The 54,773-nt window shown below is 70.1% G+C and carries 52 protein-coding genes and 1 tRNA gene; 28 read left to right on the top strand and 25 right to left on the bottom strand.

The annotated features are described in order from the left end of the window. Positions 1-665 precede the first annotated feature (665 nt). Positions 666-1,628 carry a phosphotransferase family protein gene (locus ACIOJD_RS30320; protein WP_401919256.1) on the bottom strand — a complete coding sequence of 321 codons (963 nt, stop codon included), beginning with the start codon at positions 1,626-1,628 and terminating at the stop codon, positions 666-668. Positions 1,629-2,051: 423 nt separating this feature from the next. On the opposite strand from ACIOJD_RS30320, the gene ACIOJD_RS30315 reads away from it, so the two are divergent. From ACIOJD_RS30315 to ACIOJD_RS30300, 4 genes are all read left to right on the top strand, one after another. After that, positions 2,052-3,287: a helix-turn-helix domain-containing protein gene (locus ACIOJD_RS30315; protein ID WP_401919255.1), complete on the top strand. Its 1,236-nt coding sequence runs from the start codon at positions 2,052-2,054 to the stop codon at positions 3,285-3,287. A 93-nt stretch (positions 3,288-3,380) separates the two neighbouring features. Beyond that, on the top strand, positions 3,381-3,704 hold the full coding sequence (locus ACIOJD_RS30310; RefSeq protein WP_401919253.1) for a hypothetical protein: 324 nt from the start codon (positions 3,381-3,383) through the stop codon (positions 3,702-3,704). Continuing rightward, entirely contained in the window at positions 3,701-3,910 is a 210-nt protein-coding gene (locus tag ACIOJD_RS30305) for a hypothetical protein (RefSeq protein WP_401919252.1), read from the top strand. Before ACIOJD_RS30310 ends, ACIOJD_RS30305 begins: the two co-directional genes overlap by 4 nt. 264 nt (positions 3,911-4,174) lie before the next feature. After that, positions 4,175-4,783, top strand: a complete 609-nt coding sequence (locus tag ACIOJD_RS30300; protein ID WP_401919250.1) for an HAD-IA family hydrolase — start codon at positions 4,175-4,177, stop codon at positions 4,781-4,783. Between the two features lie 89 nt (positions 4,784-4,872). On the opposite strand, the gene ACIOJD_RS30295 is transcribed toward ACIOJD_RS30300, so the two are convergent. Continuing rightward, positions 4,873-5,406, bottom strand: coding sequence for a GNAT family N-acetyltransferase (locus tag ACIOJD_RS30295; protein ID WP_401919248.1), 534 nt, complete (start codon positions 5,404-5,406; stop codon positions 4,873-4,875). A 275-nt stretch (positions 5,407-5,681) separates the two neighbouring features. Here ACIOJD_RS30295 and ACIOJD_RS30290 point away from each other — a divergent pair, with 275 nt between their 5' ends. Then, positions 5,682-6,974: a serine hydrolase domain-containing protein gene (locus ACIOJD_RS30290; RefSeq protein WP_401919403.1), complete on the top strand. Its 1,293-nt coding sequence runs from the start codon at positions 5,682-5,684 to the stop codon at positions 6,972-6,974. 56 nt (positions 6,975-7,030) lie between these two features. On the opposite strand, the gene ACIOJD_RS30285 is transcribed toward ACIOJD_RS30290, so the two are convergent. Next, entirely contained in the window at positions 7,031-8,284 is a 1,254-nt protein-coding gene (locus ACIOJD_RS30285) for an MFS transporter (RefSeq protein ID WP_401919402.1), read from the bottom strand. A gap of 308 nt (positions 8,285-8,592) precedes the next feature. Beyond that, positions 8,593-9,873 carry an exo-beta-N-acetylmuramidase NamZ domain-containing protein gene (locus ACIOJD_RS30280; RefSeq protein ID WP_401919247.1) on the bottom strand — a complete coding sequence of 427 codons (1,281 nt, stop codon included), beginning with the start codon at positions 9,871-9,873 and terminating at the stop codon, positions 8,593-8,595. A gap of 331 nt (positions 9,874-10,204) precedes the next feature. Here ACIOJD_RS30280 and ACIOJD_RS30275 point away from each other — a divergent pair, with 331 nt between their 5' ends. The 3 genes from ACIOJD_RS30275 (at position 10,205) to ACIOJD_RS30265 (ending at position 13,339) form a co-directional block, all read left to right on the top strand. Beyond that, entirely contained in the window at positions 10,205-10,969 is a 765-nt protein-coding gene (locus tag ACIOJD_RS30275; RefSeq protein ID WP_401919245.1) for an SDR family oxidoreductase, read from the top strand. Beyond that, a complete protein-coding gene (locus ACIOJD_RS30270) occupies positions 10,966-12,621 on the top strand; it encodes a class I adenylate-forming enzyme family protein (protein WP_401919243.1) in 1,656 nt (551 codons plus the stop codon). The genes ACIOJD_RS30275 and ACIOJD_RS30270 overlap by 4 nt, the downstream gene beginning before the upstream one ends. 121 nt (positions 12,622-12,742) lie before the next feature. Next, positions 12,743-13,339, top strand: coding sequence for a TetR/AcrR family transcriptional regulator (locus ACIOJD_RS30265; protein WP_401919241.1), 597 nt, complete (start codon positions 12,743-12,745; stop codon positions 13,337-13,339). Between the two features lie 338 nt (positions 13,340-13,677). Here the strand turns inward: ACIOJD_RS30265 and ACIOJD_RS30260 are convergent, their stop codons facing one another. The 6 genes from ACIOJD_RS30260 to ACIOJD_RS30235 all read right to left on the bottom strand — a co-directional run bounded on the left by ACIOJD_RS30260 (position 13,678) and on the right by ACIOJD_RS30235 (position 18,507). After that, positions 13,678-14,892 (bottom strand): acyl-CoA dehydrogenase family protein, encoded by a 1,215-nt coding sequence (locus ACIOJD_RS30260; protein ID WP_401919240.1) that lies wholly within the window; start codon positions 14,890-14,892, stop codon positions 13,678-13,680. Positions 14,893-14,901: 9 nt separating this feature from the next. Then, entirely contained in the window at positions 14,902-15,924 is a 1,023-nt protein-coding gene (locus tag ACIOJD_RS30255; RefSeq protein WP_401919239.1) for a phosphotransferase family protein, read from the bottom strand. A gap of 204 nt (positions 15,925-16,128) precedes the next feature. After that, positions 16,129-17,040: an MBL fold metallo-hydrolase gene (locus ACIOJD_RS30250; protein WP_401919238.1), complete on the bottom strand. Its 912-nt coding sequence runs from the start codon at positions 17,038-17,040 to the stop codon at positions 16,129-16,131. Between the two features lie 162 nt (positions 17,041-17,202). Continuing rightward, a complete protein-coding gene (locus ACIOJD_RS30245) occupies positions 17,203-17,571 on the bottom strand; it encodes a DUF202 domain-containing protein (protein ID WP_401919237.1) in 369 nt (122 codons plus the stop codon). Next, a complete protein-coding gene (locus ACIOJD_RS30240) occupies positions 17,571-17,975 on the bottom strand; it encodes a YidH family protein (RefSeq protein WP_401919236.1) in 405 nt (134 codons plus the stop codon). Before ACIOJD_RS30240 ends, ACIOJD_RS30245 begins: the two co-directional genes overlap by 1 nt. A gap of 10 nt (positions 17,976-17,985) precedes the next feature. Continuing rightward, complete coding sequence (locus ACIOJD_RS30235) at positions 17,986-18,507, bottom strand: NUDIX domain-containing protein (RefSeq protein ID WP_401919235.1); 522 nt, start codon at positions 18,505-18,507, stop codon at positions 17,986-17,988. Positions 18,508-18,626: 119 nt separating this feature from the next. Between ACIOJD_RS30235 and ACIOJD_RS30230 the strand changes: the two genes are divergently transcribed. The 5 genes from ACIOJD_RS30230 (at position 18,627) to ACIOJD_RS30210 (ending at position 24,617) form a co-directional block, all read left to right on the top strand. Continuing rightward, on the top strand, positions 18,627-20,282 hold the full coding sequence (locus tag ACIOJD_RS30230) for an FAD-binding dehydrogenase (protein ID WP_401919234.1): 1,656 nt from the start codon (positions 18,627-18,629) through the stop codon (positions 20,280-20,282). Between the two features lie 195 nt (positions 20,283-20,477). After that, positions 20,478-21,437 (top strand): hypothetical protein, encoded by a 960-nt coding sequence (locus ACIOJD_RS30225; protein WP_401919233.1) that lies wholly within the window; start codon positions 20,478-20,480, stop codon positions 21,435-21,437. 127 nt (positions 21,438-21,564) lie between these two features. Continuing rightward, positions 21,565-23,211 (top strand): APC family permease, encoded by a 1,647-nt coding sequence (locus ACIOJD_RS30220; RefSeq protein WP_401919231.1) that lies wholly within the window; start codon positions 21,565-21,567, stop codon positions 23,209-23,211. Positions 23,212-23,323: 112 nt separating this feature from the next. Then, positions 23,324-23,989 carry a molybdopterin-dependent oxidoreductase gene (locus ACIOJD_RS30215; RefSeq protein ID WP_401919400.1) on the top strand — a complete coding sequence of 222 codons (666 nt, stop codon included), beginning with the start codon at positions 23,324-23,326 and terminating at the stop codon, positions 23,987-23,989. Continuing rightward, positions 23,931-24,617, top strand: coding sequence for a cytochrome b/b6 domain-containing protein (locus ACIOJD_RS30210; protein ID WP_401919230.1), 687 nt, complete (start codon positions 23,931-23,933; stop codon positions 24,615-24,617). The genes ACIOJD_RS30215 and ACIOJD_RS30210 overlap by 59 nt, the downstream gene beginning before the upstream one ends. Before the next feature lie 124 nt (positions 24,618-24,741). On the opposite strand, the gene ACIOJD_RS30205 is transcribed toward ACIOJD_RS30210, so the two are convergent. Together ACIOJD_RS30205 and ACIOJD_RS30200 are read right to left on the bottom strand one after the other, a co-directional pair. Further along, a complete protein-coding gene (locus tag ACIOJD_RS30205; protein ID WP_401919228.1) occupies positions 24,742-26,139 on the bottom strand; it encodes a gluconate:H+ symporter in 1,398 nt (465 codons plus the stop codon). A gap of 19 nt (positions 26,140-26,158) precedes the next feature. Then, a complete protein-coding gene (locus ACIOJD_RS30200; RefSeq protein ID WP_401919227.1) occupies positions 26,159-26,668 on the bottom strand; it encodes a gluconokinase in 510 nt (169 codons plus the stop codon). 154 nt (positions 26,669-26,822) lie between these two features. On the opposite strand from ACIOJD_RS30200, the gene ACIOJD_RS30195 reads away from it, so the two are divergent. From ACIOJD_RS30195 to ACIOJD_RS30185, 3 genes are all read left to right on the top strand, one after another. Then, a complete protein-coding gene (locus ACIOJD_RS30195) occupies positions 26,823-27,524 on the top strand; it encodes a FadR/GntR family transcriptional regulator (RefSeq protein WP_401919226.1) in 702 nt (233 codons plus the stop codon). A 149-nt stretch (positions 27,525-27,673) separates the two neighbouring features. Further along, positions 27,674-28,759 (top strand): S-(hydroxymethyl)mycothiol dehydrogenase, encoded by a 1,086-nt coding sequence (locus tag ACIOJD_RS30190; protein WP_401919225.1) that lies wholly within the window; start codon positions 27,674-27,676, stop codon positions 28,757-28,759. Next, on the top strand, positions 28,759-29,388 hold the full coding sequence (locus ACIOJD_RS30185) for an MBL fold metallo-hydrolase (protein WP_401919224.1): 630 nt from the start codon (positions 28,759-28,761) through the stop codon (positions 29,386-29,388). The genes ACIOJD_RS30190 and ACIOJD_RS30185 overlap by 1 nt, the downstream gene beginning before the upstream one ends. A 13-nt stretch (positions 29,389-29,401) precedes the next feature. Here ACIOJD_RS30185 and ACIOJD_RS30180 read toward each other — a convergent pair whose 3' ends face one another. After that, complete coding sequence (locus tag ACIOJD_RS30180) at positions 29,402-30,337, bottom strand: RluA family pseudouridine synthase (protein ID WP_401919223.1); 936 nt, start codon at positions 30,335-30,337, stop codon at positions 29,402-29,404. 183 nt (positions 30,338-30,520) lie between these two features. On the opposite strand from ACIOJD_RS30180, the gene ACIOJD_RS30175 reads away from it, so the two are divergent. Then, entirely contained in the window at positions 30,521-31,393 is an 873-nt protein-coding gene (locus tag ACIOJD_RS30175; protein WP_401919221.1) for a DMT family transporter, read from the top strand. A gap of 100 nt (positions 31,394-31,493) precedes the next feature. Here ACIOJD_RS30175 and ACIOJD_RS30170 read toward each other — a convergent pair whose 3' ends face one another. From ACIOJD_RS30170 to ACIOJD_RS30140, 7 genes are all read right to left on the bottom strand, one after another. Then, positions 31,494-33,059: a carbamoyltransferase C-terminal domain-containing protein gene (locus ACIOJD_RS30170; RefSeq protein ID WP_401919219.1), complete on the bottom strand. Its 1,566-nt coding sequence runs from the start codon at positions 33,057-33,059 to the stop codon at positions 31,494-31,496. Between the two features lie 52 nt (positions 33,060-33,111). Next, a complete protein-coding gene (gene hisN / locus ACIOJD_RS30165) occupies positions 33,112-33,933 on the bottom strand; it encodes a histidinol-phosphatase (RefSeq protein ID WP_401919218.1) in 822 nt (273 codons plus the stop codon). A 79-nt stretch (positions 33,934-34,012) separates the two neighbouring features. Continuing rightward, positions 34,013-34,732, bottom strand: coding sequence for a methyltransferase (locus ACIOJD_RS30160; protein ID WP_401919217.1), 720 nt, complete (start codon positions 34,730-34,732; stop codon positions 34,013-34,015). Next, positions 34,729-36,018, bottom strand: coding sequence for a DegT/DnrJ/EryC1/StrS family aminotransferase (locus ACIOJD_RS30155; RefSeq protein ID WP_401919216.1), 1,290 nt, complete (start codon positions 36,016-36,018; stop codon positions 34,729-34,731). The genes ACIOJD_RS30160 and ACIOJD_RS30155 overlap by 4 nt, the downstream gene beginning before the upstream one ends. Before the next feature lie 99 nt (positions 36,019-36,117). Beyond that, positions 36,118-37,140 carry a Gfo/Idh/MocA family protein gene (locus ACIOJD_RS30150; RefSeq protein ID WP_401919214.1) on the bottom strand — a complete coding sequence of 341 codons (1,023 nt, stop codon included), beginning with the start codon at positions 37,138-37,140 and terminating at the stop codon, positions 36,118-36,120. A 90-nt stretch (positions 37,141-37,230) separates the two neighbouring features. Then, entirely contained in the window at positions 37,231-37,701 is a 471-nt protein-coding gene (locus ACIOJD_RS30145; protein ID WP_401919213.1) for an NUDIX hydrolase, read from the bottom strand. A 570-nt stretch (positions 37,702-38,271) separates the two neighbouring features. Continuing rightward, complete coding sequence (locus ACIOJD_RS30140; protein ID WP_401919211.1) at positions 38,272-39,114, bottom strand: class I SAM-dependent methyltransferase; 843 nt, start codon at positions 39,112-39,114, stop codon at positions 38,272-38,274. Between the two features lie 162 nt (positions 39,115-39,276). On the opposite strand from ACIOJD_RS30140, the gene ACIOJD_RS30135 reads away from it, so the two are divergent. After that, complete coding sequence (locus ACIOJD_RS30135; RefSeq protein WP_401919210.1) at positions 39,277-39,522, top strand: hypothetical protein; 246 nt, start codon at positions 39,277-39,279, stop codon at positions 39,520-39,522. A gap of 353 nt (positions 39,523-39,875) precedes the next feature. Here ACIOJD_RS30135 and ACIOJD_RS30130 read toward each other — a convergent pair. Continuing rightward, positions 39,876-39,960: transfer RNA gene (locus ACIOJD_RS30130), tRNA-Leu, on the bottom strand. Between the two features lie 210 nt (positions 39,961-40,170). Here ACIOJD_RS30130 and ACIOJD_RS30125 point away from each other — a divergent pair. The 3 genes from ACIOJD_RS30125 to ACIOJD_RS30115 all read left to right on the top strand — a co-directional run bounded on the left by ACIOJD_RS30125 (position 40,171) and on the right by ACIOJD_RS30115 (position 42,867). Beyond that, a complete protein-coding gene (locus ACIOJD_RS30125; RefSeq protein WP_401919208.1) occupies positions 40,171-41,496 on the top strand; it encodes a M20/M25/M40 family metallo-hydrolase in 1,326 nt (441 codons plus the stop codon). 152 nt (positions 41,497-41,648) lie between these two features. Next, the gene (gene chpH, locus ACIOJD_RS30120; RefSeq protein ID WP_401919207.1) at positions 41,649-41,882 is read left to right on the top strand and encodes a chaplin ChpH; all 234 of its coding nucleotides are present in this window, start codon (positions 41,649-41,651) and stop codon (positions 41,880-41,882) included. A 139-nt stretch (positions 41,883-42,021) separates the two neighbouring features. After that, positions 42,022-42,867: a chaplin family protein gene (locus tag ACIOJD_RS30115; RefSeq protein ID WP_401919206.1), complete on the top strand. Its 846-nt coding sequence runs from the start codon at positions 42,022-42,024 to the stop codon at positions 42,865-42,867. Positions 42,868-42,982: 115 nt separating this feature from the next. On the opposite strand, the gene ACIOJD_RS30110 is transcribed toward ACIOJD_RS30115, so the two are convergent. Further along, on the bottom strand, positions 42,983-43,171 hold the full coding sequence (locus ACIOJD_RS30110) for a DUF5703 family protein (protein WP_030354641.1): 189 nt from the start codon (positions 43,169-43,171) through the stop codon (positions 42,983-42,985). 47 nt (positions 43,172-43,218) lie between these two features. Here ACIOJD_RS30110 and ACIOJD_RS30105 point away from each other — a divergent pair, with 47 nt between their 5' ends. Further along, positions 43,219-43,869, top strand: coding sequence for a hypothetical protein (locus ACIOJD_RS30105; RefSeq protein ID WP_401919205.1), 651 nt, complete (start codon positions 43,219-43,221; stop codon positions 43,867-43,869). A 91-nt stretch (positions 43,870-43,960) separates the two neighbouring features. Here ACIOJD_RS30105 and ACIOJD_RS30100 read toward each other — a convergent pair whose 3' ends face one another. Continuing rightward, the gene (locus ACIOJD_RS30100; protein WP_401919399.1) at positions 43,961-46,237 is read right to left on the bottom strand and encodes a helix-hairpin-helix domain-containing protein; all 2,277 of its coding nucleotides are present in this window, start codon (positions 46,235-46,237) and stop codon (positions 43,961-43,963) included. A gap of 44 nt (positions 46,238-46,281) precedes the next feature. Further along, positions 46,282-47,265, bottom strand: coding sequence for an aldo/keto reductase (locus ACIOJD_RS30095; RefSeq protein WP_401919204.1), 984 nt, complete (start codon positions 47,263-47,265; stop codon positions 46,282-46,284). A 130-nt stretch (positions 47,266-47,395) separates the two neighbouring features. On the opposite strand from ACIOJD_RS30095, the gene ACIOJD_RS30090 reads away from it, so the two are divergent. Beyond that, entirely contained in the window at positions 47,396-48,448 is a 1,053-nt protein-coding gene (locus ACIOJD_RS30090) for an LLM class F420-dependent oxidoreductase (protein WP_401919202.1), read from the top strand. Between the two features lie 318 nt (positions 48,449-48,766). After that, positions 48,767-49,552 carry a ferritin-like domain-containing protein gene (locus ACIOJD_RS30085; protein ID WP_401919200.1) on the top strand — a complete coding sequence of 262 codons (786 nt, stop codon included), beginning with the start codon at positions 48,767-48,769 and terminating at the stop codon, positions 49,550-49,552. Between the two features lie 141 nt (positions 49,553-49,693). Here the strand turns inward: ACIOJD_RS30085 and ACIOJD_RS30080 are convergent, their stop codons facing one another. Next, a complete protein-coding gene (locus ACIOJD_RS30080; protein ID WP_401919199.1) occupies positions 49,694-50,719 on the bottom strand; it encodes a magnesium and cobalt transport protein CorA in 1,026 nt (341 codons plus the stop codon). A gap of 185 nt (positions 50,720-50,904) precedes the next feature. Here ACIOJD_RS30080 and ACIOJD_RS30075 point away from each other — a divergent pair, with 185 nt between their 5' ends. The 4 genes from ACIOJD_RS30075 to mshC all read left to right on the top strand — a co-directional run bounded on the left by ACIOJD_RS30075 (position 50,905) and on the right by mshC (position 54,622). Beyond that, on the top strand, positions 50,905-51,591 hold the full coding sequence (locus ACIOJD_RS30075) for a histidine phosphatase family protein (RefSeq protein ID WP_401919197.1): 687 nt from the start codon (positions 50,905-50,907) through the stop codon (positions 51,589-51,591). 112 nt (positions 51,592-51,703) lie between these two features. Beyond that, complete coding sequence (locus ACIOJD_RS30070; RefSeq protein ID WP_401919196.1) at positions 51,704-52,294, top strand: DUF3090 domain-containing protein; 591 nt, start codon at positions 51,704-51,706, stop codon at positions 52,292-52,294. After that, entirely contained in the window at positions 52,258-53,175 is a 918-nt protein-coding gene (locus ACIOJD_RS30065; RefSeq protein ID WP_401919195.1) for an SCO1664 family protein, read from the top strand. The genes ACIOJD_RS30070 and ACIOJD_RS30065 overlap by 37 nt, the downstream gene beginning before the upstream one ends. A gap of 217 nt (positions 53,176-53,392) precedes the next feature. Beyond that, positions 53,393-54,622, top strand: coding sequence for a cysteine--1-D-myo-inosityl 2-amino-2-deoxy-alpha-D-glucopyranoside ligase (mshC, locus tag ACIOJD_RS30060; RefSeq protein WP_401919194.1), 1,230 nt, complete (start codon positions 53,393-53,395; stop codon positions 54,620-54,622). The last annotated feature ends 151 nt before the right edge of the window (positions 54,623-54,773 follow it).

Genomic DNA, 54,773 nt, shown 5'->3' with positions numbered 1-54,773 from the left:
GCCGCCCGCATGGAGCCCGGCACGGCACCCCGGTGTTCCTCTCGCCGTCGGGTCGGCCTGATCCTCGGATCAATCTCTTCTTCCGCCAAGGGAAGATGGTGCCCTCCGAGTCCGGGACGTGGAAGCGGTACGCGTACTCGCTGGTCGTATGGCTCGACTTCCTGGACGCCCTTGGCCGCTCCTGGGATGCCGCGACGGTGAGGGATGCCGAAGCGTTCAAGGACTGGCGCCTCACCGATCTGCGCAACGAAGAACGGATCAGGTCGACGTCCTTCGATACCGATCGCGCTGGCCTCAACTCCTTCTGCTCGTGGGCGAGAAACCGCTACGGGACCTTCAACCCCGTTCCGGACCGTGCACGCCGACGCCGTGGACGAGAGCGGCGCGGCACCCGGGCACGGGTACGCGCGCAGGCGGAGGGAAACTCTGCGTCCGGGCGGATCGACGCGACGGCAGGTGTCCGGGAACGTCACCCGCCTCCCCAGCCCGCGCCGACGGGCGTCTCGTCGGTAATCGTTCAGACACGGAGAAGCTCGCTTCCGGCCTTGGGGATCGGCACAACGTTGGCCCAATTCCCCAGCGTCTGCTCGATTCCCCACTTGATTGAGCGGTGAGCGGTGAGCGGTGAGCGGTGAGGCCGGGGTCGCGCCCCGGACCGCCTGGGCTCAGCCCAGCGCGTCCATCAGGGCGGTGACATAGGCATCCAGCCGCTCCTCCACGGCTCGCCTCGTCAGCTCCGTCCTGCCCGCCTCGCGCCACGGCCGCGACACCAGGTGCACTTCCTCCGAGCAGGCCAGCCCGTCCCGCACCTGCCAGTACAGCCGCTCGTCCGGGGCCGCGGCCAGCGTCCCGCCGGCCTCCTCGTACGCCTCAGCGAACCGCAGACCCCACGCCGGTCCGTGCAGTAGCGCGAGATTGGTGGCGCAGTGTGCGACATCGAGGTCAGCCGGGCCCCAGGAGGTCGCCGCCCAGTCGACGACGCCGGTGATCCGGGCCCGTGCCGGGTGTGCAGGCGGCACGTCGAACAGCACGTTGCCGGGTTGGAAGTCCCGGTGCAGGAATCGCCCCTCGTAGGGCGGCGCGGGCTTGCGGATCACGTCGATCGCCGCGGCCCATGCCGCCGCGTCGGCGCCCTGCGGAACGACGGCGGTGTCGGCGGTCGTCAGCGTCACGTACGTCGGGGGCCGCTCGGCGGGTCGCAGCGCGTGGATCGCCACGAGTTGGCGTGCCAGCAGTGGGACGCGCGTTTCCACTCCCTCGTTGTCGAGGACCGTCCGGCCAGGAAGATGCGTCATGAGGAGCGACGGATACTCGCAGTGCGCGGCGGTCGGATCAACCGCGACCAGCCGAGGAGCCGGCACGTCGGTCCCCTCGAGCAGGGTCAGGGCGCCCGGCTCCCTGCCCATCGAGTCCTCGGCGTGCCCCACGTAGAACGGGTCGACAATGCTCCGCAGCACCAGATCACGGGTGCCGCCGTCCCGCGTGCCGATGATCAGCCTCCGCATCTCGGCGGTGATGCCACCGTGCAGCGCCTCGGTGCCGACGACCCGTTCGCCGGCCTCCAGGTGCCGACACACCCAGGCCAGCGTCAACGGTCGAACAGCCGCCGCTCCACCGTGGTTGGTCACCGTGCCACCTCATCATCCGGACGGTGCTCCGAACAACCCGACAAACTTGATCCCGACAACCCACCTGCCTGATGAACGCCCGGTGGTACCCATTTGTCGAAGCGGTCGTGATGGACGAGCAGCACCTTGCCGTTTTCGACGAGAAAGTCGAAATCGTATGGCAGCAGGCCGACTTGGCCTCACCTGAATGTCATCGAGGGCTGGATGACACGTCATTGGTCATGACATCGCGATGTCATCACGTCCACGTCATGAACGGCCGGATGGTTGAACTTGCCCTCCACCGGACTGCTCGGGGCGGGCGACGTCCCCCGCCGGGGGCGAGGTAAGGGCCGCGAGGCCCACCCGCGCCCCCGGGTACGGTCAGTGACGCGATGACCTCTGTGTGTCCCAAATGCCTTACGCTGGCGATGAGGTGATTCGATGTCGTCACTGCAAGAGAACGTCCGAAATCATCGGCGCCGCACGGGCATGAGCCAGGAACAGCTCGCTGAAGCGGCGGGCCTCTCGGTCGGTGCCGTCCGCAAGGTCGAGCAGGGCGGAAGCGCCCGCGTGGAGACCCTGCACATGCTGGCAAGAGCACTCGGCACCACAACGTCGAGTCTCTTCGTCACCGAGGCGCCCGAGCCTGTTCGTGAGAACAACGGGGACAGCGTCAAGCTCATGGAGCTGAGGCGGGCGCTCATGCCGCCCATCGGGCTCTCCGAAGTCGTCGTGGAACCGGAGCAGGCGACCGATCTCGCCGACCTCCAGCGCGCCATCGATGAGACCCAGAGCCTGTATCGCGCGGATCGCTACGACTCCGTGGCGAAGCGTCTTCCCGGCATTCTGCGTGCCGCCGAGGCGACCGTCGGCGTCAGCGAGGAGGGGGAATCGCGGCAGCGGGCGGTCATAGTGCGTGCGTGTGCTTTCTTCCTGGCCGGCAAGTACTTGACGCAGGTCCGGCGCAACGACATGGCGTATCACGCCCTGTCGCAGGGCATCAGGGACGCCAGGGAGACGGGACAGACTCTTCTGGCGGCCACCGGTGTGGTCGGTATGGGGTGGCTGCTTCTGCGCCAGGACCGGTTCGACGAGGTCGAGCGCCTGTCCTCCGTCACAGCGGCCGAGGTCGAGCCGCGCATGTCCGACGCCAGTCCGGGCCAGCTCGCTGTCTGGGGCGAGCTCTGCCAGCGCGTCGCCTCCGCGGCCATGCGCAACAACCGTCCCGACGTCGCCAAGGAGGCCCGCAGGATGGTGGCCACGGCGGCGAGCGCGCTGGATGTGGAACACACCGACTTCCGCCAGCACTGGGGCACGTTCGGGCCGGTGACAGCCGAGTTGAAGGCGATCGAAGACCTCTGCCTTGTCGGAGACGCCCGGGGTGTGTTGCGGAGGGCCGACGAGGGGCTCGTAGGCAGCAAGGCGTTGAAGAGGTTCGGTCGGCCGAGTGCGATCAACTGGGACCGGCATCGTCTTGATGTCGCACGGGCTCATGTCACGCTCGGATCCCATCAGGACGCGATGCAGGAGCTGAACACCATCCGTCGTACCGCCCCCGAGTGGATCAAGCACCAGCCGATGGCGGGCCACATCATGAGCGACATCCTGGCGCGCCGGAAGCGGACGTTGACCCAGGACATGCGAGAGATGGCCACCCACCTGGGTGTGTCCGGCTGACTACTGTGCGTTGTGGCACTTCCTGACGGCACCTCGGTGAAGTGCCACAACGCATGTCTGGGGCGAATCGTCGTGCCCGCATAGCGTTTTCGCATGGCGAGCAATCAGCAGATCAAGCCTGTGAGAGGCACCGTCGCCCGCGACACCCGCACCCTGCGCACCGGCGTTGTGATGGGAAGTATCGGCGGCAGAGTCCAGTTACGCTCTCTCGGCGGCGGACGCGAATGGGACACGTATCCGGATCACTGCGAACTGCTGGAGAGAGCGGGTCCCGCGCCCGCTGCGGACGCGATGGGCGACACCGGAGACGGTTGGATGCCGCAGAACCCTCCCGCGTGGTGGCCCACGGCGTTCGACGCCTCCCCTTCATGGGAGACGCTTCAGGCGATCGTGTGCGGGTTACGGCGGATCGCATGACCGGAGATGTCGGCAAGCCCCAGTCCCAGGCCCCGACTCTGTGGGGACCCGACCTGGAGCCGACGCCGGTTGAGGGATGCGACGTCTGCGCCGCACTGGTCAGACAGCGCGAGCAGGCGCGGCGTTCGATCGGCGCGCTGAGCGTACGGGAGTGCAACAGGGAGCTGCGGGCTCACCCGCACCGGCGGGCGGGGGACTGGAAATGAGTTGCTCACGGTGTGCGGCGCTGGAGACGGAGAAGCAAGTGGCCCGATCGGCAGGCGACTTGACCAGGGTCACTGACTGTGTCGTCCTGCTCCGTCGGCACCCTCAGCATGACAACGTCCCTGTGGCGGTCGAGAGGGAGTGGGAGGGAGTGAGCGGGCGCCGAGTGAGTGTTTGAGACCCGGGCTGTTGTTTGAGGCGGGGCAAGAACGCTCCAAGAACTCATTTCACCGGCGGACCGCACGCCTGTCACTCCAGGAGTCGCCTTGCAGTACAACGGACTGATCCTTGATTTCGGCGGAGTCCTCACGACCCGAATGATCACTGGGCCGACCTTCGAGAAGGCGGAAGGGCTGGAACCCGGTGCTTACTCCCGCGCGCTTCAAGAACACCCGGACGGCGTGCGGGTGTACGCCGACCTGGAGGTCGGCAGGGCCACTCAGCGGCAGTGGAACGAGGTCATCGGGCGAATCCTGGGTGTCGACCCCACCGATCTGATGCGGCGGGCCCTCTCCTGCCTGAGCCCTGAACCCGCCATCGTCCAGGCGGCTCGGAGAGCGCGGGAGGCGGGTATCAAGGTGGCCATGCTCTCGAACTCGTTCGGCCTGGAGCCCTATAACCCCTACCGGGATCTCGGCCTGGACCAAGGGTTCGATGTAGTGATCCTTTCCGAGCTGGAGCAGGTGAGAAAGCCCTCTCCGCTCATCTACCAGCGGACTTTGGATGCCCTCGGCCTGTCGGGACCGGAGTGCGTTTTCGTGGACGACACCGCGGAGAACCTGCCTCCGGCGGAGGCGCTGGGAATCACGACCATTCACCACGACGACCCGGTCCTGACCGCAGAGCAGTTGGACACCTTCCTCAGCCGACGATGAACCGGCGTCTGGCGTCAGCTCTGCGGACCGGTTGATGTGGCTGCTCGTCAAGGGCAGCCACATCACCGGAGGACCCCACCCGCGTCACCTCACGCGTCGAACTCCGAGAGGTCGATGGCGTGTACGTGCAGCGGGAAACCGTGCACCGGGTGGGTGGTGACGCGTTCGGGGACCATGCCCAGCTTTCGCATCACGTTCTCCGACGCCTCGTTGCCCGGTCGGCTGATGCTGATCACGCGGTCGATGCCACGGTCCTGGAGCGCGAACTCCAGGGCGGCGTGGGCCGCTTCCGACGCGTAGCCCTGGCCCCAGAACGGCTGGCCGAGCCGCCAGCCGATCTCCACGGCGGGCAGTACTTCCGGCAGGTACTCGGGTACGGACAGGCCCGCGAAGCCGGCCAGTTCTCCCGAGGCGAGGAGTTCGACGGCGAAGAGGCCGAAGCCTTCCTCGTCCCAGTCCTCCTCCCACCGTTCGACGGCCTCCGCGGTCTGGTCCGGGGTCAGGACCGAGCCGTCGTCGATCCAGCGCATGACCTCGGGGTCCGCGTTGATTTCTCCCATGGGGACGAGGTCGTCCTCGGTCCAGCGGCGCAGGACGAGGCGGGGCGTGTGGATCTCGGTCATGGCCCCATCCTGGGGTGTGGCCGTGCTCCCGGCCAAATGAGGTCCCTCGGGTGGAGACACCGACACCCTCGAAGCTCACCTCTGCCTCGGAGGACCACTCGGGCATATCTCAGGGGAACCGCTCCGGACATCAATCGTGATGACGAGGCGCCATGGACCACAGGATGAGTAAAGGGGGAGCAAACAGTCCCCCGGGGGAAGGACGCAGGGCTCGCCCGTCACCCGGAAGAATCGTTCCTGTCGTGATGGGACACCGAGGGGGAGAAGCTATGCGTATGCGAACAGCCCGGCTCGTCGGAGCGGCGGTGGGGGCCACACTGCTGATGACGAGCGTTGTGCCGGCCGCCACCGCCGCCGCTCCGGGGGCGCCCGGCGCGGAAGCCGCCCCGTCGAGAACCGAGCCTCTGGACCGGGCCGCCCTGCGCGCCGGACTCGACGCCATCGACGAGGCGGGGATGTACGGCGTCTACTCATCCGTCCGCGCGGGCTCCCAGCGCTGGACCGGCGCCGCCGGGGAAGCCGATGTGGACACGGGACGCCCGATGAAGCCCGGCATGCGCCACCGGGTCGGCAGCGTCAGCAAGACCTTTACCGCCGTCGCCCTTCTCCAGCAGGTGGAACAGGGCCGGATCGACCTCGACGCGCCGGTCGCCGACTACCTCCCGGACCTCATCCCGGGAGAGCGCGGCCGGACCGTCACCGTACGCATGCTCCTCAACCACACCAGTGGTATCGGCGACTACATACTCGGCGCCTTCCCCTCCCTGGCCCAGAACTCCACCACCAGCCTGGAGGAGGAGCGCTTCCGCTCCATCCCCCCGGAGGAACTGGTACGCATCGGCCTCAAGGCCCCGGTCACCGAGCAGGGGAAGTTCAGCTACTCCAACACCAACTACGTGATCGCCGGGCTGATCCTGGAGGAGGTCACCGGCCGGGACGCCGCGACCTACATCACCCGCAACGTCATCGACCGGGCCGGGCTGCGCCACACCTCGTACCCGCGCACCCCGTACATCGCCGGCCCGCACCCCCGGATGTACGAGTCCTTCTACGGTCTGGGCGGCCCGCCCCGCGACTACGGCGTCTACAACATGTCCTGGGCGAGCACGGCCGGTTCGATCGTCTCCACCACCGACGATCTGAACCGCTTCTACCGCGTCCTGCTGGGCGGGAAGCTCATCGGCTCGTCCGCCCTCACCGAGATGCTCCGCACCGTACCGGCGGGCGGGGTCGGGTACGGCCTCGGTATCTACTCGCTCGACCTGTCCTGCGGGCGTTTCTGGGGCCATGACGGGGCGGTGTTCGGCGCCGCGACGATGGCGATGTCCAGCCGCGACGGCAAGCGCCAGCTGGCCTATGGCTGGAACCTGACGAAATATCAGAAGATCAATGAGGAAGGGCAGTTGGAGCCGAGTCCGATCGACGCGGCCATCAACGGCCACATGGTCGAGGCGCTCTGCCCCGGCGCCGGCGCGGACGCCCGCAAGGCGCTGCCCGGCGATCCGTCCGGCAGCCTGCCCGGCGTCGACATCGCTCCGGACAGCCGGCCGGCCACCCTGGCTCGCTGAAGCCTGGAGGGGACCGCTGGAGCGCCGGAGCCCCTCTCCGGCGCTCCAGCCGCTCGTCACCCCAGCTCCCGCTCGCGGGTCTCCGGCAGCGCCAGTACACACAGCAGCGACACCACGGCCATCGCGCTGACGTACCAGCCCACCGACGCCGAGCCGAAGCCCGACTGGAGGCGCGTCGCGATCAGTGGGGAGACCGCGCCGCCGAGGACTCCGCCCAGGTTGTACGCGAGGGACGCGCCCGAGTAGCGGACCCGGGCGCCGAACAGCTCCGGGAGATACGCGCCCATCGGGCCGTACACGACGCCCATGCAGAACAGCGCGCCGCCCAGCGCCAGGGCGATCAGCACCGGCTGCCCGGTGTCGAGCAGCGGGAACAGGATCAGGCCCCAGACCCCCGCCAGCCCGCAGCCCACCAGCACCAGGCGGCGCCGGCCGCCCGCGTCGGAGCGGGTGGCGGCCAGCCAGGTGCCCGCCGCGAGGAAGAGGCAGGCGACCAGGGACAGTGCGAGCATGGTGTTCCGCGGTACGCCGAGAGTGGTGGTCGCGTACGACAGGCAGTACGTCGTGGCCGTGTAGAACAGTCCGTACGCGACGATCATCCCGCCCGCGCCGAGCAGCAGTTCGCGCGGATGACGCCTGACGACGTCGAGCGTCGGGGCCTTGCTGGCCTCCTGCCGCGCCATCACCCGCTCGAAGACCGGCGTCTCGCTGATCTTCAGCCGTACGAACAGGCCGACGGCGACGAGCAGGAACGACAGCAGGAACGGAACGCGCCAGCCCCAGCTCGCGAAGGCCGCGTCATCGAGGGAGGCGGACAGCAGCCAGAAGATGCCGGTGGCGGCGAAGAAGCCGACGGACGGGCCGAGTTGGGGGAACGCGGCGTACAGGCCGCGCCGTCCCCGAGGCGCGTGTTCCACGGCCAGGAGCGCCGCGCCGCCCCACTCGCCGCCGAGGCCGATGCCCTGGAGGAAGCGCAGCAGGACGAGCAGCAGGGGTGCCCAGATGCCCCAACTGCCGTAGCCGGGCAGCAGTCCCACCAGGGCGGTGGACAGGCCCATCAGCAGCAGCGAGGCGACGAGGACGGATTTACGGCCGACGCGGTCGCCGAAGTGGCCGAAGACGACCGAGCCGATGGGCCGGGCGGCGAAGGCGACCGCGTAGGTGGAGAAGGAGGCGAGGGTGGCATTTATGGGGGAGAGGTTCGGGAAGAACGCCTCGTTCAGTACCAGCGCCGCCGCCGTGCCGTAGATGTAGAAATCGTAGAACTCGATGGCGGTGCCGATGAAACTGGCCACCGCCACCCGGCGCATGCTCTCCGGGGTGTTGTCCCCCGGGCTGCCGTCCGCCCGACTGTGGACCCCCGGTCCCGCCGGGCTGCCGTCGGCGGGGCCGGGGCTTTTCTTCGCGCGCTTCGTCGCGTCCGCGGGGGGCGTCGTGTCATCGATCACGACCGGCACTCTGGCGGCCGAGGTACGGAGCGGTCAACGGGCAGTACACGTACTCCCGGATGGTGAGACGTCCGGTCGCGGGCCCCGGATTCCGCAGTGCGGGCGGAAACGTCCACGTCGGAACGTCGACGGCCCGTGACCGTCGGTGCCCGTGACCGGTGCGGCACTCGTCACCGGTAGTGCAGATATCTCCGGCGTACGGAACGGAAGTCCGCGAGTTCGTCCCGCCAGGCGTCCACCACCTCGTCCGTCGACGCGCCCGCGTCGATCATCGTGCGGACCGCGCTCGAACCCGTCAGCTTGTCGATCCAGTTGTCGGAACGCCAGGCGAATCCGCCCCACACCTTCTTCGCGGTGACCAGCAGCGCGATTCCGGTGCGTACCGGATCGAACAACTCCCGGTCGTGTACGTGCAGTTGCACCCCGCCGATCGTCTTGCCCTGAAACTTGGAGAAGGTCGGCGCGAAGTACGCCTCGCGGAAGCGCACGCCCGGCAGCCGCTCCGCGTTGGCCGCCTGCGCCCACTTCCGGTCGATGCCCTCCGCGCCCAGCAGCTCGAACGGGCGGGTGGTACCGCGCCCTTCGGACAGATTCGTCCCCTCGAAGAGGCAGGTGCCGGAGTACGCGAGCGCGGTGTCGGGCGTGGGCATGTTGGGGCTCGGCGGCACCCAAGGCAGGCCCGTCGCGTCGAAGAAGTCGCCGCGACGCCAGCCGGACATCGTCACCACGTCCAACCGGACGGGCTTCGCGGTGAGGAACTCGCCGTTGAACAGCCGCGCCAGTTCGGCGACGGTCATGCCGTGCGCCTGCGAGATGGGCCGGCGTCCGACGAAGGTGGCGAACTCCGGGTGCAGAACGGGCCCGAGAGCCGCCCGCCCGCTCACCGGATTCGGCCGGTCCAGCACCACGCATCGCTTGCCCGCGACGGCCGCCGCCTCCATGCAGTCGTACAGCGTCCAGATGTACGTGTAGAAGCGGGCGCCCGCGTCCTGGATGTCGAAGACGACGGTGTCGACGCCGGACGCGGTGAAGATGTCCGCCAGCGGCTGCCCGCTCTTGAGGTACGTGTCGTAGACGGGCAGGCCGGTGGCCGGATCGTCGTAACGCCCCTCCGAGCCCCCGGCCTGGGCCGTGCCCCTGAAGCCGTGCTCCGGACCGAAGACGGCGGTCGGATTCACCCGGTCGTCGGCGTGCATGACGTCCACGATGTGGTGCGCGTCCCCGGTGATCCCGGTCGGATTGGTGACCACGCCGACCTTCTGCCCGGCGAGCAGCCGGTAGCCGTCGGCGGCCAGCCGGTCGAAGCCGGTACGGACACGGCCTCGGCCCGACCCCGCGCCGGACCCCTTTCCCGACGATTGCGTGGAGCTGAGGGAGGGCCCAGGGGCCAGCGCCCCCGCGGCCCCCACCGCGCCACCGGCGGCCAGCAAACCCCGTCTGGACAGGCTCATCCCGCCACCCTCGTCACGTCTGCCGCCCCCGTCGCCTCCACTGCCTCCGCCGCCCCCGCTGTTACCGCCGTCCTTGCCGCCTCCGCGCATCGGGCACCTCCACACCTCGGGCCGACTGTCATGGCCACGCACGCTAGCGCTCCGAACAGGCGCGCGGAACGAGGCGTGGCCCGGTGGTCCGGCGCCCGCGCGCTCGGCTATCCCACCGCTGTCCCCGCACCCTTCCCCACCGTTTTCCCCATCCCTTCCCCCGCTCCATACCGACTGGTTAGTCTGCTGATGTCGACGGCGTAGTCGACAAGGAACCAGCAGCCCGGAAAGGAAGGTCCCGATGAGTACGGTGCACGGTGCGGGAGTTGTGGTCACAGGGGCCGGAGGCGGCATCGGTGCCGCGCTGGCCCGCCGGTTCGCGGCCGAAGGTGCCCGCGTGGTGGTCAACGACCTCGACGCGAGGAAGGCCGAGGCCGTCGCCGCCGAGATCGACGCCGTGGCGGTCCCCGGAGACGCCTCCCTGATCGTGGCCGAGGCCCGCGAAGCCCTTGGCGGCACCGTCGACATCTACTGCGCCAACGCCGGCGTCGGTTCACCCCCGGGCGACGAACTCTCCGACGACGACTGGTCGGCCGCCTGGGACGTCAATGTCATGGCGCACGTCCGGGCCGTCCGGGGCCTGTTGCCCGACTGGCTGGAGCGCGGCAGCGGCCGGTTCGTCTCCACCGTCTCCGCCGCCGGACTGCTCACCATGATCGGCGCGCCCTCGTACAGCGTCACCAAGCACGGCGCGCTGGCCTACGCGGAATGGCTCTCGCTGACCTACCGCCACCGCGGCCTCAAGGTCCACGCCATCTGTCCGCAGGGGGTACGCACGGACATGCTGGACGCCACGGGAAGCGCCGGTGAACTCGTGCTCGCCCCCACCGCCATCGAGCCGGAGGCCGTCGCCGACGCCCTCATCGCGGCCATGGCGGAGGACCGTTTCCTCGTGCTGCCGCACCCCGAGGTGGCGGGCTTCTACCAGGCGCGGGCCGACGATCCCGACCATTGGCTGGACACCATGAACCGGATCCAGCAGAAGTGGGAGAGGATCGACGGATGACAGGTTCGATATACGCGGCCAAGCCCTGGCTCGGTCTGCTCAGCGAGGCCCAGCGGATCCCGCTCGACCCGCCCGCGTCCGTCGTGCACGCCTTCCGCGCGGCCGTCACCCGCGTCCCCGAACGCACCGCGCTCGCCTACTTCGACGGCCGGATCAGCTACCGCGAGGCCGATGAGCTGTCAGACTCCGTGGCCGGCCATCTCGCCGCCCAGGGGCTTGCCGCGGGTGACCGCGTCGCGATCATGCTCCAGAACAGCCCGCACTTCGTCCTCGCGCTGCTCGGCGCCTGGAAGGCGGGCGCGATCGTCGTCCCGCTCAACCCGATGTACAAGTCCGCCGAGGTCGCGCACGCGCTGGCGGACGCCGAGGTCACGGCGCTGATCTGCGCGGACCGTGCCTGGGAGTCGTATCTGCGCGAGACGGCCGCCGCCTCGCCCGTACGGTTCGCCCTCACCGCCTGTGAACTCGACTTCCAGACCCGCGACGACCCCCGCGTCCTCGGCTTCGCCCGCCTCCCGCGCCCCACCGACACCGACGATCTGCTGGCCGTGGCGCGCAGTGGACTGCCCGCGCCCGCCGAGCGGGACCCGGCCGCCACCGACGTGGCGCTGATCAGCTACACCTCGGGGACCAGCGGCAAACCCAAGGGCGCGTTGAACGCCCACGCCAACATCATGGTCAACGCCGAGCGCCAGCGCACCGGCCACCCCATCGCGGAGGGCGCCTGCTACTTCGCGCTCGCGCCGCTCTTCCACATCACCGGCATGGTCTGCGAGCTGGCCGCGTGCGTCGCCAACGCGGGCACCCTGGCCCTCGCGTACCGCTTCGAGGCGGGCGTGGTCCTCGACGCCTTCGCCGAGCACCGCCCCGCGTACACCGTCGGTCCCTCCACGGCCTTCATGGCGCTGGCGGCCCAGCCGGACGTCACCCGGGAGCACTTCAGCTCCTTCGAGGTGCTCTCCTCGGGCGGCGCGCCCCTGCCGCCCGCGCTGGTCGAGTCGTTCCGCGCGGCCCTCGGCCCGTACCTCAGCAACGGCTACGGCCTCACCGAGTGCACCGCCCCCTGCGCCTCCGTACCGTCCGACAGGGAAGCCCCGGTCGACCCGGTCTCGGGCACGCTCTCCGTCGGTGTGCCGGGGCCCGACAACGTCGTACGGATCATCGACGCCAAGGGCGCGGAGCTGCCCTTCGGCGAGCAGGGCGAGATCGCGGTGCGCGGCCCTCAGGTGGTGTCCGGCTACTGGCGGCTGCCCGAGGCGACCGCCGAGGCCTTCCCGGACGGTGAACTGCGCACCGGTGACATCGGGTTCATGGACCCCGACGGCTGGCTCTACGTGGTCGACCGCAAGAAGGACATGATCAACGCCTCGGGCTTCAAGGTCTGGCCGCGCGAGGTCGAGGACGTGCTCTACACCCATCCCGAGGTGCGCGAGGCGGCCGTGGTCGGTGTCCCCGACCTCTACCGGGGAGAGACCGTGAAGGCGTACGTCAGCCTGCGCCCCGGCGCCACGGCCGGACCCGCCGAGCTGAGCGCGTACTGCCGGGACCGCCTCGCCGCGTACAAATACCCTCGCGAGGTGGAGATCCTGCCCGAGCTGCCCAAGACCACAAGTGGAAAGATCCTGAGGCGGGAACTGCGTCCCCCCAAGTAGGCGTCCCGTAGATCACGCGGACGGCGCGGACAGTGTGGACAGCGCTGAAGCGTCGGCACCGCGGACATCACGGGCAGCACGGACGTACGGAGCGGTACGGAGCGAAAGGCAGTGGCGGCACATGGCCAGGACGACGACCGACGGGGGCGGCACGCCCGTCCCGCAGCGGCTGCTGGCCGCCGCCACCCGGCTCTTCGCGGAGCACGGTTACGACCGCACCTCCGTCCAGGAGATCGTCGAAGCGGCGGGAGTCACCAAGGGTGCGCTCTACCACTACTTCGGCTCCAAGGAGGATCTCCTCCAGGAGGTCTACGCCCGGGTGCTCCGCCTCCAGCAGGAGCGTCTCGACGCCTTCGCCGACGCGGACGAGCCGGTGGAGCAACGGCTGCGGGCGGCCGCCGCCGATGTCGTCGTGACGACGATCGACAACCTCGACGACGCCTCGATCTTCTTCCGCTCGATGCACCATCTGAGCCCGGAGAAGAACAAGCAGGTACGGGCGGAGCGGCGCCGCTATCACGAGCGGTTCCGCGCGCTGGTCGAGGAGGGGCAGCGGAGCGGGGTCTTCTCCACCGCCACACCGTCCGATCTGGTGGTGGACTACCACTTCGGCTCGGTCCACCATCTCTCCACGTGGTACCGGCCGGGCGGCCCGCTCGCCCCGCAGGAGGTGGCGGACCATCTGGCGGATCTGCTGCTGCGGGCGCTGCGTCCGTAGCGCCGGTCCGTCGCCGTCCGCGGCCGGGTCCCGCCCCGGGAAGCCGGCCATGTCCCCAGGGCCTGCGCGCCGTACAGGCCCTGGGGACGTTGTGGGGGTCGGCTCTTTCGCCTCTGTTCGCGGCGGGAGCCGAAGGAGTGCACGCCTGAAGCTATCGAGGGGAACGCCCCACGTTATGGGCTGAAGGGTGATTTTCACCGTAAAGGCTGAAGTGGGTGGCGAGTTGACGTCAAACGGTGGTGGCACGCCCGGCGCCTGTGCGCCAGACATGCCACCACGACCTCACCCGCCGGACGTGCCACCACGCCGTCCCCCGCCGGTCACCACCCGCCGGCCGATCAGAGGTACCTCCTCAGCTCCCGCCGCGCCAGCGACCGCTGATGCACCTCGTCGGGACCGTCCGCCAGCCGCAAGGTCCGTGCCGCGGCCCACAGTTCGGCCAGCGGGAAGTCCTGGCTGACCCCGCCCGCGCCGTGCAGCTGGACGGCCCGGTCGATGATGTCGACGACCGCGCGCGGGGTGGCGATCTTGATGGACTGGATCTCCGTGTGCGCGCCGCGGTTGCCGACCGTGTCCATCAGCCAGGCCGTCTTCAGCACCAGCAGGCGCAGCTGCTCCACCGTCACCCGTGCGTCCGCGATCCAGTTCTGGACGACGCCCTGCTGCGCGATCGGCTTCCCGAAGGCCGTACGGGACACGGCCCGTCGGCACATCAGCTCGATCGCACGCTCCGCCATGCCGATCAGCCGCATGCAGTGGTGGATACGGCCGGGACCGAGCCGGGCCTGGGCGATCGCGAAGCCGCTGCCCTCCGCGCCGATCAGGTTGGCGGCGGGCACCCGGACGTCGTCGAGGACGACCTCGGCGTGGCCGCCGTGCGCATGGTCCTCGTAGCCGTACACCTGCATGGCGCGGCGGATTTCGAGCCCCGGGGTGTCGCGCGGGACCAGGATCATCGACTGCTGGCGGCGGATGTCCTCGCCGTCCGGATCGGTCTTGCCCATCACGATGAAGACCGCGCAGTCCGGGTTCATCGCCCCGGAGATGTACCACTTGCGGCCGTTGACGACATAGTCACCGCCGTCGCGCCGGATCCGGGTCTCGATGTTCGTCGCGTCCGACGAGGCCACCTCGGGCTCGGTCATCGCGAACGCCGACCGGATCTCGCCCGCGAGCAGCGGCTCCAGCCACTGCTTGCGCTGCTCCTCGGAGCCGAACTGGGCGAGCACCTCCATGTTCCCGGTGTCGGGCGCCGCGCAGTTCAGCGCGGTGGGGGCCAACTGCGGGGAACGGCCGGTGATCTCGGCGAGCGGCGCGTACTGGAGATTCGTCAGCCCGGCTCCGTACCCGGCGTCCGGCAGGAAGAGGTTCCACAGGCCCTGCGCGCGCGCCTCGGCCTTGAGTTCCTCCACGACCGCGGGCGTGTCCCACGGGCCGGCCAGCCGCGACCGCTGTTCGTGCGCGACCGCCTCGGCCGGCAGGACGTACGCGTCCATGAAGGCGAGCAGCTTGGCGCGCAGCTCCTCGGTGCGGGCGTCGAATGCGAAGTCCATGGAATGTACTCAGCCTTCCTGAAGGGTGGTGAGGCCGTGCCGGATGAAGACGGGGACGAGATCGCCGATCCGGTCGAAACCGGCGCCGACGGTCTGTCCCAGGGTGTGGCGGTAGTGGATGCCCTCCAGGATCACGGCGAGCTTGAACCAGGCGAACGCCGTGTACCAGGAGATGGCCGAGGTGTCCCGGCCCGAGCGTGCCGCGTACCGCTCGACCAGCTCACCGGGTGCGGGATGCCCCGCCGCCCCGGCCGTCGTACTGATGGGAGAGTCCGGCAGCTCCAGGCGCGCGCTGTACATCACCAGCAGCCCCAGATCGGTCAGCGGGTCGCCGAGCGTGGACATCTCCCAGTCGAGGACCGCCTTGATCCGGTCGTCCTCGCCGAGCAGGACGTTGTCGAGCCGGTAGTCGCCGTGGATCACGGTGGGCGCGGGGGAGGCGGGCAGCGCACGGCCCAGAGCCGTGTGCAGTTCGTCGATACCGGCCAGTTCGCGGTTGCGGGACGCGTCGAGCTGCTTGCCCCAGCGGCGCAACTGCCGGTCCAGGAAACCCTCGGGACGGCCGAAGTCGCCCAGACCGACCGCGTCCGGGTCGACGGCGTGCAGGTCGACGAGCGTGTCGACCAGTGCGAGGACGGCGGAGCGGGTGCGCTCGGGGCCGAGCGGGGCGAGCTGTTCGGCCGTACGGTACGGCGTGCCCGCCACGTACTCCATGACGTAGAAGGGCGCGCCGAGTACGGACTCGTCGTCGCAGAGCAGCAGTGGCTCGGGCACCGGCACGGCCGTCGGATGCAGCGCCTCGATCACGCGGTACTCGCGCTTCATGTCGTGGGCGGTGGCCAGGACATGGCCCAGCGGGGGCCTGCGCACCACCCAGCGGCCGGTTCCGTCCGTGACGGTGTACGTCAGATTCGACCGGCCGCCCTCGATGAGACGCGCGTCGAGCGGTCCGCCCACCAGCCCGGGGCGCGCGCGGTCCAGATGGCCGCGCAGTCGCTCGGGGTCCAGTCCTGGCGGGGGGACTTGGTTCATCGTGCGTACCTCCGTGAGGGCGGCGGGCGGGCGGTCGCCGTGGTGCGGGGAGCGAGTGGATCCCATGATGCCGACCAGTCGGTATGTAGTCCAGTGCCGGTGGGACACCGGTTCGCCGCCTGCCCGCTGTCCGCGCGGACAGCGACCACGCGCGGACAGCGACCAGACGGCGAACCCCGACCCCGTGTGCCTGCGGCGTCCGCGTCAGGCGTGACAGGCCACCGGCACGCCGCCGTTCATCGCCGTCATGTCGGCGAAAACGGCGCCGACATCCAGCGGCGAGCCCTCCGGCAGCCCGTCCAGCTCCGCGTACGCGCGGTGCAGGTTGGCCACCAGCCGCTCGCTCTCGCGCAGTTCGGCGAACTCCCCGAGATCGGCGCCGCGCGCGGCCTCCAGCGGGGAGAGGCCCTTGGCGTGCGTCGTCCCCGCCAGCTCGGTGACGTACCGCAGATAGTTCTCCGTCGCGTCGTACGCCGACGGGTCGGTGATCGGGCCGTGCCCGGGGACGACGACCGTCGCGTCCAGCGACCGCAGCAGTTCCAGTGCCCGCAGGGATCCGCGCAGGGAGCCCATCGGCACGAACGGCGTACCGCCCTGGAAGACCAGATCGCCGGTGAAGACGATGCCCTGCTCCGGCAGGTGCACGATCGAGTCGCCGATGGTGTGCGCCGGGCCGGGGTGGATGACCCGTATCTCGACCGCGCCCACATGGACGGTGAGGCGATCGTTGTACGTCACGGTCGGCGCGGTGATCGTGATGTCGCCGAAGTCGGTCTGCGGCCAGACCATATGGAGCTGGTGACCGGCCGCGAACTGCTCGCTGCGGCAGGAGTCATGGCCGATCACGGTCGCCTCGGGCACGAACACGCTGTTGCCGTAGGTGTGATCGCCGTGATGGTGCGTGTTCACGATGGTGCGGGGGAGCGGAACGCCGGCCTCGGCGACGGCGTCGCGCAGTCGCAGTGTCCGGCGTTCGGTGGCGGTGGTGTCGACGAGGAGGGTCGACCCGCCGTCGCTGATGAACCCCGCGTTGTTCAGGCACCAGCCGCCGTCCGGCTGGACGTAGGCGTGCACTTCGGGGGTGAGACGGACGGTGTACGGATCCGTGGCAGGCATCGGGGTCCTTCGGGTCGGGCCTAACGGTCGGTCTGAGCATGCCAGTTGAGGATGCGCCGCCGGACGCGCGGGTTCGCCGCTCCTCCGGCACACTCACACCAACATGATCACACTCACACCAACGCGATCACACTTACACCATTACGGTCAGTGCGATCACGGTCACACCATCACGGTCACCGCGATCACGGCGAGCAGCACGGTGCAGGCCGTGGCGGTGAGCGCCGCGCGCTCCGTGAGCCGCCGCGGCCTGGCGGCCTCCAGTGTGAGTACGCGCCGGTGTGCCACGCCCAGAAAGCCCAGCCAGGCCAGGGCGATCAGCGCGGTGCCGGTCAGAGCGGCCGCCGTACCGCCGTGGTGGATCGCCTGCCGGGCCGCGAGCACCGCCGCCACCGTGCAGGAGAGTGTCGTACGGCGCCAGGCCAGCCGCGTCCGCTCGGGCTGAAGCCCCGGATCCCGTTCCGGGTCCGGTCCCGAACCGCGTCCGGACTCCGGTCCCTGCCCGTGACCGTGGCCCGCGCCCTCGGTCATCAGCCCGCCCGGCCCAGCACCACGATCACCAGCATCACCACGGCGACCACCCCCACCGCCAGACTCAGCAGGGTCGGGAACCGGGTCACGGGCAGATCCTCCTTGCGCCGCATCGCCCGCTCGCAGCGCACCCAGTGGTTGACCGCCCGCAGCGCGCACAGCGCCCCGGCCGCGAGCAGGGCCGCCGCGAGCCCGACCCGTACCCCCCAGCGCAGGTCCGGCAGGAACTGGTCGACCGCGAAACCGCCGCCGACCAGCGCGAGCGCCGTCCGGATCCAGGCCAGGAAGGTGCGCTCGTTGGCGAGGGAGAAGCGGTAGTCGGGGGTCTCGCCCTCCTCGCCGATGCGCTGGGGCGAGAACCACAGCCGCAGGCTCCGCGCACAGCTCCGTACAAACTCGATCACGCACCGCACCCTACGCGCGGTGGATACGGAACGCTTTGAGCCGTTCGTAGGCAGCGCGCCCGTCCGGAGCCCACTCCCAGGTGCTCAGCCGCCGCTCCAGCTCCTCCTCCGGGAGGAAGTCGTGCCAGGCGACCTCCTCCACCTGGGGGTTCACCGGCAGTGTGCAGCGGACCTCGTACACATACGACCACCAGCTCTGCGGGCTGTCCCCGGCCTCGTACATGAACGGGAACAGCGGTACGGGCCGGGGCAGCCCCGACACTCCCAGCTCCTCCTCGGCCTCCCGCAGCGCCGCCTCGTCGTAGCTCTCGCCCGCGCCGACGACACCGCCCACGAACATGTCGTACAGCGAGGGGAAGACCAGTTTGCCGGGGGTCCTGCGGTGGACGAAGACCCGGTCGTCCGCGTCCCGGGCCAGGACGAAGACACAGCGGTGGCGCAGGCGCTTCGCGTAGACCTCGCCGCGCGGGGCCTGCCCGATGACGTGGTCGTTCTCATCGACTATGTCCAGGATCTCGTCAGCAGCGCTCATACGAGCCATCCAATCAGTTGACTCGTTACTCGCGCGTACGGAAGATCGGACCTCTCACCCGACTCTCCCCGAGCCCCCCGGGTGTCTCCCCGGGAATCTCCGCGCGAAGGATGGAAACCATGGCGTACGACGCTGATGTGATCGTGATCGGGGCCGGCCTCGCGGGCCTGGTGGCCACCGCCGAACTGGTCGACGCGGGCCGGTCCGTCATCGTCCTCGACCAGGAGCCGGAGCAGTCGACAGGCGGGCAGGCGCACTGGTCCTTCGGCGGACTGTTCTTCGTGGACTCGCCCGAGCAGCGCCGGCTGAGGATCAAGGACAGCCACGCGCTGGCACTCCAGGACTGGATGGGCACGGCGGCCTTCGACCGCCCCGAGGACCACTGGCCGCGCAAGTGGGCCGAGGCGTACGTCGACTTCGCGGCCGGGGAGAAGCGAAGCTGGCTGCACCGGCAGGGCATGCGGTTCTTCCCGGTGGTGGGCTGGGCGGAGCGCGGTGGGTACGACGCGAACGGGCACGGCAATTCCGTACCGCGCTTCCACATCACCTGGGGCACCGGGCCCGGTGTGGTCGAGCCGTTCGAGCGGCGGGTGCGCGAAGGTGTCGCCAAGGGGCTGGTGACCCTCAAGTTCCGGCACCGCGTCACCGGTCTCGGCACCTCGGCGGGGGTCGTGGACACCGTGACCGGCGAGACCCTGGAGCCGAGCGGCGCGGCACGCGGCACCGCGAGCAGCCGTACGGTGGTGGGGGCGTTCGAGCTGAAGGCCCAGGCGGTGATCGTCACGTCGGGCGGTATCGGAGGCAACCACGATCTGGTCCGTGAGCAGTGGCCCGCACGGCTCGGCACCGCGCCGCGCAAGATGCTCTCCGGGGTGCCCGCGCACGTCGACGGCCTGATGATCGGCATCACGGAGGCGGTGGGAGCCCACCACATCAACCGGGACCGGATGTGGCACTACACCGAGGGCATCGAGAACTGGAACCCCATCTGGGACAAGCACGGCATCCGCATTCTGCCCGGCCCGTCCTCGCTCTGGCTGGACGCGCGGGGCCGCCGGCTGCCCGTTCCGCTCTTCCCCGGTTTCGACACACTCGGCACGCTGGAGCACATCATGCGCTCCGGCCACGAGTACACCTGGTTCGTCCTCGACCAGCGCATCATCGGCAAGGAGTTCGCGCTCTCCGGTTCCGAGCAGAACCCCGACCTGACCGGGAAGTCGGTCCGCGACGTCATCGGGCGGGCGCGCGCCGATGTGCCGGGGCCGGTGCGGGCGTTCATGGACCGGGGTGTCGACTTCGTCGTCGAGAAGGACCTCGGCGCGCTCGTCCGGGGCATGAACGCGCTCACCGACGAGCCGCTGATCGAGGAGGCCGCGCTGCGCCGCGAAATCGCCGCGCGCGACCGGGAGATCGCCAATCCCTTCACCAAGGACCTCCAGGTCACAGCGGTCCGGGGAGCACGGAAGTACCTGGGCGACAAGTTGATACGTACGGCTGCCCCGCACCGGATCCTCGACCCGGCGGCGGGTCCCCTGATCGCCGTACGGCTGAACATCCTGACCCGTAAATCCCTCGGCGGCCTGGAGACCGACCTGTCCTCACGGGTGCTGACCGAGGCGGGCGACCCGCTGCCCGGCGTCTACGCGGCGGGCGAGGCGGCCGGCTTCGGCGGCGGCGGGGTCCATGGCTACCGCTCCCTGGAAGGCACGTTCCTGGGCGGCTGCATCTTCTCGGGGCGTACGGCGGGCAGGGCGGTCGCGAAGGCGGTCGGGTAACGGTCCGGTGGTGGCGCGACGGTGATCGGCCCAACGGCCGACGGCGGCCGGGGCCGGGTCGACGGCGAGTCAATCCCCGTACTCCGCTGGACAGTTGGCCGTACTTTGTCCCGAGAAGACCTTGACGTGAGACCTTGCCTACCGATTTGCTGTCCGCGATCATCGCCCGTATATGTGCCCCGGAGGAACCCGCGGATGTCCCCGCCTCCGCCGCCGCTGGGCCGCTCACGAAGACGGGGCCCGCGCTCGGGCCACTTCTTCGATCCGGCCCTCGGCGACGCCGAACTCGTATTAGCAAGAGACCAGTTGGCCAAAGGGCGCTGGCCCGAGACGCGCAACCTGCTCGCCGGAACCGGCGACGACTGGGACCGGCGAGGCCACCGTACGGTCGTCCTCGCCCAGGCATCCGGCGCCCTCGTCTGGGCCCGGGACTGGCTGCTCGCCGAACCCGAGAGCCCCGACGCCGCCACCCTCCTCGGCTGCGCCACCGTCATCGGCGCGCTGCGCGGCGAAGAACGTGAACAGCACGCGCGGGAGGCCTGCCGTGACGCGATCCGGCGGGCGCCCGCCGACCCCACACCCTGGCTCGCCCTGCTGCTCCTCGCCCGTACGCTCGGTACGGACGAAGAGACCGCGCGGCTCTTCGACGAGGTCAGGACCCGCCACCCGGACCATCACCACGCGCACCACCTGATGGCGGCGAGGCTCGCGGAACGGAAGACCGACGCGAGCCAGTACCCGCTCCACGAGGTCTACGACTTCGCCGCCTGGGCCGCCGAACAGGCGCCCGCGGACTCGCCGCTCGCGATCCTCCCCGTGGTGGCCCACGCCGAGCGCTACCGCGTCCTGGCCGCGTCCGGGCGCGAGCCCGCCGACCCGGCCGCCTCCGGCCACTGGACCGGCCGGCGCGCCCGGCAGGTGCTCAAGGGCGCGTTCGACTGGTGGCTGGAGTGGGAGAGCGAGGAGCATCCGCGGCACCGCGTCGACCTCAACTTCCTGGCCCACGCCCAATTCCACGACGGGCGGCTCGCCGAGGCGGCCGCGCTGTTCCTGCGTATCGGCCCGCACAGCACCAGGGCTCCCTGGTCGTATCCGGACCGGGAACCCCACGCCGCCTTTCGCGCCGCGCGTGACGCCGCGTTCGGCGCCGCTTGAACGACCCGCACGTCTCGTACGCCCGCACCCCGCACTGCCCGGACTCTGCGCACCCCTCAACCGGAAGGACCCCCCTGTCATCATGCCAACGGGCAGACGGAGCAGTTCAAAAGTCGGCAGTTCAAGAGTGAGCAGTTCAAGAGCGAGCAGCTCAAGACCGGGCAACTCACGTACGAGCGCCTCGGCGACGAGCGGTATCAGCACTTTCAAGGGTCAGGAACGGGCGCTGCGCGCGGACCGACTCGGCACAGCGGGCCTGCTGCTCTCCCTGCTCGCCGCCGCCGCGCCCCTGGTGGGCGTCGCCGCGGTCATGCCGGTCGCCTTCGCGGTGAGCGGCACCGTCGGCCAGCCGCTGCTCTTCGTCCTCGTGGGCGCCGTCCTGGTCCTCTTCAGCGCCGGGTACGCGGAGATGAGCCGCCACGTCCACAACGCCGGGGCCTTCTACGCGTACATCGCCCGAGGCCTGGGCCCGACCGCCGGAGTCGGCGCCTCGCTGGTGGCCCTGGTCTCGTACAGCGCCCTGCAGACCGGTCTCTACGGCATCTTCGGGTACGAGGTCTCCGGGCTCCTCGCCACCTGCCTCGACGCCGAACCCGCCTGGTGGATCCCGGCGTTCGCCGCCGTTGTCGTCATCGGTACGCTCGGCGCTCTGAAGATCGGCCCGAACGCCAAGGTGATCGGCGTCCTGCTGGCCGTCGAGGTCGCCCTGGTGGTCGTCTTCGGCATCGCCACCGTGGGGGACCTGGCCGGGGAAGGCCTCTCCCCGCACGTCTTCCATCCCGACACCCTGGCCGGTGCCGGTGCCGGTGCCGGTGCCGGTGCCGGTGCCGGTGCCGCGCTGTGCTTCTGCGTCGTGGCCTTCACCGGCTTCGAGCAGGGACCGCTCTACGCGGAGGAGACCGGCCGCCCGCAGGTGGCCGTCTCCCGCACGATGTACCTCGCCGTGGGACTCGTCGCCGTCTTCCTCACGTTCAGCTCCTGGGCCATGACCGCAGCCGCGAGCCCCTCCGGCGTCGTCGGCGCCGCCCGCGAGGACGGGCCGATGCTGCTCTTCACCCTCGCCGAAGCCCGGCTCGGGCCGGCCTACGCCGACGTCCTGCACGTCCTCTTCGTCACCGGCGTGTTCGCCGGGCTGCTCAGCTTCCACAACGTCGTCGCCCGCTACGCCTTCGCCATGGGGCGCGAGCGCCTGCTGCCCGCCGCCTTCGGCCGTTCGCGGCATTCCGGCGCAGCCCCGGCCACCGGCTCACTGCTCCAGAGCGCGGTGTCCGTCGCCGCCGTCCTCGCCTTCGCCCTGACCGACGACAGGCCTGCCGGCGACCCGACCGTCCCGGTGCTGCGCCTCTTCACCTGGACGGTCAACGTCGGCGCGCTCGGCATCATCGTGCTGATGGCCACGGCGTGCCTCGCCGTCATCGTCTTCTTCGTACGGCGCGGGGCGGCGCGCCCGCAGGCCCCGCGCCTGGCCGCCGCCGGGCTGGCGGGCCTCGCACTGGTGGCCATGGCCGTCTGGGCCGTCAAGGATTTCGACGTCCTGGTCAGCGCCGGCGCCGGCCCCGGCTCGCCGCTGGGCCGGATCCTGCCCGGGATCATCGGCCTCGCACTGGTCGGCGGGACGCTGTACGGACTGGTTCTGCGCTTCGCCAGGCCCGAGGTGCACGCCCGCATCGGACTCGGCAACGAGGCCTTCCAGCTGGAGAAGGCGGCCGAGTCGGAGAAGGCCGGAGCCGGTGCTCGCGGGCCGGGCCCCGGCCCGAACGCGACGAAAGTCTGACGGATTCCCACGGTCGCTGGATTCCGCGGGCCACGGGTGTTCTCCTCGGTGAGTGAATCCTCAACAGAGTGAGCCCGAAGGCCCGCCCGTAGGGCGGCGCCTGGTGCTCTCCATGCTCGGCCTGGGCGCCGCGGGACTTGTCACGGCGCCCCATCTCCAGCGCGGTCTCGAAGCGTTCCTGGGCTCGGCCGCCGACAAGGACCCGACCGGCCTGACCGGACTGCTGCCCAACGGCGGCGGCTTCCGCTACTACTCGGTCGCGTCCTCCGTACCCCGTAAAGGGCCGGACACCTACCGGCTGACCGTCGACGGCCTGGTCGACCGGCCCGGCACGTACACCCTCGACGCCCTGCGGAAGCTGCCGCGCACCCGGATCGTCCGCGACGTGCAGTGCGTGACCGGCTGGCGTGTCCCGCACACGCCCTTCGAAGGCGTACGGCTCTCCCGGCTCCTCGACGCGGCCGGGGTACAGCCCGGGGCCAAGGCGGTCCGCTTCACCTGCTTCGACGGCATGTACAGCGAGAGCCTCACGCTCCAGCAGGCCCGCCGCGCCGATGTGATGGTCGCCCTGACCATGCGGGACAAGCCGATCGGGCACGCGCATGGCGGCCCGGTCCGGCTCTATGTGGCGCCGATGTACTTCTACAAGTCGGCGAAATGGCTCTCCGGGATCTCCGTCACCTCCGACGTCAGGCCCGGCTACTGGGAGGAGCGCGGCTATGACGTCGACGCCTGGGTCGGCCGGTCCAACGGCCGCGACGACACCCCCACCGTCTGAGCCCGGCGCCACCGGACCCGGTGCGTCCGCAGGACGGGCCCGCAGGCGCTTCAGCCGCGCCGAGCGCTGGGTGCACCGCACCGCCGCCGCCCTGATGCTGCTGTGCGTGGCGACCGCGGCCTGCCTGTACCTGCCCCCGCTCGCCGAACTCGTCGGCCGCCGCTACCTCGTCGTCACCGTCCACGAGTGGTCCGGACTGCTGCTGCCGGTGCCCGTCCTGCTCGGCCTCGGCTCCCGCGCGTTCCGTGCCGATCTGGGCCGGCTGAACCGGTTCGCGCCGTACGACAAGGAGTGGCTGCGCGCGGTAGGGCGGCGCGACGCCCGCCCCGGCTCGCGGCCGGCCGGGAAGTTCAACGCGGGTCAGAAGCTCTACGCGGCCTGGATCGCGGGCGCCGTGCTGGTGATGCTGGGGACCGGGCTGCTCATGTGGTTCACCGGGCTCGCCCCGGTCGTGTGGCGTACGAGCGCCACCTTTGTCCATGACTGGCTGGCCCTGGCCATCGGCGTGGTGCTCGCAGGGCACATCGGGATGGCGTACGGGGACCCGCAGGCGCGGCGCGGAATGCGCACCGGCTCGGTGGAACGCGGGTGGGCGGAGCGGGAGCACCCGCACTGGAAAGAGGAGTGACCCGCCCCGCCCGTATCAACAGCCCGACAGCGCCCAACGGCACCGGCCCAACAGCCCAGCAGCGCCTATGCCTATGCGGTCGGCGCCTATGCGGCTGGCGCCTATGCGGCCGGCGCTCACGCGGCTACAACACCAGCGAGAGCAGCAGCACGAAGCCGAGACCGACCACCGAGATGATGGTCTCCATCACCGACCAGGTCTTCAGCGTCTGGCCGACGCTCATCCCGAAGTACTCCTTCACCAGCCAGAATCCCGCGTCGTTCACATGGCTGAAGAAGACCGAGCCCGCTCCGATCGCCAGCACCAGCAGCGCGGCGTGCGCCGTCGACATGTCCGCCGCGAGTGGCGCGGCGAGACCGGCCGCCGAGATGGTCGCCACGGTCGCCGAGCCGGTGGCCAGCCGGATCGCCACCGCGATCAGCCAGGCCAGCAGCAGGGCCGGGATCGACCAGTCCTTGGAGATGTCCAGGATCATCTGGCCCACTCCGGAGTCGACCAGCGTCTGCTTGAAGCCGCCGCCCGCGCCGACGATCATCAGTACGCCCGCGATCGGGGCGAGTGACTTCTCGACCGTCGAGGAGAGCCGGTCCTTGGCGAATCCGGCCGCGCGCCCCAGCGTGAACAGGCCCACCAGTACGGCGGCGAGCAGCGCGATCAGCGGGGAGCCGACGACGTCCGCGACCCGCTGGACGGTGTTCGTCGGATCGTCCACGACGATGTCCACGAGCGCCTTGCCCAGCATCATGACGACGGGCAGCAGCACGGTGGCGACGGTCGCGCCGAAGCTCGGACGCTTCTTCAGATCGTCCGAGGTGCGCTGCGGCACCATCGTCTCGGGCGCCGGGATGTCCACCCAGCGGGCGGCGTACTTGGAGAAGAGCGGCCCCGCGATGATCACGGTCGGGACGGCGACCACGACACCCAGCGCCAGCGTGACGCCGAGGTTGGCGCCGATGGAGTCGATCGCGACCAGTGGCCCGGGGTGCGGCGGGATCAGGCCGTGCATCACGGAGAGCCCGGCCAGCGCCGGAATGCCGATCCGCATCAGCGAGTAGTTGCCGCGCTTGGCGACCAGCAGCACCACCGGGATCAGCAGCACGATGCCGACCTCGAAGAAGAGCGGCAGCCCGATGACCGAGGCGATGAGGACCATCGCCCAGGGCATGGCGCGCCCGCTCGCCCTGGCGAGGATCGTGTCGACGATCTGGTCGGCGCCGCCGGAGTCGGCCAGCAGCTTGCCGAGGATCGCACCGAGTGCGATCAGTACCCCCACGCCCGCGACCGTGGAGCCGAGACCGGCGGTGAAGCTGGTGATCACCTTGTCCAGCGGGGCGCCCGCGAAGGCCCCCAGCGCCAGCGAGCCGATGGTCAACGCCAGGAAGGCGTGCAGTTTGAAGGTGGTGATGAGGAGGACGATGACGGCTATACCGGCGAGGACCGCTATGCCCAACTGCGCGTTGCCCGCCGAGGTGATCGGCTCGACGGCATCCGCTGCCAGCGTCTCGACACTGAGACTGCTCACGGGACTTCCTTTACTTGCTTCAGCTGTCGAACCGGCGCAGCGCGGCGACGGCCCGTTCGGTGATGTCCTCGGGGGAACCGGCCACATCCACGGCGACGCCCGCCTCGTCGGCCCCCAGCTCCTCCAGGGCGGCGAACTGGGAGTCGATCAGCGCGGTGGGCATGAAGTGCCCCTTGCGCTCCGCCATCCGCTGCTCGATGAGAGGCCGGTCGCCGCTCAGGTGGAGGAAGACCGCGTCGGGGGCGGCGGCCCGCAGCCGGTCCCGGTAGGAGCGCTTGAGCGCGGAACTGCTGACCACGCCACCGAGCCCCGCCCGGCCGTGTGCCCAGGTGCCGATCGCGTCGAGCCAGGGCCACCGGTCCGTGTCCTCCAGCGGGGTGCCGGCGGACATCTTGGCGATGTTCTCCGGCGGGTGGAAATCGTCGCCCTCGGCGTACGGAACGCCCAGTGCGGCGGCGAGCAGGGGGCCGACCGTGGTCTTGCCGGTGCCTGCCACGCCCATCACCACGACGACGTGGGGGGTGCTCATTGGTGCCTCGCTGTCTTCCTCGACATCGGTCCGCATCGGTCCGCGGACATGGGTCCGTCGCGTAACTGAAACGCATTAGGTACGACGTATTCAAGAGGGTGTGATGTAAACGTAGTACTTTATTCTGGGCGTCATGGCCCCGTAGGCTTGCGCCATGACCACAGAAGGCCGGGGCTTGCATACCCGTGTGCTGGACGCTCTCGGCCTCGCCATCACCGCGGGTGAGTACCCCGCGGGCAGTGTGGTGCGCACCGACGAGGTGGCCCAGCGCTTCGATGTCTCGCGCACCGTCGTCCGCGAGGTCGTCCGGGTCCTCGAATCGATGCATCTCGTGGCGTCCCGGCGCCGGGTGGGCGTGACCGTACGTCCCACCGAGGAGTGGAACGTCTACGATCCGCAGGTCATCCGCTGGCGCCTGGCCGGCGCCGACCGGCCCCGCCAGCTGCGCTCACTGACCGTGCTGCGCTCCGCGGTCGAACCGGTCGCGGCGGGACTCGCCGCCCGGCACGCCACGCCCGAGCAGTGCGCCGCCCTGACCGAGCGGGCGCTCGGGATGGTCGCCACCTCGCGGGGCCGGCGGCTGGAGGAGTACCTGGTCCACGACGTCGCCTTCCACCGGGTGGTGCTGAACGCGTCCGGCAACGAGATGTTCGCCCGGCTCGGCGATGTGGTCGCGGAGGTCCTCACCGGCCGCACGCACCACCAGGTGATGTTCGACGACCCGGACCCGGCAGCCGTGACCCTGCACGTGGGGGTCGCCGAGGCCGTCCGTGAGGGCGACGCCGTCCGGGCGGAGGAACTCACCCGGGAAATCGCGGTGGGCGCGCTCCAGGAACTGGACGTACTGGCCCCCTGACCGGCCGCTCCTTCATCTTCTTCGGCCGCCTGCCGGCGAGCGCCGATGCGTCAGCACCCCCCTCCGCGCGGGATAGTGGGGAAGAACGAATCGTTCGAGTGTTCCGAAGGTCTTGAGCGTTCCGCGTGCGAGGAAAGGCAGGTCCAGGCATGGCGCAGCAGGTGCAAGGGGTCATCGCCCCCGGCAAGAACGAGCCGGTACGGGTGGAGACCATCGTCGTACCCGACCCCGGCCCCGGCGAGGCCGTGGTGAAGGTGCAGACGTGCGGCGTCTGCCACACCGATCTGCACTACAAGCAGGGCGGGATCAACGACGACTTCCCCTTCCTCCTCGGCCACGAGGCCGCGGGCGTGGTGGAGGCGGTGGGCGACGGTGTCACGGAGGTCGCCCCCGGCGACTTCGTCGTCCTCAACTGGCGTGCGGTGTGCGGGACCTGCCGTGCCTGTCTGCGCGGCCGCCCCCAGTACTGCTTCAACACCCACAACGCCCGCCAGAAGATGACACTGACCGACGGTACGGAACTCTCCCCGGCCCTCGGCATCGGCGCCTTCGCCGAGAAGACCCTGGTCGCGGCCGGTCAGTGCACCAAGGTCGACCCGAGTGTCCCGCCGGCCGTGGCCGGACTGCTCGGCTGCGGTGTGATGGCGGGCATCGGCGCCGCGATCAACACCGGTCGGGTCGGCCGCGGTGACTCCGTCGCCGTCATCGGCTGCGGTGGCGTCGGGGACGCGGCGATCGTCGGCGCGCGCCTCGCCGGCGCGGCCCGGATCATCGCCGTCGACATCGACGACCGCAAGCTGGAGACGGCGAAGTCGATGGGCGCCACCCACACCGTCAACTCCCGCTCCACCGACGCCGTCGAGGCGATCCGCGAGCTGACCGGGGGCTTCGGCGCCGACGTCGTCATCGAGGCGGTGGGCCGCCCGGAGACGTACGAGCAGGCCTTCTACGCCCGTGACCTGGCCGGGACCGTCGTCCTGGTCGGCGTCCCCACTCCCGAGATGAAGCTCGAACTGCCGCTGCTCGACGTCTTCGGCCGCGGTGGTTCGCTCAAATCCTCGTGGTACGGCGACTGTCTGCCGTCCCGCGACTTCCCGATGCTCGTCGACCTCCACCAGCAGGGCCGTATCGACCTCGGTGCCTTCGTCACCGAGACCGTCGGCCTCGGCGATGTGGAGAAGGCCTTCGCCCGGATGCACGACGGCGATGTGCTGCGTTCGGTGGTGGTGCTGTGATGACCGCCCGTATCGACCATCTGGTCACCTCCGGCACCTTCTCGCTCGACGGCGGCACCTGGGAGGTCGACAACAACGTCTGGATCGTCGGTGACGACTCCGAGGCGATCGTCATCGACGCCGCACACGACCCGGCGGCCATCGAGGCCGTGCTGAACGGCCGTACGGTGCGCGCCATCGTCTGCACGCACGCCCACGACGACCACATCGACGCGGCCCCGGCCCTCGCCGCCGCCACCAGTGCGCCCGTCCTGCTGCACCCGGACGACCTGCCGCTGTGGAAGCAGACCTTCCCCGGGCACGTCCCGGACGAGAACCTGTCCGACGGCGACACCCTCACCGTCGCGGGAATCACGCTCACCGTGCTCCACACGCCGGGGCACGCGCCGGGCGCTGTGTGCCTGTACGCCCCCGAACTGTCGACGGTCTTCACCGGCGACACGCTCTTCCAGGGCGGCCCCGGCGCCACCGGCCGGTCGTACTCGGACTTCCCGACGATCATCGACTCGATCCGCGACCGGCTCCTCGGCCTGCCACCGGAGACGGTGGTCCGTACGGGACACGGCGACTCGACCACGATCGGCGCGGAGGCACCGCGGCTGGAGGAATGGATTCAGCGGGGCCACTGAGAATGCGGCGAGGTCACCGAGAGGCGCCGGGACACAGCCGGAGCCGGCTCTCGAAGCGGTGCGGTTCGCCCGTCAGCGGATCGGTGAACTCCAGGATTTTCGCGAGGAGTTCCAGCGGCCGGGTGTAGTCGTCGGGTGCCTCGTCCAGCACGACGGGATAGACGGGGTCACCCACGAGCGGCAGCCCCAGGCTGTTCATATGCACCCGCAACTGATGGGTTCGGCCGGTGGCCGGCAGCAGCCGGTAGCGGCCGAACCCACCCCGGTGCTCCAGCAGTTCGATCCGGCTCTCACTGTTCGGCTCGCCCGGCACCTCCCGGGCGGCCAGCACACCGCGCTCCTTCTCGATCCGGCTGCGCACCGTGACGGGCAGCGTCACCGAGGGGTCGTACGGCGCCACCGCCTCGTACTCCTTGCGCACCCGCCGGTCCCGGAACATCGTCTGGTACGCCCCACGGTCCCCGGCCCGTACGACGAAGAGCGCGAGCCCCGCCGTCAGCCGGTCGAGCCGGTGCGCGGGCTGCAATTCGGTCAGGCCCAGATCCCGCCGCAGCCGTGCCAGCGCCGTGTCGGTGATGTGCCGCCCGCGCGGTGTGGTGGCCAGGAAATGCGGCTTGTCCGCGACGACGATCCGCTCGTCCCGGTGGACGATTCCGATCTCGAAGGGCACCCGCGCCTCCGCGGCGAAGTCCCGGTGGAACCACACGTACCGCCCGGCCGTGTACGGCTCGGCGCCCCCGACGACGCCGTCCAGCCCGACGAACCGCCCCTCCCGGAGCATCGCGTCGAGGCGCCCGACCCCGATGGCCTCCCCGAAGCGCGCGAGGAGATGGTCCCGTACGGTCGGCCAGAGACGGTCGGGATCCTCCGGCAGCCGCAGGCGCACCGGATCGATCCCGTCGCGCTGGGGGAGGGGCGGGGGCGGCGGAGGCCGGTGTCTGCGTGCCACGTGTCGCGCGTCTTTCGTCGCCCGCGCGGCGCCGGGGCGACGGAGTACCCGGAGCCCCTGGAGCGGCACGGTCGGTGGGGGTGCCAGGGCGGCGAGTGTACCGGGGTACGGCATTCGGTCGCCGCTCGGGCGGCGCGGCGGTATGAGTCGGGTTCCGATGCTGGTCACGCGCATGATGGTCCGGTGATCAGTGTCCTGTTCGCCATCCTGACCGCGATCAGCAACGCCTCCGGCGCGGTGTTCCAGCGTCGCGCCGCGGCCACCGTTCCCGATTCCGAGGCCATGCGGCTCGCACTGATCCGGCAACTGCTGCGGCAGAAGGTGTGGCTGGCCGGGATCGGGCTGGTGATGGTGGCGGCGGTGTGCCAGGCGGTGGCGCTCGCCACCGGGCCGATCGCCGTGGTGCAGCCGATCTTCGTCATCGAGCTGCCAGCGACCCTGCTGATCGCCGGATATGTCTTCCGGGCCGGGCTGCCCCGCTCCGTCTGGGCCGGCGTGGCGGCGGTGACCTGTGGACTCGCGCTGGGGATGACCGCCGCCGCGCCGGGCGGCGGCAGCCAGAGCGTGCACGGTCTCGCGTGGATCCCGGCGCTGATCCTCACCGGGGTCTTCGAGGCCCTGGTGATCATCTGGTCCCTGCGGCTGCGGGGCAACGCGCGGGCGGCGCTGTTCGGACTCGCGGCCGCCTGCGCCTACGCGCTGACCGCCGCGCTGATGAAGGACGCCGTGGCCCCCCTCGACCACGGCGGCGGCGCGGCGGCTCTCTTCTCTTCCTGGCAGCTCTACGCCACCGGAATCGCCGGGGTGGGGGCGCTTTTCCTGCTGCAGAACGCCCTCCAGGCGGGCTCGTTGGCCGCCTCGCAGCCGATGCTCACCCTCGGCGACGCGCTGATCAGCATCACGTACGGCGTGACCCTGTTCGGCGAGACCGTACGTACCGGCTGGTGGCTGCTGCCCGAACTCGCCGCGGTCGGCCTGATCACGGCGGGCTGCGTGGACCTGGCCCGCTCCCCGCTGGCCGGCGGCAAACCGCCGCCGCCCCGGCGCGTCCGCTGACGGCAGCCGGAGGGCCGCCCGGCACAACGAAGAAGCCGGTCGAAGCGACTTCGCGTCGCGTCAACCGGCCTCATGGGGCCGGTCCACTGCGGTGGGTGCATTACCGTCGCATGGTAATGAAGTTGCCATTGACGGCATATCCATCCAGCCCGTGGAGTTCGCCGTATGCGATCAGGTCGCTGGTGCGGTTGATGAACCCGCGTCCCGAATAGTTGAGCGAGGTATTGCAAAGAACGCTGAATCCGGTCAATTCGCCGAAGGAAGTGAGCAGTTCGGCCATTTCCGGGTTCGCCGTCGGGTCGACGGTCTGGGTGCGAGCCGTTCCGTCGACGTGTGTCACAGCCCGCAGTTCGCCGGATTCGACCTGGCTGAAGTACAGCATGTAGGGATCGGGGACCCCGCCGCCGAACCAGCGGCCCGCGTCCTGCTCCAGACAGATCGGGGCGATGGGGCGGTAGCCCTCGCGCTGCTTGATCTTGTTGAGCCTGCCTGTCGTCTCTTCGGTGAAGGGAGCGGCGAGGATCGATCGGTTCCCGAGCGCGCGGGGGCCGATTTCCCAGCGGCCCTGCGCCCAGCCGATGATGTTCCCGTCGCGGAGACGGCGGGCGACCTCGCCGTAGTGCAGCGGGCGGATTTCGTAGCGCTGCGGGTCGAATTCCATGTCCTCGACGAATTCGCCACCTGCGTAGACGTCCCAGTCCAGGCCGGCCGACCCGGTGTAGAAGTGCTGGGCGTCGATGGCGGTCCCGATCGCGGAGCCGCTGTCGTTGGGGCACGGCGGGACGAAGACCGCGGGAAAGAGCCCGCACTCGCGCCAACGGCGATTCCACTCGCAGTTGAGCCCGCAGCCTCCTGAGATGAGGAGCGGGAAGCCCTCCGTCAAATGCTCCCGGGCGTACGCGTGGAACCGGTCGAAGATGGCGTTCGACAGGCGGGCGGCGAGGTTCTTGTAGGCGTTCGATTCCACGCCGACGTTGTAGTAGGGGGAATCGGTCATCCGGTCCTTCAGGCTGCCGGTGATGACCTCCCGCTGGCCGAGTACGAAGTCGATGACTTCCTGCTCCGCCCGGGTCGTCGATCGGTTCTCGGCGAATCCGGCCAATGCCATCTGCTTGCCTGCGTCCTGGAAACGGACGAATTCCTCGTGCGAGCTGTACTTGGGGTCGGCGAGCGCGAAGCCGTAGGCGTACTTGTTTCCCGGGTAGTTGAGCACCTCCTGGAGATGAGTCACCTTCCCGTGCTCGTCGATGCGGTAGAACGAGCCGATGTTCCCCTCCCACACCAGACTGTAGAAGGGCTGATCCCTACGCAATGCTGACATTCCGTAGGACGTCATGATGTGAGAGCGCTCGTGTGTGGAGGAGAAGACACGCACGTCCTTCCCGAAGAACCGGCCGGCCTCGTCCGAAATCGCGGATTCGCCCACACCGAAGTAGCCGGCACGCGAGGGCTGATCGGTGGCCTGAGTCCCCTTGATCCAGCCGCTCACGGCGATGACGTCCGGCTGTTTGTCCAGTCGGTCCGCCGCTACGGCGAACACCTCGGCGGTCAGACCGCTGTAGCGGACGAACGAGTCCTTCTCCGCCTCCAGGGAGAAGAGCAGCTTCCCGTCCTCGACGGCCGCAATTGCTCCGTCATGGCCTTCCTTGAGGGAAAGAATCAGCATGATGGTCCGTTTCTCTGCGAATTTCCGACGACCTGACAGTTGGATGCAGGGATCAGACGGCGCCGGGACCGGCTGCCGCCGAGAGGACTTTCAGAGCGAGCTGGTGCAACTGTGGGTTGGCGGACAGGGCGCCGGTGCCATTTCGGGGCGAGGCTCCCGCGAGATCGGTACAGACACCGCCTGCCTCCGCCACGAGGATTTGAACGGCGGCGATGTCCCATGGGTTCACGACCGGTTCGGCAGCGATGTCGAGGGTTCCTTCGGCGACCATGCAGTGCTGGAGGAAGTCCCCGAAGGCACGGTCCTCCCAGCATTCTTCGGCCAGGCGTAGATATGCCTCACGTGAGTGGAAGACATCCCAGGTACGTGTGCTGGTGGTGGACAGGTAGGCGGTGGCGAGGCTGGTGTTGCCGGAGACCCGCAGAAGCAGGGGGGCGCTGTCGGCCGGCCCACGCCGCAGCCAGGCACCCTGTTCGGCAGCCGCCCACCAACGGCTGTGCAGGGCGGGAGCGCTGATCACGCCGACGGTGGGCCTGCCCTCCTCCAGCAGGGCGATCAGTGTGGCCCAGACCGGTACACCGCGCAGGAAGTTCTTGGTGCCGTCGATGGGGTCGACCATCCAGGCGCGCCCGGCTGTGACGGAGCCGCCCGTCTCCTCCCCGGCGAAGCCGTCGTCGGGGCGGGCGGATTCCAGTGCCTCGCGTACGGCCGTCTCGACGGCGATGTCCGCGTCGGTCACGGGCGTACGGTCCGGCTTCTCCCGGATCCTCAGGTCGAGGGCCTGGAAGCGACGGCTGGTGATGCCGTCGGCGATATCGCCGAGTCGCAGGGCCAGTTCGAGATCGTCCTGTTCGAGATCGTCCTGTTGTGACATGGGGCGCCTCACAGCACACCTCGTAGGTTTGGGGGGCTCGGCCCGTGGCGGTGCGGGCGGAGCGCCACGGACCGCCGGACTACTTCGCGCGCAGTTCGAGCATGTGGTACTCCATGACCCGGACTTCCTCGATCCGGCGCACGCGGCGCAGCAGTTCGACCCGCATGCCGGCTTTCTCCGCGATGCCGTCGAGCCGTTCGCGGTCCCCGAGGTCGGCCGTGCCCAGCAGCAGCCTTCCGCCGTCGGCCAGGTGCTGATGGGCGCCGGCGATATACCGGGCCTGGCCCTGGTAGCCCGGATCGAAGACGGCGGAGTGCAGATCGGTGGAGAGCGAGAAGCCGTCCTCCACATAGGTCCAGGGCACGTTCCAGAAGATGGCGTCGAAGCGGTCCGTGGGTTCGAGCGCCTTGTACATGTCGCTGTGGAGGACGCGCACCCGGTCGCTCACACCGTGCCGCTCGGCGTTGGCGGTCGTGTTGGCCACTGCCTTTTCATTGATGTCCAGCGCGGTGACGGATGTGCAGCCGTTGAGTGCGGCGGTCACGGAGATGACGCCTGTGCCACAGCCGACCTCCAGGAACGAGCCGCCCTCGGGATAGGGCACGATCGAGGCCATCACCTCGGTCGCGGCGCTCAGGGTGCTGGGGAAGACGCCTCGGTGCAGGCTCCATTCCCGCCCGAGCAGGGTGAAGGAGTCCGGCAGGTCGTCACCCACGAGGGCGTGCTGGAGGACTTGGGCCACGGCCTCGGGGGACTCCTTGACGGTCATCGTCTCTGCCTCTCCGGTGGTGCGGGTCATCGGGTCGGGCCGACGGCGTACCGCACGAGCGCTTCGCGGTTGCGACCGATCTTGCGGAAGGCTTCGGCGTACTGGTCGATGAGCGTCTTGTCCTCGGGCCAGTTGGTGAAGGTGGGCAGGGACAGCGCGTGCTTCTCGACGTGTTCCGCGTGCGAGCCGCTCTCCGGTGCGATGCCCTTCTTCGGCGTACCGGGGAAGAGGGGGTTCTCCTGGCGGGCGTAGAGCGGCAGGGCCGACAGCCGCGGGCCGGAGGGGGCACCGACCTCCATGCCTTCGGCGCGCAGCGCCTCGATGAGGACGGAGCGGGAGACACCGCCCAGTGCCTCGGGCCGGTAGAGCGGTTTGTAGCCGTACCAGGCGCCCATGTCGACGTGGTCGGCGACGTGTACCGGCTCCAGATAGGCCACGTCACGGAGTTGCCCGCCGAGGTGGCGCAGGCAGCGGTGCCGCGCCTCCTTGCGTGCCGGGAATGCTGCGAGCGCGTGCCGGGCGACGATGGCGTTGAACGGCGACATGCGCAGCTTCAGCCCGAAACCGGTGACCCAGTGTGCACGCAGGTCCTCGTCGAGGACGGCGTCCCGGGAGCGGTCCCGGTAGTGCCCGAGGAGAGTGGCGCGGTCGTGCACCTGGGGGTCGTTCGTGACGAGGATGCCGCCCTCTCCCGCATAGACGGCCTTGTTGGCCTGGAGGGAGAAGACCGCGGCGTCGCCGAAGGTGCCGACGGGCTTGCCCTTGTAGCGGCTGCCATGAGCGTGGGAGCAGTCCTCCAGAACGCGCAGCCCGTGTCGCTCGGCGATCCGCAGGATCGCATCCATGTCGCAGGGGTGGCCCCACTGGTGGACGACCGTGATCACCTTGGTCTTTTCGGTGAGCGCGGCTTGAAGTGCCCGCGGGTCCAGACCACGGGTGTCAGGGTCGATGTCGGCCAGGACCACGTCGCCGCGGAGCGCGAAAACGGGACTCAGCGCCGCATGGTAGGTGAGCGCCGGGCCCACGACGTCCACGCCTTCGCGCACACCGAGTGCGAAGTAGGCGGCGAAGAGGGCGCTGGTACCGGAGTTGAAGGTGACCGCGAAGCGGGCTCCGCCGTTCAGGAAGGCGAGGAAGTCGGCCTCAAGCCGGCCGATGGGACCGCTGTTGCCCTTGATGGAGATGTCGGTGTTCCGTTGCTCGGCCAGTTCCGACAGCTCCGCCGCGCCGGCGGGGGGCGGCCAGACTTCGTGCGGCAGCGGCTGTTCGATGACGGGTGTGCCTCCGAGGAGGGCGAGTTGCTCGGCGGTGGTCATGTGTCCTTCCTGCCTTCGCGGTTGGGCCCTGGGCGGTGCGGATCCGGCTCCTGCTCATCGCTGCTGAGCGATACGTTCCGCGGGCCTTGGAGGGTGGGATCAGGCGCACCGGTCGGCGAGTTCGTCGTGCTCGCGCAACCGATCCCGGTAGATCCCGTCGATCGTGCGTACGGAGAGGAGCTGACGCTGGAGGTGGTCCTGCCGGTAGTAGCGGTTGTCCAGCTGGCCCAGATGGTGAGCGATCATGGAACGCACCGCCTCGGTCTTGGGACCTTCCCAGGTGAGGCTCTCCAACGGCAGCCCTCCGATGGAATGCAGGACGGCGACCCCGGGGGCGACGTTCAATGCGCCCTGCGTACCGAGCACACAGAGGTGTTCGACCTTCTCGTAGTTGTGGCGTGAGATGCGCAGCGAGCCCGCCAGTCGCGTCGAGGGATAGCTGCACATGAGGCTGACGAGATCCTCAAGCCGGCGATCCCGCATCTCCTGGTAGCGGTGTACGAAGGCGGAGTGCACCCGCGGGGGTTCGGGTGCGGGGAACATTCCGCTGAGTACATCGATGAGGTGGTAGCCCATGTCGAGGAGCACACCGCCCATCGCCTGCTCCCTGGAGGCGCGCCAACCCGTGGTCGGATGGGCCAGGTTCAAGTGGTAGTCGTAGGAGAACCAGTAGGGCTGCCCGATCCGGGCGAGGTTCTCCTGGGCGAACTGGAAAACCGGGTTGAAGTTCCGTTGCAGCAGAGTGAAGACGCTGCGGTCGGCCCGTTGCGCCAGGTGTATCAGTTGCCGGGCTTCTCGCTCGGTGACGGCGAACGGCTTTTCCTTGATGACGTGCCTGCCGTGCGCCAGGAGTTTCGTACAGACCTGGAAGTGCTCACTGTGCGGCACGGTGACCACGGCGACGTCGAAGTCGATCCTTTCGAGTGCCTCTCCGAGGACGCCGTAATGCGGGAACCCGCACGCGTCGGCGAGTGATGAGGCCGCCGGGGCGGGGTCGACACCGCCGACGACATCTGCGTTCTCCCGCACGATCGGCAGATACTCCTTTCCTTGATGCCCAGCAAATCCGACCACCAGTACTCGCGGTCGGGGACGTACGTTCTTCGACCTGTCACTGGACATGCGGAATATCCCCTCGCAGAAGATCTGAGGATGACGCGGGCGCCAGGAAAGGATCGTGGAGATCCGATCGGACTCTTGGTCGCCGGGGATTCAGGGAACTCTTCGGTTATTCCCGGAAGAATCGGCGAGCCAGGTGTGTGCTGCGGTCACAACGTCCTTGATAAAGGTGCTTCCGCCCTGTGAGTTCTCATCGAGCAACGAGATTTCCTCGGCCGTGATCCAGGCGAACTCGGTGTGCTTGTCCCGTTCGAGTCGGGGCGAGGAGAGGTCCCCGTCCACCTCGACGACGTAGTCCGACTCGACATGCCGCAGTCCGTCCGCCGCCCACTCCTCGTGCGCCACCCGGGCAAGAACGCGGCGCAGCCGCCACCCGGTCTCCTCCGTGATCTCCCTGTGGAGCGCATCCAGGAGGAACTCCCCTTCCTCCACTGCTCCGCCGACGACGTCCCAGCACCCGGGGAAGAGGCGTCGGTCGGCCGAACGGCGCTGGACGAAGATCCGGTCGTACGGGTCGCGGATCAGCGCGCCCACCACAAGTCGGGGTTCGTCAGCCTCCGTCACGTCGGCCTCTCACCGGGCTCAGGCGCACCTGCCGCCACACGCCTTCTTTCGCGGAACGATCTGGCCATTCTTCCCTCGTTTCACCTGCACATGAGATTCGCGTGCGCCATGTACCGTGTAGAATAGAAAAGGAGTCGAACAGTCCGAAGAAAAATTCGAGCAGTAAGAATTTTTCTTCGGACTCGCGCTTGTCGCTGGGCCTGATTTTCCGTCCTGAATAATACCTGGAACCCTGTGCTGCGCAGGGGGTCACGTAAGACTTCGGACGCCTCGATTTCTTCTTGACACGGCATTAAGTAATATAATGAAAGAGCGACCCGGTAAGGTTTGCGCATGCAGTCGCGCGTAGGCGCTCCGGCGGTCTGAGTCAAACCGCGGGCCGCTATCGTGTCGGTCCGTCCACTCGGCTGGTGAGGCGTTTCCTCATTGCGCTTCGCCCGAGTGATCATTCTTTTCTGCCACTGTTGGACATTTCACGGTGGAACATGTTGGCCAGATTTGCCACTCATCGAGACCCGGTGGCGCTGCCCGTCGGCCACATGGACACGCAGGGGCACCCGCGCCCTTCGTTCACAGGCGGCGGGCGACCAGGAAGACGTAGCCGACCTGTGGGAGCGCACCGAACCGGGGGAGGGAGCGGGTGGAGTTGAAGAACTCGTAATGGGGGTCGTCGGCGGAGGGCACGACATCGGCGAAGGCATCGGCGAACGCCTGGTAGGTGCGCCGGACGTGCTCTCCGATGTCGTTGAAGTCCACCACCTCCAGACCGGCGCGGTCGAGGGCCGTGCGGAGTTCCGCCGGTTCGGGAAACGAGGGGGACTGGAACGCCCGGCACGTCTGGCGGACCGACTCCGCGGCATCCCCGGTCACCGGCGACCGGAGCAGCACATCGGTGATGACCAGCGGGCTACCGGGTCGCAGGGTCCGGGCGATCTCGGTGAGGGCGGCGGTCCGGTCGCTGATGTGCATCATGGACTCGATCGCCCAGGCACCGTCGAAGGACGCGGCCTCGAAGGGCAGTGCGCAGGCGTCCGCGTACCGGAAGTCCACCCGGTCGGCGAGCGCGGCGGCGTCCGCCCGGGTTCGGGCGAGGTCGATGTCCTCGTTGCTGACCGAGATTCCTGACACATGGGCGCCGGTGGCCCGCGCGATGCGCAGGGCCGGCCGTCCGGTTCCGCAGCCGACGTCCAGCAGGCGCCGGCCGGGTGCGGCGGCCAGCCGCCCCGCCACGAGGTCGGTGAGCCGGTCGGTGGCCTGGTTGAGGGAGCGGTTGTCCATGGCGCTGTCCCAGTAGCCGAGATGGATGTTTCCGTCGACGGCCGTGCCGTCTGCGGTCTCGGTCTGCTCGTCATGGAGCGGGCCGACGTCCAGTGAGGACGGGACGTTGTGGTGCACGGACGGGTCGTTGGTCATCGAGATCTCCCGAGCTTGAGGAATGTGTCAGCGGTGAAGAGGTCCGTCTGCCGCATTTCGCCGAATGACCGGTCAACGGCTTCCCGCGCGAACGCGATGTCCCCTGCTGCCTGTGTGGACGGCCGAGAGCGGGAAGGAGTGAAGCTCCGGCAGATACGCGCCATGCGTCCGCATGAGGGGCCGCACACCTCCGTAGGCGACGCGGAAGCCGGTGGCGACCTCGTCGAAGGCCAGAAGGACGTCGTGTCGCGTACAGAGCGCGCGTTGACCGCCTTCATCGCTACGGGGTCGTCCTTCAAAGGCGCGCGGTGCACCTGGGTTCTGGTGGCGCTCGCCGCGGAGCGGGTGTCGAAGGAGTCGATGACGTCCGTGAGGCGGCTGCCACAGACCCATCCGGTCGGTGTCTGACGGTGATGGGAACCGAGCGACGATTGTCCTGCGAGCGTGCGTAGTTCGTCCAGGGCGCAAAGTCGGCGTAGTCGCGGCCGAACCGCTGCGCACCAGACTCCGCAAACCCGCACTCGCGCCCCCGAGTTGGCCTCACCGTGCCTCCGCACGCCTGAAACCGGGCATCAGCGGCCCCAGGAAAACCGACCGCCCCACGAACACCCTGGGGACGAACAAGAAACGGCCATCCCCAGGGCTGGTCGTCACGCCTTCACCGAGCAGGATCCCCCAACACGAGAAAACTCCCAGCCCGGACGAGTCCGTGCTGGGAGTTCTGTGAAACCAACCTGGGTACCTGTATGAAATACCCGCGGTGTCCGAGGGGGGACTTGAACCCCCACGCCCGATAAAGGGCACTAGCACCTCAAGCTAGCGCGTCTGCCATTCCGCCACCCGGACCAGGTGTCTGTCGTGTGGCCCTTGGCCGTTCCGACGTGGAAAACCATAGCAAACATTCGCCGGTGCCCGATCGCCCCCCGTTCCGTATGACAGGCGTATGACATGCCGTACGGGAGGCGGGCCCGGCCTTGGGGTGCGGGGGCGGATCGCGGGAGTATGTGCGGGACCACCCAGCAAGGAACACCAGCAACGACCGTGGGAGTGAGCACTGTGAGCGAACCGAACGCGGGCAGGGCCGTCTCGGGTCAGGACGAGGTCGTCGACCTCTGCCGTGACCTGATCCGGATCGACACCAGCAACTACGGCGACCACTCGGGCCCCGGGGAGCGGCTCGCCGCCGAGTACGTCGCGGAGAAGCTCGCGGAGGTGGGGCTCGAACCGAAGATCTTCGAGTCCCACAAGGGCCGCGCCTCCACCGTCGCCCGGATCGAGGGCGAGGATCCCTCCAGGCCCGCTCTGCTCATCCACGGCCATACCGATGTCGTCCCTGCCAATGCCGACGACTGGCAGCACCACCCGTTCTCGGGCGAGATCGCCGACGGCTGTGTCTGGGGCCGTGGCGCGGTCGACATGAAGGACATGGACGCGATGACCCTCGCGGTCGTACGCGACCGGATGCGCAGCGGACGCAAGCCCCCGCGCGACATCGTGCTGGCCTTCCTGGCCGACGAGGAGGCGGGCGGCACCTATGGCGCGCGGTATCTCGTCGACAACCACCCCGGCCTCTTCGAGGGCGTCACGGAGGCGATCAGCGAGGTCGGCGGCTTCTCCTTCACCGTCAACGAGAACCTGCGGCTGTATCTGGTCGAGACGGCGCAGAAGGGCATGCACTGGATGCGTCTGACCGTCGACGGCACCGCCGGGCACGGCTCGATGACCAACAACGACAACGCCATCACCGAGCTGTGCGAGGCGGTGGGCCGGCTCGGCCGTCACCAGTGGCCGGTACGGGTGACCAAGACCGTACGGTCCTTCCTGGACGAGCTGTCCGACGCGCTGGGCACCCCGCTGGACCCGGAGGACATGGAGGCCACGCTCGCCAAGCTCGGCGGCATCGCGAAGATGATCGGGGCCACCCTGCGCAACTCCGCCGCCCCCACCATGCTCGGCGCCGGCTACAAGGTGAATGTGATCCCCGGCCAGGCCACCGCCCATGTCGACGGCCGTTTCCTGCCCGGACACGAGGAGGAGTTCCTGGCCGACCTCGACCGGATCCTCGGCCCGCGGGTCAGGCGCGAGGACGTGCACGGCGACAAGGCTCTGGAGACCAGCTTCGACGGGAAGCTGGTGGACGCCATGCAGACCGCGCTCTCGGCGGAGGACCCGATCGCGCGGGCCGTTCCGTACATGCTCTCGGGCGGCACGGACGCCAAGTCCTTCGACGACCTCGGGATCCGCGGCTTCGGTTTCGCGCCGCTGAAGCTGCCGCCGGAGCTGGACTTCGCCGGAATGTTCCACGGCGTGGACGAGCGGGTGCCGGTGGACGGCCTGAAGTTCGGTGTACGTGTACTGGACCGGCTCATCGACCACAGCTGACCGGACGACCCTCCTGACGCCCGTAATCGACTGCCTGTACGCACCGGACTGAGAAGGGTGAATCCGACCATAGGCTCGTAGCCTCATCAGCCCCTCCTCGTTACAGATGTGCGGTCCGCGGTTGGGTCCGCGTGTGACAACAAGGAGGAAAAATGATCAAGAAGGTCGTCGCTGCTGCGGCTATCACCGGTGGTCTGGTGCTCGCGGGTGCGGGCATGGCCGTCGCCGACGCGGGTGCCCAGGGTGCCGCCATCGGTTCTCCCGGCGTGCTCTCGGGCAACGTGGTCCAGGTTCCGGTCCACGTCCCGGTGAACGTGTGCGGCAACACCATCAACGTGGTCGGGCTGCTGAACCCCGCCTTCGGCAACACCTGCGTCAACAGCTGACGTTGGAGCTCGGCCCGCGAGGGTCTGAGCCCGGCCGGCCCCGGAGTGCGCGCCATGCACTCCGGGGCCGCTGGGCATCCTGTCCCCGGCACCGAAGTCCGTGGGCAGTCCGGAAAGGCAGAAGGCAGGGATCGAAGCTATGAGACAGGTCACGCGCAAAGGCCTGATCACCGTGGCGGCCGCGGGCGGCGTGCTCGCGCTCAGCGGTGGTTACGCGCACGCGGACTCGGGAGCGACTGCCACCGCGGCGAATTCTCCGGGCGTACTGTCCGGGAACAACGTCCAGGTGCCGGTGCACGCCCCGGTCAATGTGTGCGGGAACACCATCGATGTGGTCGGAGTACTCAATCCGACGTTCGGCAACAAGTGCGCCAACGCGTCGGGCACGGCACGCCCCGGGCACGGCGGCGGTGCGCACTCCACACCTCCGGGTGGTGGAGCGCACGGCGGTTACGGCGGTGGCGCCACCGACGGCGGTGGTTACGGCGGCGACTCGCACACCGCGCCGTCCGGCGGATCCCACGCCGGGGGCAGCGCCCACGACTCACCCGGTGTCGGCTCGGGCAATGTGGTCGAGGTCCCGGTCGACGTGCCCGTGAACGTCTGCGGGAACAGCATCGACGTCGTGGGCCTGCTCAACCCGGCCTTCGGCAACGGCTGCGAGAACGGGTCCCCCGGCACCCCGCCGGGCAAGCCGCAGCAGCCCGGCAATCCGGGGCAGCCCGGTCATCCCGGAGAGCCCGGTGTACCGGGCACACCCGGTAAGCCGGTCAAGCCCGGTGAGGCGCACAAGCCGGGTCCCCCGTCCGACCGGGCGATCCCGCCCGCTCCGAATGCTCATGAGGCGCAGAACGTCGCGAGCCCCAAGGGCACCGAGGAACTCGCTCAGACCGGTGCCGGCTCGCTCGGTACCGCGATCCCGGTGGGTGCCGGGATGCTGCTCGCGGGCAGCATCCTCTACCGCCGCGCCCGCTCCGCCGCGTAGTCGGAGACACACGGGACGGGCCGGCCGGACCACACGGACAGGTCCGGAGCGTACGGACAGGGGCGGGCCTCGCAGCAGCGGGGCCCGTTCCGCCGTATTCACCGGCCCGCCGTAATCACCAGGTGGCGCGTACCTGACGGATGATGCGACGGCGCAGTCGCACCCTGCGGCTGCCGTCCCGGTGCAGGCTCAGGCGGTCCAGTTCCCAGTGTCCGTACTCGGCGTGGTCGGTCAGCAGACGCGCCGCTTCCTTGCGGGAAACCCCGCGTGGCACGTACACATCGACAAATTCGTATTCCGGCATCGCATCTATTGTGCGGGCAGAGCCCCGGTACGGATAGCGTCTGCACTATGTCTGATGCTGCGCAGCCCACCGCTGCCGAGGTACGCGCTGCCGCCGAGGCGGTCAAGGTAGCCCTGGACCGCCACCTCGCGGCGGTCGAACTCCGCACGGGTGAGGACGACCCGGCTGTCTCCGAAGCGTTCAACGCCCTCGCCGTCGCGGCCGAGGTCTACGACGAGCGGCTCTACAACCGGTACGACGAGGTCACCCCCTTCGAAATCCCGGACCCGGACGACTCACTGCCGCCGTACAACGGTCCCGAGGAGCCGAACGCCCTCAGTGTGCTGATCCGGCGCGACTACGCGGTCGTGGAACCGCAGCGGCTGCTCGCACAGGCACAGCGCATCGCCGACGTGGACCGGGACACCGCGACCGGTGCCGTGGTCGGCAGCAGTGTGCACGCGGCCCTGGGAGTGCTCTTCGGGGAGTACGAACCGGACGAGATCGCCTCCAGGCACAAGGAGTTCGGGCTCGAAGAGGGCGACTCCACCCTCTGGGTCGCGGCGGCGGACGACCTCCCCGAACCGGGGGAGTGGCTGAGCGCCCCCTTCGACCAGGCCGACCCCCAGCAGGTGGTGTGCCGCTTCGACGTCAGCGCGGTCTTCGACGAGGACGATCTCGACGGGGACCTGGACGACCTGGAGGAGCAGGACGCCTGACCGTCGGCCGCCCGTCCCGCCTTCCGGGTACGAGTCCGGTCCCGGACTCGTACCCGGCCCGTACGGGGCTCCGTACGGGCGGCCGCGCCGGTCACCCAGGGGTCATCCGGCCGGGGAGCTGTGGGTCGCCGTCCGGGGCCAGTAGGCCTTCCACGAGGGCGCGCAGCCGGGTCGTGCGCTCCTGGGACGGGATCTGGGCCACCGCGTGGGGAAGCGCCTGGTCGACGCCGTGGACCACGGACAGGTGCCGGTCGCCCCGGCTGAAGGCCGTATGGACCCAGGGGCGGCTCAGCCCCTGGGCGGCGTCGCCGGGGAGCACCACCACCGCCGCCGGCCACCGCATCCCCGCGGCCTGGTGCGCGGTGAGTGCCCAGCCGTGGCGCACGGCCGACTCGACCCGGTCCCTCGGCACGACGACCGGCGCTCCCTCGCAGTCCAGCCGCAGCCCGTCGGCGTCCGCGGAGACCACCGAGCCCTGGAGCGTCCGGCCGGGCGACGGGGCGTAGGCGATCCTGTCCCCGGGGTCGAAACCGCCGAACCGGCCGGGGCCCGGATTGAGCCTCTCCTTGAGCGCCGCGTTGAGCGCGCGGGTGCCGGCCGAGCCGCCATGGCCCACGGTGATCACCTGTGTCTGTCCGGCGGTCGTCCCGAAGGCGCGCGGCACCGAGTCCGCGACCAACTGCACCGTGCGGTGCACCGCCTCGCCCGCGTCCCGCACCGGAACGATCACGACTTCCCGGCCGGGTGCCTCCACCTGGTTCAGCTCGCCGATGCCGATCCCGGAGACCAGCTCGCCGATCGGTCCCGGATCGGGCGTACGGGAAACGATCCGCGGGCACACCCGGGCGGCCAGCAGGTCGGCGAAGACCCGGCCCGCGCCCGCCGACCACAGCACCCCCGGGTCACCGCTGAGCACCAGTCGGCCGCTGTCCGGCAGCGACTCCACGATCATCGCCGCCGTCTCCACGTCCAGCTGCGGCGCGTCCAGCACGACGAGGAGATCGAGCGCGAACATGCCGTCCGCGTCCCGCCCGGGGCCCTCCGTACCGGCGAGCAGCCCGGCCACGGTGACCGTGTCCGATGCCGCGCCGTCACGCGACGCCGAACGGGCGCGACCGTTCTCGCTGTGGGCCGCGACGACCGCGCGGATCCCGAGCGTACGGGCGGCCTCGGCCAGGGCGAGCGGCTCCGCGCGCGCGGCCTCGCCGCCCGTGTGCAGGACGAGCCCATGGCCGGCGGCGGCGCGGATCAGCTCGGCGGAAGAGGGCGAGGCGGCCGCCTGCGCGGCCTCCTCCCAGGACGCCTCGGGGCCGGTCTTGACCAGCCGCGCGAGTCCGTCGGCCAGGCTCTCCTCGGCGAGGGCGTAGCGGTCGAGCCCCAGCAGCACCGGGGCCGCCGACGTCCCGTCCGCGTCCTCGCCGGGCTCCGGGGCCTGTGCCGCCTCGCTCTCCGCCGCGTCCTCCGTCCCCTCCGCGCCCTCTTCCGGGCCGTCCTGGAAGACGAGCACGGCGCCCTCCGCGACGGCGTGCCGCACCGCCTCGTCCGGATCGGGCACCCCGTGCCCGGCCAGCGCGGCACGCACCGACGCCGCCTCCAGCGCGGTGTGGCCCTGGAGGGCGGCACGCTCCAGCAGCCATCCGACGAGCGCGGCGACCCTGCGTTCGTCGCCGGGGCCGCACTCCGCCCCGAGCAGCGCCCGTGCGAATCCGTCGGCCTGCTCGGGCCGCACACCGGGCACGGCGAGCAACTGCCACGGGTCCTCGCGCAGCGCGCCCGCGGCCTGCTCCCCGAGCACGCCCGTGACCTGCCCCGCCAGTGCCTCCGGTGCGCCGCCCTCGGCGAGCACGGCCCGCACGGCGGACACGGCCCCCGGCGGGGCGCTACGAGGGGCCGACGAGGGCGCCGAGGCGGCCTGGCGCTGAGCAGCCTGCGCGGGTGCCTGTGCCCGGTCCGGGACGGCGGGCGCGGAGGCGGGTGCGGCCGGCCTGGGCGGGCGCACCAGGGCCGGGTCCACCGGTGCGCCGCTCTCCACGGCCCGGACGGCCGCCAGGAGATCGGCGGCCTGACCGCTCAGCTTGGCACCGGCGGCGATCGGCCCGGCCCTCTCCGCCTTCCGCTGCTCGATCCGCTCCCGCAACTCCCGCTGCGCGGCCATCTCGGCCTCGGCGTCGGACACTTCAGGGGTGGCTGTCCCACCGGCGCCCGCGGCTTCCGCCGCGTCGGCCTTCTCTGCCGCCTCCGCCTCCTCGGCCGCCTCGGCGGTCCCCGCCTCCGCGGCCGGGGCGGACATGTCGGCATCCCCCTCGCCCCTGAGCTCGGACTCGGGCTCCGACGCCGGGTCCGCGGGGTGCCGGCCCGTGTCGGCCATCGGCTCGGCCTCCTCCATGGCGGCGGCGGTGTCGCGGTCCGTACTCACAGCGTGCTCCAGTCCTGGTCGGGGTAGCGGTGCACGGGCGCCGACACGTCGTCGAGCGCCTGGCAGATCTCGTCAGGAAGACTAAGGCTCTCCACTGACAAAGCGGCCGTGAGCTGGTGCGCCGTGCGCGCGCCGATGATCGGCGCCACCACCCCCGGGCGGTCCCTGACCCAGGCGAGCGCCACCTCGAGAGGCGTCGTGGCGAGCCCCTCCGCGGCCGTCGCGACCGCGTCCACGATCCGGCTCGCCGCCTCGTCGAGGTAGGGCTCGACGAACGGCGCCATATGGTCCGACGCACCGCGTGAGTCCGAGGGCGTGGTGTGCCGGTACTTGCCGGTGAGCACCCCGCGGCCGAGCGGCGACGAGGGCAGCAGCCCGACCCCCAGGTCGATCGCGGCCGGCAACACCTCGCGCTCCACGCCGCGTTGCAGCAGTGAGTACTCCATCTGCGTACTGGCCAGCCGGGTCCGTATGCCGGGTGCGGCCAATTGCCAGGTGGCGGCCTTGGCCAGCTGCCAGCCGCAGTAGTTCGACACTCCCGCGTACCGGGCCCGGCCGCTGGTGACCGCGATGTCCAGCGCGTGGAGCGTCTCCTCCAGCGGCGTCCCGGTGTCGAAGGCGTGTATCTGCCACAGATCCACGTAGTCCGTCCCGAGCCGCTCCAGCGAGGCGTCGAGCGCCGCCAGGAGATGCCCGCGCGACCCGTCGAAGCGCCGGTACGGATCGGGCACGCTGCCCGCCTTGGTCGCGATGATCAGGTCGCGGCGCGGTACGAGCCGTTCGACGAGCTGCCCGAGCAGATATTCGGCCTCGCCGCCGCCGTACACATCCGCGGTGTCGACCAGCGTTCCGCCCACCTCCCAGAATGTCTTCAACTGGTCGGCGGCGTCATGCTCGTCGGTGTCCCGACCCCAGGTCAGGGTGCCGAGTCCGATTCGGGACACACGCAGGCCGGTACGGCCGAGATGCCTCTGCTCCATGGCTGCTGAGATTACTGGCCATGGCCCCACGCGGAGAGAACCTGTGGACAACCCGCCCCTGACGGATGCCCGCGTCGCGCGCTAGAGTCGCCCGGCACAGGGACGTTACTCATCGGTAAGGGGAGTGGTTATGCGGCTCGGCATCAACCTCGGGTACTGGGGCGCGGGGATGGACAGCGACAACCTCGCGGTCGCGCAGGAGGCCGACCGGCTCGGCTATGACGTCTGCTGGGTGGCCGAGGCGTACGGATCCGACGCCCCGACCGTGCTGAGCTGGGTCGCGGCGCAGACGGAGAGCATCGACATCGGCTCGGCGATCCTTCAGATCCCGGCCCGTCAGCCCTCGATGACCGCCATGACGGCGGCCACTCTCGACTCGCTCTCCGGCGGCCGGTTCCGGCTCGGACTCGGCGTCTCGGGCCCCCAGGTCTCCGAGGGGTGGTACGGCGTGAAGTTCGACAAGCCCCTCGCCCGCACCCGGGAGTACGTCGAGATCGTCCGCAGGGCCATGACACGGGAGCGGCTGTCGTACGAGGGCGAGCACTGGACGCTGCCGCTGCCCGGCGGCCCCGGCAAGCCGCTGAAGCTCACCGTGCACCCGGAGCGCGAGCGCATCCCGCTCTACATCGCCGCGATCGGGCCCAAGAACCTGGAACAGACCGGCGAGATCGCCGACGGCGCGCTGCTGATCTTCCCCTCCGCGGAACACCTGGAGGACACGGCGATCAAGCATCTGCGCGCGGGCCGAGAGAAGGCCGGCCTGACCATGGAGGGCTTCGACGTGTGCCCCACCGTGCCGATCGCCCTCGGCGACGACGTCAACGTCCTCGCCGATTTCTTCCGCCCGTACACCGCCCTCTACGTGGGCGGTATGGGCAGCCGCAAGCAGAACTTCTACAACCAGCTCGCACAGCGCATGGGGTACGAGAAGGAGGCCGCCGAGATCCAGGACAAGTACCTCTCCGGCGACAAGGAGGGCGCCGCGGCGGCCGTACCGCACGAGCTGATCGACTCGACGACGCTGCTCGGTCCGGTGGAGCGCATCGCCGACCGGATGCGCGCGTACGCCGCCGCGGGCGTCACCACGCTGACCCTCGCGCCGGCCGGGTCCACGCTCGAGGACCGGATCGCCGCGCTGCGCGCCGGTACGGAGGCCCTGGAGCGCGCCGGACTGGTGTCGTAGCCCGGGGGGTCGGCCCCGCGCCCCCGAATGGGCGATGGCCGTAGCCGCGCGTACGGGAGAGCAGTCCGCGGCCGTGGTGGGGCTCGGGGCCGACCCCGCCACGGCCCTCACGTACGGCAACGCGCCCGGCGGCCGAAGTCACCGCGGCGTTCCGGGCCCGGCGAAGACCGGCTGGGCAGGGCCCGGAACGCCGGAGCCGCCTTCGTGGTCCTTCGTTCGGCTCAGTCTTTCGGCTCAGTCGAACGGCGCACCTGTTGCCCGTCATCCCGCACCCCATTTGACTCGGTTTCTGCGGATGTCTGTATGGAGGTGGCAGTGATGCTCTCGGCTCGAAGCCTGTTCCAGGAAATCCTGGACGACGATCGGTCCTTCCGGCTCTTCTGCTCCATCGCGGCCAGCGGCGAGGCGCAGGGCGGCTGGGAGAACGGCCGTATCGCCGCCCTGGTGCCGGAGAGCATGCGGCACCTCGCCCCGAAGATCACCCGGCACGGCGCGGACGAGGACAAGCACGGGCGGATTTTCACCGCCCTCCTCAAGAAGCGCGGCCTCGAACCCGTACCGGTCCCGTGGGAGACCGACTACACCATGCTGCTGGAACGCCGGGGCATCGGGCTCACCCATACGAAGCTGCGCCGTGACGAACCGCTCGGCGAGGAGGACATCCTCGTCTATCTCGCGCACAGCCGGATCACCGAACAGCGGGCCGCCGACCAGATGGTGATGCTGGTCAGGTACTTCGGCGAGAACCCCGAGGTCGGCAACGCCGTCAAGATCATCAGCCAGGACGAGGACAACCATCTCGCCTACTGCCACGAGGAACTTCTGCGGCTGGCCCGCGAGGGGCACGGCCCGCTGATCCAGCGCACCCTGCGGCTCTGTGCCCTCGCGGAGATCCAGATCTACCGCCAGGTGAGCCTGGCGGTGATGGAGCGGATGGGGCGGCTCCTGGGCTGGCCCGCGCCCAAGGCGGCGGCGCTCGCGGCGGGGATCCATGGTGTGTACGGGTACGAACGGCTGGCCGGCTGGCGCCGGATGGTCAGCCTGACGATGCCGGAGCGACGCGACGCCCTCGGCGGCCCGGCCACCCCGGTCCCGGCTCTCTGACCCGGCCGCTCCGGCCCCGGTCCACCGCCCCGGCCGCCGCGCACCGGCCCCGGACTCCGGCTTCCGCCCGCCCCGCCTCGGGCGCGCTGAGAGCTCGCTCCGCCTCGGGCGCGCTGAGAGCCGGCTCCGCCTCCGTCGCGCTCAGAGCCAGCCCCGCCGCTTGAACATCCGGTGCAGTCCGAAGACCGCGGTCACCATGAACCCCAGCACCGCGGGATACGCCCACACATACCCGAGCTCCGGCATGTGCACGAAGTTCATCCCGTAGATCCCCGCGACCAGCGTGGGAACGGCGGCCATGGCCGCCCACGCCGAGATCTTCCGCATGTCGTCGTTCTGCCGCACCCCCATCTGCGCGAGGTGCGCCGCGAGGATGTCGGAGAGCAGCCGGTCCAGCCCCTCCACCTGCTCGTTGGCGTGCAGCAGGTGGTCGTTGACGTCCCGGAAGAACGGCTGCGAGTGATCATGGACGAACGGCACGCCCGCGCCCGCCAGCCGGGCCATCGGCGCCGCCAGCGGCACGCTGGCGCGGCGGAACTCCAGCACCTGCCGCTTGAAGTTGTAGATCAGCTCCGCGGTCGGTTTCGCGGTCGCCGAGAAGCGGGACGACGGTGCCCCGTTGTCGTCCCCGCTCGGTGCGAAGACCTCCGCCTCCAACTCCTCCAGGTCGACCTGGAGTTCCCCGGCCACCTCGATGTAGTGGTCCACGATCTCGTCGCTGACGGCGTACAACACCGCGGTGGGGCCGTGCTTGAGCACCTCGGGCTCCGATTCGAGCCGCTGCCGTACGGCGGCGAGCGGGGCGCCCTCGCCGTGCCGGACCGTCACCACGAAGGAATCGCCTATGAAGACCATCAGCTCACCGGTGGAGACGGTGTCGCTCTCGGGCTCGTACTCCACCGGTTTGAGGACCACGAACAGCGAGTCGTCGTAGATCTCCAGCTTGGGCCGCTGATGGGCGGTGAGCGCGTCCTCCACGGCCAGCGGATGCAGCCCGAACTCGCTGCTCACCAGACCGAACTCCTTCTCGGTCGGCTCGTGCAGCCCGATCCACAGGAACGCGTCCCCCTCGGCACGGGCCTCGTCCAGGGCGTCGGAGAAATCGGCGGGCCCGTCGGTGCGGCGTCCGTCACGATAAATTGCGCAGTCCACGATCACGGCGGGCATTCTTCCCGTTCCGGGGCGTCGTACGCACATCTGGCGGTTGAACCGGAGTACCAGCCTCCGAGCCGCTTGCGGGCGCTGACCGGCGGCCGGACCGCCGGCCGGCCCGGAGCGGTTGACGGGAGGCCGCACGTCCCCGGCGACCCGACCGAGGACCGGTACGCCGGACAGGGCCTACCCTGGCGGGCATGGCCACGTTGATCCTCGTACGTCATGGACGGTCCACCGCCAACACGGCGGGCCTGCTCGCGGGCTGGACCCCGGGCGTCGCCCTTGACGAGCGCGGCGCCGCCCAGGCGGCCGCGCTGCCCGGACGGCTGGCCGGCGTGCCGCTCGCCGCCGTCGTCACCAGCCCGCTCCAGCGCTGCCGGGAGACCCTCCAGCCGCTGCTGGACGCCCGGCCGGGGCTGGAGGTGCGGACCGACGAGCGGATCGGCGAGTGCCACTACGGCGACTGGTCGGGCCGCAAACTCGCCGAACTGGCCGACGAGCCGCTGATGACGGTCGTCCAGCAGCATCCCTCCGCCGCCGCCTTCCCCGGCGGCGAGTCGATGCGCGCCATGCAGGCGCGTGCCGTGGACGCCGTACGGGAGTGGAACGCGCGCGTCGAGGAGGAGCACGGCGAGGACGCCGTCTTCCTGATGTGCTCGCACGGGGACATCATCAAGGCGCTCGTGGCCGACGCCCTCGGGATGCATCTCGATCTTTTTCAGCGGATCCATGTGGACCCGTGCTCGGTGACGGCCGTCCGGTACACCCGGTTGCGTCCGTTTCTGCTACGACTCGGCGACACGGGCGATCTCGGCGGACTCGCGCCGCGCGAGAACACCAGCGGGGGCAGCGGTGTTGTAGGGGGCGGCGCGGGAGCACCGTGATCGCTCCGCGCAGTAGGGTGGACGCGCCGTCCGAGTGATCCAGGGGTCCTGCCCGGCCCCGGTTCCCGGTACGCCCCATTCCGTGTCCGCCGATTTCCAAGGGAGACAGGACGTGTCCCGTCAGGTGTTTCTCTACGACCCTCCGGACCGCTTCGTGGCCGGTACGGTCGGGCTGCCTGGGCGCCGTACGTTCTTCCTACAGGCTTCCGCCTCGGGGCGCGTCACCAGCGTCGCCCTGGAGAAGACCCAGGTGGCAGCGCTCGCCGAGCGGATCGATGAACTGCTCGACGAAGTCGTACGCCGTACCGGCGGTAATGCCCCCGTACCGGCCATGGCGCCCTCCGAGATCTCCGACTCCGCCCCGCTCGACGCGCCCGTCGAGGAGGAGTTCAGGGTCGGCACGATGGCGCTGGCCTGGGACGGTGACGAGCAGCGCATGATCGTCGAGGCACAGGCCCTGGTCGAGCTGGACGCCGACACCGACGAGGACCTGGCCGAGGCCGAGGAGCGGTTGCTCCAGGACGAGGAGAACGGTCCGCCGATGCTCCGCGTACGTCTGACCGGAACCCAGGCCAGGGCCTTCGCCAAGCGCGCGCTCGACGTGGTCAACGCGGGCAGGCCGCCGTGCCCGCTGTGCAGCCTGCCGCTCGACCCGGAAGGACACGTATGCCCGCGCCAGAACGGATACCGCCGCGACGCGTGACCTCGCCGGAGAGCGCGACTCCGTCGGAGCGTGCGGTCCCTTCCGTACCGGAGAGCGCGAAGTCCCCGGACGGCGTGAGCGTGATCGACCTGCTCACCAAGGGTGAGCTGACCGTCCTCGGCCGTATCACCGGCGCGTCCAACGCGGCGCTCTACTGCGCGGTCTCCTACGAGGGCCGGGAGGCGCACTGCGTCTACAAGCCCGTCGCGGGGGAGCAGCCCCTGTGGGACTTCCCCGACGGGACGCTCGCGCAGCGCGAGGTGGCCGCCTACGAGGTCTCCGAGGCGACCGGCTGGGCCCTGGTGCCGCCGACCGTCCTGCGGGAGGGCCCCTACGGCGAGGGCATGTGCCAGCTGTGGATCGAGGCGGAGCCCGAAGAGGACGATGCCTCGGGAACGGGCCGCCTGCTCGCCCTGGTCGAGGACGAGGAGCCGGGCGAGGGCTGGAAGGCGATCGGTTTCGCCGAGGTCGGTGAGGGGCGGACGGCCCTTCTGGTGCACGCCGACGACGAACGGCTTCGGCGGCTCGCCGTCCTCGACGCGGTGATCAACAACGGTGACCGCAAGGGCGGCCATCTGCTGCCCGCGCCCGAGGGACGGCTGTACGCCATCGACCACGGCGTCACCTTCAACGTGGACGACAAGCTGCGCACCCTGCTCTGGGGCTGGGCGGGCGAGCCCCTGACCGCCGAGGTGCTGGAGGTGCTCGCCCGGCTGGAGGACGGTCTGGCCCGGTCGGCGCCGCTCGCCACCCGGCTGGCCGAACTCATCACGGCGGCCGAGACCGACGCCGTACGCTCCCGGGTCCGTGAGTTGCGGCGTACGGGTCGCCACCCGCAGCCCTCGGGCCAGTGGCCGGCCATCCCCTGGCCACCGGTGTGAGGAGCGCCGGGCTTCCGGTGTGAGCCCCGCCGCCGAGGCCCGGGTGCGAGCCTCTCCCCGCCACCGGCATGGCTCCTCCCGGCCGCTGGTGCGCGTCCCGGAGCCCGGCCTTCCCGGGGCCGCAAGCAGCTCCCGGCCGCTCGCGCAAGAGGGCCCAACCGGCCAGGAACGCGCATCCGGTTGTTATCCGGAAGCGGCATCCGGTTACGCTCATGACATGCATGCCTGGCCCGCTTCCGAGGTCCCCGCCCTGCCTGGCAAGGGCCGCGACCTCAGGATTCACGACACCTCGACCGATGGCCGAGTCACCCTCGAGCCTGGTCCCGTCGCCCGTATCTACGTCTGCGGCATCACTCCGTACGACGCGACCCACTTGGGTCACGCGGCGACCTACAACGCGTTCGACCTGGTTCAGCGCGTGTGGCTCGACACGAAGCGGCAGGTTCACTACGTCCAGAACGTGACCGATGTCGACGATCCGCTGCTGGAACGGGCACAGCGCGACGGAGAGGACTGGACCGGGCTCGCGGAGCGCGAGACGGCGCTCTTCCGGGAGGACATGACCGCCCTGCGGATGCTGCCGCCCCGGCACTACATCGGTGCCGTCGAGTCGATACCGGGCATCGTGCCGCTGGTGGAGCGGCTGCGCGAGGCCGGAGCCGCGTACGACCTCGAAGGCGACGTCTACTTCTCCGTGGCGGCCGATCCGCACTTCGGCGAGGTCTCCCGTCTGGACACGGAGGCCATGCGGTTGCTCTCTGCGGAGCGCGGCGGTGACCCCGACCGACCCGGCAAGAAGAACCCGCTCGACCCGATCCTGTGGCTGGCCGCCCGTCCGGGCGAGCCGAGCTGGGACGGGGGCACTCTGGGCCGTGGCAGGCCCGGCTGGCACATCGAGTGCGTGGCCATCGCCCTCGACCACCTCGGCATGGGCTTCGACGTCCAGGGCGGCGGCAGCGATCTGGCCTTCCCGCACCACGAGATGGGCGCCTCGCACGCCCAGGCGCTGACGGGGGAGCACCCGTTCGCCAAGGCCTACGTACACGCCGGCATGGTCGGTCTCGACGGCGAGAAGATGTCCAAGTCCAAGGGCAATCTCGTCTTCGTGTCGACGCTGCGCCGCGACGGCGTGGACCCGGCCGCGATCCGTCTCGCCCTCCTCGCGCGCCACTACCGCTCCGACTGGGAGTGGACGGACCAGGTGCTCCAGGACGCCGTGGAGCGGCTGGCCCGATGGCGTGCGGCGGTGTCGCGGCCCGACGGCCCGTCGGCCGAGGCGCTGGTCGAGGACATCCGCGAGGCACTGGCCGACGACCTGGACGCGCCGACGGCGCTCGCGGCCGTCGACCGCTGGGCCGCGCTTCAGGGCTCCACCGGCGGTACGGACGAGGGGGCGCCCGGCGTCGTCTCCCGTGCGGTCGACGCGCTGCTGGGTGTCGCGCTGTAGGAAGCGCATGAATGTCGTGCCCGTGTCGTGGGCCCCCCCCCCCCCCCGGGGGGGGGGGGCCCCCCGGGGGGGGGGGGGGGGGGGGGCCCCGGCCGGGCGGGGGTGGAAACGCACACCGCCGGGGCGCACCGCCCCCCCCCCCCGACACCCC

Source organism: Streptomyces sp. NPDC088116 (assembly GCF_044741745.1).
Lineage (GTDB): Bacteria > Actinomycetota > Actinomycetes > Streptomycetales > Streptomycetaceae > Streptomyces.
This window is presented reverse-complemented; position numbering and strand designations above follow the sequence as displayed.

What these genes read in the sequence shown, in the direction of transcription:
- ACIOJD_RS30280 (WP_401919247.1), bottom strand. Translation starts at nt 9,873, where the DNA reads ATGAGCCTGTCCAGACGGGGTTTGCTGGCCGCCGGTGGCGCGGTGGGG.
- ACIOJD_RS30225 (WP_401919233.1), top strand. Translation starts at nt 20,478, where the DNA reads ATGTCCCCGCCTCCGCCGCCGCTGGGCCGCTCACGAAGACGGGGCCCG.
- ACIOJD_RS30310 (WP_401919253.1), top strand. Translation starts at nt 3,381, where the DNA reads ATGGCGAGCAATCAGCAGATCAAGCCTGTGAGAGGCACCGTCGCCCGC.
- ACIOJD_RS30095 (WP_401919204.1), bottom strand. Translation starts at nt 47,265, where the DNA reads ATGGAGCAGAGGCATCTCGGCCGTACCGGCCTGCGTGTGTCCCGAATC.
- ACIOJD_RS30215 (WP_401919400.1), top strand. Translation starts at nt 23,324, where the DNA reads ATGCTCGGCCTGGGCGCCGCGGGACTTGTCACGGCGCCCCATCTCCAG.
- ACIOJD_RS30250 (WP_401919238.1), bottom strand. Translation starts at nt 17,040, where the DNA reads ATGCCTGCCACGGATCCGTACACCGTCCGTCTCACCCCCGAAGTGCAC.
- ACIOJD_RS30315 (WP_401919255.1), top strand. Translation starts at nt 2,052, where the DNA reads ATGTCGTCACTGCAAGAGAACGTCCGAAATCATCGGCGCCGCACGGGC.
- ACIOJD_RS30270 (WP_401919243.1), top strand. Translation starts at nt 10,966, where the DNA reads ATGACAGGTTCGATATACGCGGCCAAGCCCTGGCTCGGTCTGCTCAGC.
- mshC (WP_401919194.1), top strand. Translation starts at nt 53,393, where the DNA reads ATGCATGCCTGGCCCGCTTCCGAGGTCCCCGCCCTGCCTGGCAAGGGC.
- ACIOJD_RS30305 (WP_401919252.1), top strand. Translation starts at nt 3,701, where the DNA reads ATGACCGGAGATGTCGGCAAGCCCCAGTCCCAGGCCCCGACTCTGTGG.
- ACIOJD_RS30140 (WP_401919211.1), bottom strand. Translation starts at nt 39,114, where the DNA reads ATGACCAACGACCCGTCCGTGCACCACAACGTCCCGTCCTCACTGGAC.
- ACIOJD_RS30230 (WP_401919234.1), top strand. Translation starts at nt 18,627, where the DNA reads ATGGCGTACGACGCTGATGTGATCGTGATCGGGGCCGGCCTCGCGGGC.
- ACIOJD_RS30080 (WP_401919199.1), bottom strand. Translation starts at nt 50,719, where the DNA reads ATGCCCGCCGTGATCGTGGACTGCGCAATTTATCGTGACGGACGCCGC.
- ACIOJD_RS30150 (WP_401919214.1), bottom strand. Translation starts at nt 37,140, where the DNA reads ATGTCCAGTGACAGGTCGAAGAACGTACGTCCCCGACCGCGAGTACTG.
- ACIOJD_RS30185 (WP_401919224.1), top strand. Translation starts at nt 28,759, where the DNA reads ATGACCGCCCGTATCGACCATCTGGTCACCTCCGGCACCTTCTCGCTC.
- ACIOJD_RS30285 (WP_401919402.1), bottom strand. Translation starts at nt 8,284, where the DNA reads ATGCGCCGGGTGGCGGTGGCCAGTTTCATCGGCACCGCCATCGAGTTC.
- ACIOJD_RS30115 (WP_401919206.1), top strand. Translation starts at nt 42,022, where the DNA reads ATGAGACAGGTCACGCGCAAAGGCCTGATCACCGTGGCGGCCGCGGGC.
- hisN (WP_401919218.1), bottom strand. Translation starts at nt 33,933, where the DNA reads ATGTCACAACAGGACGATCTCGAACAGGACGATCTCGAACTGGCCCTG.
- ACIOJD_RS30105 (WP_401919205.1), top strand. Translation starts at nt 43,219, where the DNA reads ATGTCTGATGCTGCGCAGCCCACCGCTGCCGAGGTACGCGCTGCCGCC.
- ACIOJD_RS30195 (WP_401919226.1), top strand. Translation starts at nt 26,823, where the DNA reads ATGACCACAGAAGGCCGGGGCTTGCATACCCGTGTGCTGGACGCTCTC.
- ACIOJD_RS30200 (WP_401919227.1), bottom strand. Translation starts at nt 26,668, where the DNA reads ATGAGCACCCCCCACGTCGTCGTGGTGATGGGCGTGGCAGGCACCGGC.
- ACIOJD_RS30295 (WP_401919248.1), bottom strand. Translation starts at nt 5,406, where the DNA reads ATGACCGAGATCCACACGCCCCGCCTCGTCCTGCGCCGCTGGACCGAG.
- ACIOJD_RS30100 (WP_401919399.1), bottom strand. Translation starts at nt 46,237, where the DNA reads ATGGCCGACACGGGCCGGCACCCCGCGGACCCGGCGTCGGAGCCCGAG.
- ACIOJD_RS30260 (WP_401919240.1), bottom strand. Translation starts at nt 14,892, where the DNA reads ATGGACTTCGCATTCGACGCCCGCACCGAGGAGCTGCGCGCCAAGCTG.
- ACIOJD_RS30135 (WP_401919210.1), top strand. Translation starts at nt 39,277, where the DNA reads ATGCGTCCGCATGAGGGGCCGCACACCTCCGTAGGCGACGCGGAAGCC.
- ACIOJD_RS30255 (WP_401919239.1), bottom strand. Translation starts at nt 15,924, where the DNA reads ATGAACCAAGTCCCCCCGCCAGGACTGGACCCCGAGCGACTGCGCGGC.
- ACIOJD_RS30155 (WP_401919216.1), bottom strand. Translation starts at nt 36,018, where the DNA reads ATGACCACCGCCGAGCAACTCGCCCTCCTCGGAGGCACACCCGTCATC.
- ACIOJD_RS30090 (WP_401919202.1), top strand. Translation starts at nt 47,396, where the DNA reads ATGCGGCTCGGCATCAACCTCGGGTACTGGGGCGCGGGGATGGACAGC.
- ACIOJD_RS30265 (WP_401919241.1), top strand. Translation starts at nt 12,743, where the DNA reads ATGGCCAGGACGACGACCGACGGGGGCGGCACGCCCGTCCCGCAGCGG.
- ACIOJD_RS30245 (WP_401919237.1), bottom strand. Translation starts at nt 17,571, where the DNA reads ATGACCGAGGGCGCGGGCCACGGTCACGGGCAGGGACCGGAGTCCGGA.
- ACIOJD_RS30160 (WP_401919217.1), bottom strand. Translation starts at nt 34,732, where the DNA reads ATGACCCGCACCACCGGAGAGGCAGAGACGATGACCGTCAAGGAGTCC.
- ACIOJD_RS30235 (WP_401919235.1), bottom strand. Translation starts at nt 18,507, where the DNA reads ATGAGCGCTGCTGACGAGATCCTGGACATAGTCGATGAGAACGACCAC.
- ACIOJD_RS30085 (WP_401919200.1), top strand. Translation starts at nt 48,767, where the DNA reads ATGCTCTCGGCTCGAAGCCTGTTCCAGGAAATCCTGGACGACGATCGG.
- ACIOJD_RS30275 (WP_401919245.1), top strand. Translation starts at nt 10,205, where the DNA reads ATGAGTACGGTGCACGGTGCGGGAGTTGTGGTCACAGGGGCCGGAGGC.
- ACIOJD_RS30170 (WP_401919219.1), bottom strand. Translation starts at nt 33,059, where the DNA reads ATGCTGATTCTTTCCCTCAAGGAAGGCCATGACGGAGCAATTGCGGCC.
- chpH (WP_401919207.1), top strand. Translation starts at nt 41,649, where the DNA reads ATGATCAAGAAGGTCGTCGCTGCTGCGGCTATCACCGGTGGTCTGGTG.
- ACIOJD_RS30290 (WP_401919403.1), top strand. Translation starts at nt 5,682, where the DNA reads ATGCGAACAGCCCGGCTCGTCGGAGCGGCGGTGGGGGCCACACTGCTG.
- ACIOJD_RS30190 (WP_401919225.1), top strand. Translation starts at nt 27,674, where the DNA reads ATGGCGCAGCAGGTGCAAGGGGTCATCGCCCCCGGCAAGAACGAGCCG.
- ACIOJD_RS30110 (WP_030354641.1), bottom strand. Translation starts at nt 43,171, where the DNA reads ATGCCGGAATACGAATTTGTCGATGTGTACGTGCCACGCGGGGTTTCC.
- ACIOJD_RS30075 (WP_401919197.1), top strand. Translation starts at nt 50,905, where the DNA reads ATGGCCACGTTGATCCTCGTACGTCATGGACGGTCCACCGCCAACACG.
- ACIOJD_RS30065 (WP_401919195.1), top strand. Translation starts at nt 52,258, where the DNA reads ATGCCCGCGCCAGAACGGATACCGCCGCGACGCGTGACCTCGCCGGAG.
- ACIOJD_RS30210 (WP_401919230.1), top strand. Translation starts at nt 23,931, where the DNA reads ATGACGTCGACGCCTGGGTCGGCCGGTCCAACGGCCGCGACGACACCC.